A 56,176-nucleotide genomic window follows, 5' to 3' on the forward strand; every position below is an offset into this window, starting at 1 on the left:
CGCTGGTCATTCGCTATTTCGGATCCAAGGAAAAGTTGTTCGTGCGGACGATGACGATGTCCGACGCGTTCCTCGAGGTCATCGGGGGGCCACTCGACGGATTGGGCAGAGCGCTGGTCGACTTCGTCGTCCGGCGCACCCGCGCCCGGCAGACCGACGAATCCGGTGCCGTCTACGCCGCACTCGTACGCGCGTCGGACCGCCCCGCCGTCCGCGAGCACCTGCAGGACGCCATCGAACAGATGATCATCACCCCCTTGGCGCCGCGTCTCGACGGCGACGACGCCGAGTTGCGCGCTCATCTGCTGGCAGCACAGCTCGCGGGGTTGATGACCTCCCTGTACGTCGTGGAAAGCCCGTGGCTGCTCGCCGCGCCCATCGACGACATCGTCGACCGCTACGGTGCCGCCCTGCAGGCTCTCGTCCGACCCCGCCGGGATGCGCGCCGAAACACGCTTCCGAGGAACGCCCATCGCGTATAGACCTGCTGCACAACACATTCTCATGCTATTCGAGAGATCTCTCTCGGCTATTTCCAGGAGCTGCTTTCCTTATGAACGACACCCGGTCCTATTCCCACCTCCTCTCCGCCGGCACCATCGGCCCGATCACCCTCGACAACCGAGTGGTGCTCGCGGCGATGGACATGAACCTGTGCGAGGACGGTGAGATCCACCAGCCCGACATCGACCACTTCGCCGCGCGCGCCGCCGGTGGTACCGGCATGATCATCACCGGCTGCTGCGCGGTCGCCTATCCGCTCGGCTGCGCCAGCGAGAAGGAACCCGGCCTGTCCGAGGACCGATTCATTCCCGGTCTCGCGGCCCTCGCCGACGCCGTCCACGCGGCCGGAAGCAAGCTGTGTGTCCAGATGACCCATCACGGCAGGGTCGCGCGGATCGACACGCTCGAAGACCGCCCTATGCTGGTCCCCTCGCAGCCCCGGCCGCCGAGCGACATGAGCGCCATGATCGACTGCACCCCGGCGGAACTGAAGAAGATGGCCGCCATCCAAGGGGGCAAGACGTCGACCTATCACGAAGCCACCCACGAGGATCTGGCGTGGCTCGTCAGGATGTTCGCCGAGGCGGCCGCCCGGGTGAAGGCGGCAGGCGGTGACGCGGTGGAGATCCACTGTGCTCACAACTATGTGCTCGGCGGGTTCCTCAGCCGCTACTCGAACCAGCGCACCGACGAATACGGCGGCTCGCTCGAGAACCGGGCACGACTCGCCTGTGAGGTCGTGCGCGCCGTCAAGGACGAGGTCGGGGACAGCCTCGCGGTGATCGTCCGTCTGGCCGGGCAGGAGTACGGCGAATCGGACGGCATGGCACCCGACGAGGCAGCTGCCGCAGCGGTATTGCTCGAACAGGCCGGTGCCGACGCCATCCATGTGACGGGTACGGCGCTCAACGCGTTCGCGAACTTCACCGACGGCCCGCTGCCGAACAAGGTCGGTTTCTACACCGACAACGCTGCCGTGATCAAGCGTGCGGTGTCGGTCCCGATCATCACCGTCGGCCGTATGCTCCCCGAGGTCGGAGAGAAGATGATCGCCGAAGGACGCACGGACTTCGTCGCGATGGGTCGTCAGCTCCTGGCCGATCCGGAAGTGGTGAACAAGCTCGAAGCCGGTACGCCCGAGCGGATTCGCCCCTGCATCAACTGCTACGTGTGCGTCCAGGAGAATTTCTGGGACGACACCCCGTTGTGCGCTGTCAATCCGGCGCTCGGTAACGAGACCCTGCTGCCGTTCCCGAAAACGGAGACCCGCAAGCATGTCGTGGTCGTCGGATCCGGCCCCGGCGGTCTCGAGTCCGCGCGCATCGCCGCCGAACGCGGGCACCGGGTCACCGTGCTCGAGAAGACCGACCGGCTCGGTGGCACCCTGTGGTTCTCCACGCTGACCACCCCCGACAACGAACGGCTGCTGAACTGGTTGAAGAGTGAGGTCGCCCGCCTCGGCGTCGACGTCCGGCTCGGCACCACCGCCACCGCCGCGACCGTCCGGGCGCTCTCGCCCGACGTCGTCGTCGTCGCGACCGGCGCCGTCCGCGACCGGCCCGACGTCCCGGGCGGCAATCTCCCGCACGTACACACCGGCGATACCATGCGCGCTCTCATGACCGGATCCGGTGACGTCTCCGGCCAGTCCCCTCTGCTGCGCGTGATGGGGCGGCTCGGGGGTGCGCTGGGGATCACGAAGAGCCCGGACAGGATCCGGTTCCTGAGCACCAAGTTCCTCAAGTTCCTGCCGATGACCCGCAACGTCGTCGTGGTCGGCGGTTCTCTCGTGGGCCTCGAGCTGGCCGAGTTCCTCGCCGAGCGCGGCAGCCGCGTGACCCTTGTCGCCGAGGGCGGTCAGCTCGGTGTGCCCATGGCGATGCCGCGCCGGTGGACGGCGGTCAAACATGCCCGCCACGTCGGCGTCGACATCCACCGCAATGCCGCCCTGAAGCGCATCACCCGCAAGACCGTCGAGTTCGTCGCAGGCGGAGAAACGCATTCGGTGCGGGCATCGATGGTGATCGTTGCCACGGGGGTGTCGGCGGCCGCTCCTCTGGCGGAGGAACTGACCGGCTCGGGCGTCGACGTCCGGGTCGTCGGTGACGCCGGTTCGGTCGATTACATCGAAGGCGCAATGCACTCGGCGTGGCAGGTTGCCACCACGCTGTAGGGGGCGGACTCTCCGATTCCTCCGGGCCGTGGGGAGGATCGGGTCACGGCGCGCTGTCGGTGGGCGGCACGATCGAATGCGCGAGCGCCCGCATGAGGAACTCGAGTTCGGGGTTCGGGTTCGCGTTCCTCTGCACCACCCCGCACACCGGCACCTGCAGCCGATGGTGGATCTCGCGCATGAACTTCAGCCCCTTGCGAGGGGTGCCGGCCGCCGTCCCGGCGTAGAGCACGGTCCACGCCCGCGGATTGGTGAGTACCTCGAGCGTCGCCGTGTGGTCGCGGGCGATCGGGGGTCCGAGGCGCACGCGGCGCCCGACCTCCACGAAAGCGTCCTCCACGACACGGTGCAACAGCACCTGGTTGGCCCGCGGCGGCAGCAGCAACGGATAGTGGGCGAGATCGCCGAGGTCGACGGTCGAGAACGCCGACAGCGGGTGCTCGCTCGACGTGACGATCACGAGTTCCTCGATGCCGAGGCGCACCGCTTCCAGACCCGGCCGGTCGACGTCGCCGCGGATCAGCGCGAGGTCGGCTTCCCCGGACGCGACCGCATTGACGCGGTCGGTGAAGTCCTTGATGACGAACTCCACGTCGATCTGGGGATGACGTTCCCGGACGCTGGAGATCGCGTCGAGACTCTGCGATGCGAAGCTCATGTTCGCGGTGATCCGGATGCTCTCCCGCGGCTCGCGGCCGACCTCGAGGGCCTTCGCTTCGAGGCCGAGCACCTCGGCGGCGATCGGCATCAGGCGCCGGCCGGCGGGGGTGAGCTCGACCGAACGAGTGGTGCGGTCGAACAGGGTGGCGCCGAGTTCGTGTTCGAGCTTCGCGATCTGATGGCTGATCGCCGACTGCGAGATGAAACAACGCTGGGCGGCACGAGAGAAGCTGCCCTCCTCACCGACGGCGAAGAAGTAGCGCAGCTGACGGAAATCCATGGCTCCTCCCGAGGACAGGCCACCTGTATTTATGAGCAGAACAGATAACAGTTTTTCGAATATCCCAGGTTAGTGGATAACAAGGGTCCTTCGTACCTACGTTGGGAGTCATACATCAACGGAGATGACACCAGCACGCGGAGGTTTACGACAGCATGGACGGTGCGGACACAGCGACCCGGATCGATCGGACGGACGTGGTCATCGTCGGCTCCGGCTTCGGAGCATTGGCCACCGCCAAGAAGCTCGCCAAGGCCGGCACGCCTTTCGTACTGATCTCGGAGACCACCGAGCACCTGTTCCAGCCGCTGCTCTACCAGGTCGCCACCGGGGTTCTCTCGCCCGGTGAGATCGCTCCTTCCGTGCGTGCGATCCTCGCCGAGTACCCCCAGGCCGACGTCCGTCTGGGCCGGGTCGTCGATGTCCTGCCCGAAGAGAACACGGTCGTCTACGAAGCCGGCGGTCAGCGTCTGCGCCTCGGCTACAAGTACCTCGTCGCCGCGACCGGCGCGCGTCAGGCGTACTTCGGACGCGACGAGTTCGCCGACCTGACGTACGCGCTGAAGACGGTCGAGGACGCGGAGCGGCTTCGCCGTCAGATCGTGCGGTGCTTCGAGGAAGCACACGTCACCACCGATCCGGAACGTCGGAAGAATCTGCTCAGCTTCATCGTCGTGGGCGCCGGCCCGACGGGAGTCGAGCTCGCGGGACAGATCAAGGAGCTGGCGCAGCGCTACTTCGCCGAGTCCATCGGCAACATCCGCGCGGAGGACGTCACCGTCACGCTCGTCGAGGGCGCCGACAAGGTGCTGCCCCCGTTCGGCGGCAAGCTCAGCGAGTACTCCAAGGAATCGCTCGAGAAGAGCGGCGTCGACGTCGTTCTCGGGACGATGGTCACCGACATCGACGAGCACGGGGCCACGCTCACCACGCCCACGACCGAGGAGACCCGCCGCCTCACCGCGGAGACCATCATCTGGTCGGCCGGTATCCAGGCCAACGACTTCGCCGACGTGCTCGCCGAGCGCACCGGCTGCGAGACGGTCCGCGGCGGACGCCTGCTCGTCGACCCGGACTTCACCGTCGGCCGCAGCGACGACATCTTTGCGATCGGCGACATGGTCACTCTCGACAACCTGCCGGCGCAGTCGCCGTTCGCAATGCAAGGTGGCCGCCACGTGGCGAAGATGATCATCGGCAAGGTCGCGATGGGCACCCCGTTCCAGTACAAGGACAAGGGCAGCATGGCGATCATCAACCGATTCCGCGCCATCACGCGGGTCGGGAAGATCGAACTCACCGGCTTCATCGCGTGGGTCCTGTGGCTCGCCGTCCACCTCGTCTACCTGGTCGGCTTCCGCAACCGCTATATCGCGGTCCTGTCGTGGTGCGGTTCCTTCCTCGGACACCGCCGCCCGCACTTCTACTACGCGCAGGGCACCGCGCCGGTGCCCACCGCCGAGAACGAAGCGACGGAGACGAAGGACGAGCGGCCGGGCGACAAGGAAGCCGTGCCGGCGTCCGCATAGTTCCCCGATCACCGAAAGGCCCCGACCATCCGGTCGGGGCCTTTCGCCGTCGACGCGCCGAGCCGGGACCGACGCGGCGTGTAGCGGTGGCGAACCCCGGCTCACCGCGCGAACTGCCGGTGCTCGACGGGCACTCCGGGTGAAAGTCGGGGTGATTTCCGGGATTTCCTGCGGGCCAGAGGTGTTCGGATGGTGTATCTCGGCCGGCCTGCGGTTACCGTGTGCAGCGCATCCCGAGGAGTGACCCATGAACGACGATGGCAGCGGCCCCTGCGTCGCGACGACACGCGTCGGCTGCGATGTCGTCACGGTCCGCGACATCGCGTCGAGCATCGACCGCTTCGGCGACCGCTACCTGCAGCGTGTGTTCACCCTCCACGAGCTGGAGATATGCACCGGCCCGGGTCGCGCACAACGGCTCGCGGCGCGGTTCGCCGCGAAGGAAGCCGTGATGAAGGTCCTGCGTCCCCGCGACCGAGCGGTGCCGTGGCGAGCCATCGAGATCCGCCGCGCGGACTGGGGCGGATGCACCGTCCTACTGGCCGGTAACGCGGCTGCCCTGGCGCGAGATGAACAGGTGACCGACATTCAGGTCTCGATTTCTCACGAGCCCGAATATGCCATCGCGACGGTCGTGGCGACCCGCGTCGAAGAAGCAGAAACTGGAGAACATCCATGACGGAGCAGGTGATCCGCAAGGTCCTCGGTGCGCACGCGAAGCTGTCGGTCGACAGCACGGTGCTCGACTCCACCGCCGACCTCTACGAACTCGGCCTGACGTCGCACGCCAGCGTGAACGTGATGCTCGCCCTCGAGGACGCCTTCGACGTGGAGTTCCCCGACGAACTGCTGCGCAAGAGCACGTTCGCGAGCGTCGGAGCCATCCGGTCGGCGTTGACGGAACTGGGCGTCGCGTGACCTCCGTGTCCGCGCCGCTCACCGTATCGGAGAACACCGAGCTGTCCTTGCTCGCGCGTGCCGAGATCGTCGGACGCGAGAGCGCCGGACCCGCGGCGGCCGAGGTGGATCGGGAGGGACGATTTCCACACGAGGCCGTCGACGCGCTGCGCGCCTACAAGCTCCTGAACTGCGCTGTCCCCGTCGAACAGGGCGGGGAGGGAGCGTCGCTGGGTGAGCTGTGCGCCGTCGCACGCATCCTCGGCCGGTACTGCGCCTCGACCGCGATGATCTTCGCGATGCACCAGACGCAGATCCTGTCGCTCGTGCGTCACTCCACCCCGGGCGTGGCGGCCTTCGTCGCCGAGGCGGTGGCGAAGGACTACCTGATCGCTTCGGCGACCACCGAACTCGGCACCGGTGGCGACGTGCGCAGCAGCGTCTGCGCCCTCACTCGGGACGGAGAGACGGTCTCGCTCACCAAGAACGCGCCGGTCATCTCGTACGGCGAGTACGCCGATGCGATCCTGGTGACCGCGCGCCGCACCGCCGACAGCCCGCCGAGCGACCAGGCGCTCGTCGTGTGCCGACGCGACGGCGTGACCCTCGAGCCCACCGGAAGCTGGGACACCCTGGGGTTGCGGGGCACATGCAGTCCCGGATTCGTCCTCACCGGCACGACGTCCGCCGATCTCGTGGTAGGTGCGTCCTATGCCGAGATCTCGTCGCGCACCATGCTTCCCGTTTCGCACAGTGTGTGGTCGGCGGTGTGGCTCGGCATCGCCGACGCGACGATGGAGAAGGCCCGTTCGTTCGTGCGGTCGGCGGCCCGCCGCAGCCCGGGTGTCACCCCGCCCGGTGCGCTGCGACTCGCCGAAGCGGCCGCCGTGCACCAGCAGTTCGCCGATCTCGTCGCCGCGTCCGCCGCCCGGTTCGACGCCGCGGCGTCGGCACAGGACGAATCGATGTCGGGCATGGGTTTCTCGCTCGCCATGAACAACCTCAAGGTCACCGCGTCCACCCTCGTCGTGGATCTGGTGAACCGCGCGATGCTCGTCTGCGGTATCGCCGGATACCGCGAGGATTCGCAGTACTCGCTCGGCCGTCACCTGCGCGACGCGCACGGTGCCGCCGTGATGGTCAACAACGACCGCATCATGAACAACTCGGCCCAGATGTCGATCGCCTACCGGGGGACTCTGTGACCAGTCCGGCCACGACCAGCACTGCCACCGACGAACTGTCCGAACTCGAGCGCGCCCGCCTCGACTTCCAGCAACAGTTGCTCGGGGCCGAACTGCTCGTGGAGACCGGTGTTCCCGGCCTCTACGGACGTTCGGGTGTCTTCGAGGACATCGTGGACGGCATCGACCGAGTGGTGGTCGCGGCAGGTCCGGGCCGGGCGGCGACGCGATTGCGCTTCCCGCCGGTCTTCCCGAGGACGAGCTTCGAGCGGACCGACTACATCGCCTCGTTCCCGCACCTGACGGGAGCGGTGAACACCTTCGCGGGCAGCAACGCCGAGCACGCCGCACTGCTGGCCGCCCGCTCGCGCGGCGAGGCGTGGGACCCGTGGCTCGAACCCGCCGACACCGTGCTGGTCTCCGCCGCATGCCATCCCGCCTACTCGCGGTACACCGGCACGCTGCGTGAGGGCGGCGAACTGCTCGATGTTCTGGGTTACTGCTTCCGGCACGAACCCGCCGTCGATCCCGCCCGCATGCAGGCATTCCGCATGCACGAGTTCGTGCGCATCGGCACCGAGAACGATGCTGCGCAGCATCGTGATTCCTGGATCCAGCGAGGACTCGAGGTGCTCGACTCGCTCGGTCTCGACGCGAGCGCCGTGCCCGCCAACGATCCGTTCTTCGGACGGGCCGGACGCATGCTGGCCGTCAACCAGCGCACCGAGAACCTCAAGACCGAACTGACCGTCCGTCTCTACGGCGACCTCGACGAGGGCACCGCCGTGGTCTCCTGCAACTGCCATCGTGAGCACTTCGGCGAGACGTTCGAGATCCGCACGGCCGACGGCGAAGTCGCACACAGCGCGTGCGTCGGATTCGGTATGGAGCGCATCGCCCTGGCGTTGTTGCGGACCCACGGACTCGACGTCGACCGTTGGCCCGTTCCGGTGCGCGACAGGCTGTTCCCGTGAGCGATCGGCTCATCGACGTCCGCGTCGGCGGATACTCACCGCATTTCGTGCACGCCGCCGACAGGATCTGGACCGAGACCAACTGTTACGTCGACCTGTGGGTCGAGGTGCTGCATGCGCTCGGCCACGATCCGGTCCCCGCGGCGGCGTGCGCGTTCTCGGCCCGGTTCGACGGCGCCCAGTGGACCTTCCTCAAGTTCCGCCCCGAAGACCTGATGTCGCTCTACGGGGTCGACGTCGCGGAGATGAACGTGTGGCGCCGTCCGGTGGACCACCTCGAGGACAATGCCGCCGCCGGTCTGCTGTCCACGGTCGAGGTGGACGCCTACTGGTTGCCCGACACCGAGGGCACCGGATACCGGGAGAGTCGTTCCAAGACCACGATCGTGCCCAACCTCATCGACCGGGATGCCGAGACGCTCGAGTACTTCCACAACAGCGGCTATCACATCCTCACCGGTGAGGACTTCCGCGGAGTGTTCGGTCTCGACGAGCCGGTACCCACCTGGCCGCCCTATCTCGAGCAGGTGCGGGTCGAGGCGTCGCAGCCGCAGTGCGATGCGTTCGACACGGTGCTCCTGCGGCACCTGCGTATGCGTGCCGGTTCGAACCCGGTGCGCGAACTCGGAACCCGGGTTCTTGCGGACGTCGACCGGATCCGCACCGGCGGGATGGACGTCTTCCATCCGTGGACGTTCGGGGTGCTCCGTCAATGCGGCGCGACCGCCGAACTCGCCGCCGACGTGAGCCTCTACATGGACGGTCGCGGCTACCCCGGTGCGGCGGCCGCGGCCGACGGATTCCGCGCGGTCGCCGAGGGTGCGAAGAGCGTGCAGTTCCGCATGGCCCGCGCGGCGCGCGGCCGCGATGTCGAGCCCGGTGATCAGCTGGTCGCGATGGCCGAAGCCTGGGGGGACGCCATGGCGACCGTCGTCCGCGCCGCCGGCGTGCGATGACGGGTCCGGCGCACATGGATCTGCTGCACGACACCCGGTGGCGTTGCCTCGGAGTCGATTCCGGGACGGTGGTGCATCCCGACGAACTCCCACAGGACGGTCGTTGGTTACCGGTCCGCATACCCGGCACGGCCGCGGGCGCGATCCGGGATGCCGACGGCGCCGCGGCGGCCCGGGCGTCGTCACCCGACAGCAGCGACTGGTGGTTCGTCACCGACGTCGAGGTGTCCGGCCACGGACCGTGGTACCTGACCTTCGACGGGCTCGCGACCCTCGCGGACGTCTGGGTCGACGGTACGCTCGTCGCCACATCGGAATCGATGTTCGTGCCGTTCACCGTCGTTCTCGACCACCTGTCGTCGACGACGCGGATCGCCATCCGGTGCGCCTCGCTCGACGCCGCACTCCGTGAGCGCAGGCCGCGCGGACGCTGGCGTTCGTCGCTCGTATCGGCCCAGGGACTGCGGTGGTTCCGCGCCACGATGCTCGGGCGTGCCCCGGTCTACGGCGGAGCCCCGGCACCGGTCGGTCCGTGGCGTCCCGTGCGTCTCGTCGGCTCCGGCGAACCGGTCGTGCTGGAATGTGCGATACGGACGGCTCTGCACGGATCCGAGGGGATCGCCGATATCGATCTCGTCCTGGCCGGCGCCGCCGTCTCCGAGGCGGTCGTCGACATCGAAGGCGCGACGGCGCACGCACGGCCCGACTACGGATCCGACGGTACGGCACACGTGCGGATGCAGGTGACGCTCCCCGAGGTGAGACGGTGGTGGCCGCACACCTACGGCGACCCGAACCTGTATGCGGCACACGTTCTTCTGAACGGGCATCGGATCGAACTGGGCCGCATCGGTTTCCGCTCGGTGGAGCAGGTTCCCGGCGACGGCTTCGGCCTGCGGGTCAACGACGTCGACGTCTTCTGCCGCGGACTGGTGTGGACACCGACCGACCCCATCGCGCTGAACGACCCGGCCGGCACCCGACGCATCCTCGAACGCTGCGTGTCCGCAGGCGTGGACACGATCCGTATCCCGGGCACCCTGGTCTACGAGGACGACGAGTTCTACTCGGCGTGTGCGGAACTGGGCATCATGGTGTGGCAGGACGTCATGCTCGCCACGACAGACCCGCCCGACGACCCGCACGTCCGCTCGCTGCTCGAGGGCGAGGTGCGCGCACTGTCGCGCCGGTGTGCGGGGAATCCGGCTCTCGTCGTGCTGTGCGGGGGGAGCGAGACCGAACAGCAACCGGCCATGCTGGGTCTGACCGGCGTGCCGATTGCGGCACTCGACGACTGGTTGCCCGAGATCGTCGACCGTGAGTGGCCGGGTGCGGTGTGGGTGTCCTCGTCGCCGTCCGCGCCCCCGGGCAGCGACACGCTTCCGATCGCGGTCGGTTCGGGTGTGGCGCACTACTTCGGTGTCGGGGGATACCGCCGTCCGATCGGTGACGTACGTGTCGCCGGCGTCCGCTTCGCCGCCGAATGCCTCGCGTTCTCGATTCCGCCGTCCGACACCGCGATCGAAGCCGAGTTCGGCAGCGTGAATGTTGCCGGTCACCATCCGCGGTGGAAGGCGGCTGTGCCACGCGACAACGGCGCCCCCTGGGACTTCGAGGACGTGCGAGACCATTATGTGCGCACGATCTTCGGGGTCGACCCCTCCGAGGTGCGGTGGGCCGATCCCGCCCGGTATCTCGCGCTCGGGCGGGCGGCGATGTGCGAGGCGTACACCGAGGTGCTGCAGTACTGGCGACGAGCCGGATCGGGATGTCGCGGCGCCCTGATCCTGTCCGCCCGCGACCTGCAACCGGGTGCCGGATGGGGTGTGCTCGACGCCGACGGGAACCCGAAGGCACCGTGGTGGGTGCTGGCCCGGGTGTTCGCGCCCGTCACCGTGCTTCTCACCGACGACGGCCTCGACGGTCTGCGTGTGGACGCGATCAACGACACCGCCGACGTCCTCGACGTCACGCTGCAGGTGCAGGCCCACACCCCGTCGGGTGCCGTGCCGGTGGACGTGTCGCTGCCGTTGTGTCTCGATCCGCACGAAACCCGGGTGTTCTCGTGGGCTGCGCTGACAGGCGGCTTCACCGATGTCAATTTTGCGTATCGATTCGGGCCGCGCACATTCGAGACTGCCACCGCACGGCTGGTGGATCACGCCGGTGCGGTGTTGTCGGAGTCCGTGCATCTCGTGGGTGGTCCGGCACGGGCCGTCGAGCGTGGAACCGGGCTGGACGCGACCGCTCGACCGGTCCCGGACGGCTGGAGCGTGCAGGTGCGAACCGAGGCCGCCGCGCACTACGTTCATCTCGATGTCACCGGTGGTGACCTGCAGGATTCGTGGTTCCACCTGCCTCCCGGAGGTTCTCGTACGATCGCCGTGCGGGCCTGGGATCCGGACTCGGCCCTGAGTGGCCGGGTGGGGGCGTTGAACTCGGCCACGAGCGCACCGATCCGTGTACTTCCCGCCTCGGACGGTCACGAGGTCCGCAGGTAGCTCCCGAGGGCCTCCGACGGACCGGTGCGAGGTACGCCGAAAGCGACAGGTGCATATCGGGCATGGACGGGGTATATGTATCTCCCAAGGGGTCGCTCACCCGATTTGCACCTTCTGTACGGTGCCGGTGGCCGCCTCTCCCCGCCTTCCGAGAGGAGATCGACATGGCGATCCGCTCCACATCGCAGATGGGTGCCTCGCACACCGCTTCGTCCACTCGCCGTCCTGCCCGGGTCGAGCAGGACGGACCGTCCTTCACCGAGGTCATCCACTCGCAGCTGTTCTCGAACTATCAGGTGCCTCGCGGTGAGGTGCAGCGCAGCGCCTGACCCCACACCCCTCCGGCGCGAGATCGTGCCTGCCGGGGTGCCCGCGCGGCGTTCAGGACGCCTCCGCGTGCGGCACACTGTCGGCATGAGTGAAACCACGAGTCAGAGCACCCGCATCGTTCTCGCCTCGCGTCCGGAGGGGGCACCCACCGCCGACAACTTTCGCTTCGAGACGGTGGATCTGCCCGAGGTCGACGACGGTCAGATCCTCCTGCGCGTCGTCTACCTGTCCCTCGACCCGTACATGCGCGGCCGGATGAGCACCGCGAAGTCGTATGCCGCGCACGTCGAACTCGGGGACGTGATGGTCGCCGGAACGGTGGGCCAGGTCGTCGAATCGCGGTACGACGGACTCGAGCCGGGCGACTACGTCCTCGCAGGTGCCGGCTGGCAGTCGCACGCCGTCCTCGACGGTTCCGCGGTACGCAAACTCGATCCGCGGGCCGCGCCGATATCCACTGCCGTGGGTGTGCTCGGAATGCCCGGTTTCACAGCCTATTCCGGACTTCTGAAGATCGGGCAGCCGAAGGAGGGCGAGACCGTCGTCGTCGCTGCCGCCACCGGGCCGGTGGGATCTGCCGTGGGGCAGATCGCGAAGCTGAAAGGGGCGCGCGCGGTCGGTATCGCAGGTGGGCAGGAGAAGTGCCGCGCGCTGATCGAGGAATTCGGTTTCGACGCGGCGATCGACCACCGCGACCCGAACTTCGCCGACACGCTGGCCGAGGCAGTTCCCGACGGCATCGACGTCTACTTCGAGAATGTGGGCGGACCGGTGCAGGAGGCGGTGTGGCCGTTGCTCAACACCTACGCGCGAATTCCGGTGTGCGGTCTGGTCGCGCAGTACAACGGTGCAGATCTGAACCGCAAGGACCGTCTTCCGGGACTGTTCAACTCGATTCTCACCAAGAGCCTCACGATCCGCGGGTTCATCCAGAGCGAATTCGTCAAGGAGATGTACGGCGATTTCCTGCGTGAGGTCTCGGCGTGGGTCCGAGACGGGAAGCTCGAGTACCGCGAGGACATCGTCGACGGACTCGAGAACGCCCCGGAGGCGTTCATCGGCATGCTCGAAGGGAAGAACTTCGGGAAGATGCTCGTGCGGGTCGCGCCGGAGTGACGGACACCGTACGGTGCTCGCGACGGAGGATCGCGTCGCGAGCACCGTGCGGGGAACGTCGGGCGCTACGGTCGAATACCGTCACTCGCCGTCAGGCGATGCGCTCGAATACAGCGGCGAGCCCCTGGCCACCGCCGATGCACATCGTCTCGAGTCCGTAGCGACCCTCACGGCGGTCGAGTTCGCGCAGCAGTGTGGCGAGGATGCGTCCGCCGGTCGCGCCCACCGGGTGTCCGAGCGAGATGCCGGAGCCGTTGGGATTCAGGCGCGGGTCGTCGGCCTCGATGCCCCACGAGCGGGTGACCGCCAAGGCCTGTGCGGCGAACGCCTCGTTGAGTTCGATGACGTCCATGTCGGCGAGCGTGAGTCCGAGCCGGCCGAGGGCTTTCTCGGTGGCGGGCACCGGGCCGATACCCATGGTGCGCGGCGGCACACCGGCCACCGCCCAGCTCGCGAGGCGGGCCAGTGGACGCAGACCCAGCGCGGCGGCCTTCTCGGCGGTGGTGACGATCGCGAGAGCGGCACCGTCGTTCTGGCCGCTGGCGTTGCCCGCGGTGACGGTCGACTCGGGATCGATCTTGCCGCGGATCGGGCGCAGTTTGGCGAGGGACTCCATCGAGGTGTCGGCGCGGGGGTGTTCGTCGGTGTCGACGACCAGCGGATCGCCCTTGCGCTGCGGCACCGTGAGGGGCACGATCTCCTGCGCGAACACGCCGTTCTTCTGCGCGGCGACGGCGCGCTGGTGCGACTGCACGGCAAGCGCGTCCTGGTCCTCACGGCTGATGGAGAACTCGGCACGCAGGTTCTCGGCGGTCTCGATCATGCCGCCGGGCACCGGGAAGTCGCGGCCACCGGCGGTGACGCGAGCGCGGGCGAGGCGATCGGACAGTGCGACGGCTTCGCCCTTGACGCCCCAGCGCATGCCGGTCGCGTAGAACTCGGCCTGGCTCATGGACTCGGCGCCGCCGGCGAGGATCAGGTCGCTGCCGCCGGTGTGGACCTGCATGACGGCCTGCAGGATCGCCTGCAGACCCGAGCCGCAGCGGCGGTCGACCTGCAGGCCCGGAACGTCCACGCCGAGACCGGCGTTGAGGGCGGCGACGCGGCCGAGGGCCGGGGCTTCACCGTTCGGGGAGGCCTGGCCGAGGAGGACGTCGTCGATGTCGGAGCCGGTGATGCCGGTGCGGGTGACGAGTTCGCGGATGAGGGTGGCTGCAAGATCCTCGGGGGCGATGTCCTTCAGAACACCACCGAACCGGCCCACCGGGGTGCGCAGGGGTTCGCAGATCACTACGTCGGTCATGATGTACCTCGATCGGGGTTGTTCACTGGTGGGTCTGGGTGCGGGCGAGATCCGTGGAGATCGCCTCGGCGGTGGCGAGCAGCGCCGGGACGAGTTCGCCGTGCACGACCTCCATCCGGTAGCGGGCCGCGTGGGTCGACAGGTTCACCGACGCCACAACGGTTCCCGACGCGTCGCGGATCGGTGCGGCAAGTGATCGCAGGCCTTCTTCGAGTTCCTGGTCGACCACGCAGTATCCGTTGCGACGTACCGTGGCGATCTCGGCGCGCAGCTCCTCGGCGGTGGTGACGGTGTTGCCGGTGATGGGTGCGAGATCGGCGCGGGCGAGATAGGCCTCGAACTCGTCGTCGGTCAGGCCGGCGAGCAGCACTCGTCCCATGGAGGTCGCGTAGGCGGGGAAGCGGGTGCCGAGCGTGATGGTGACGGTCATGATGCGGCTGACAGGGACTCGCGCGACGTAGACGACGTCGTCTCCGTCGAGCACCGACACCGAGGTCGATTCCTTGACCTTCTCGGCGAGCGATTCGAGATGCGGCCGCGCAACCTCCGGAAGCGTCAGCGCGGACAGATAGCTGTATCCGAGTTCGAGCACCCGTGGGGTGAGCCAGAACTGGGAACCGTCGGTGTGGACGTAGCCGAGTTCGATGAGCGTCAACAGGAATCGGCGGGCGGTGGCGCGAGTGAGGCCGGTCGCGCGGGCGACGTCCGAGAGCGACTGCCGCTGGGTATGCGCACCGAAGGCTTTGATGACCGACAGGCCACGGGCCAGCGACTGCACGTAATCTGTTGACGCTCCCGGGTTCTCGCGAGCGACCTCGGGAGTGGTGACGTCGGGAGTGCTCACGACCCCGTGCCTCCCTCGGTGTCGGCGAGTGCCTGCTTGCCGAGCGCGAACGCGCGGTTGCTGTTGGGGACTCCCGCGTAGACCGCGGTGTGCAGGAACACCTCGACGAGGTCGTCGGGATCGATCCCCGCGCGGAGGGCGGCGCGGATGTGCATGTCGAGTTCGTGCTCGTTGCCGACCGCGGTGAGGATCGCGAGGGTGAGCAGGCGGCGGGTGCGGTGGTCGAGGCCCGGACGTGCCCAGATGTCGCCCCATGCCGTGCGGGTGATGAAATCCTGGAAGGGCCGGGTGAATTCGGTGGTCGACTCGATGGACCGGTCGACGTGGGCGTCACCGAGGACGGAACGGCGCACCCGCAGTCCCTCCTCGAACACCGCGGTGCGGTGCGCGGCGGATGGAGTGGCGCACGAGATGTGTTCGCGGATGAGCTTTGTGATCCGTCCCGCCTGCTCCACGTTGGCGAGGTGCGCGCCGGGGGAGACGACGTGGAAGGCGGAGTCGGCGATTCCGTCGGCCAGCTGTTGCATCGTCGACGGCGGGGTGGCGGGATCCTGCTCGCCGGCGATCACCAGGGTGGGCGCGACGATCCGCGCGAGATCGGGACGGCCGTCCCAGGTCGCCAGCGCCTCGCAGCATGCGGCGTAGCCCTCGTCGGTGGTGCCCTTCACCATCTCGACGTGGCGGGTGACCAGATCCGGATCGTGCTCGGCCAGTTCGGGAGTGAACCATCGCGAGACGATGGAGTCGGCGATCGAGGCGAGGCCGTCGTTGCGAACGGACGCGGCCCGGTCGTACCAGGGCTGGGCGGGCTGGAAGGCCGGCGAGGTGCACAGCAGCGTCAGTGTGCGCACGCGTTCGGGGTGATGCGCGGCGAGCCACTGTCCGACGGCACCGCCGAGCGACAGGCCGACGTAGTGCACGGCGTCGAGTCCGAGCGAGTCGAGCAGGGCGACGACGTCGCCGGCGAGCTCCTCGATCGTGTAGGGGCCGGACGGCGCGGGGGAGGGGCCGTGTCCGCGATGGTCGGCCGCGACGACGTTCCAGTCGGGCGACAGGGAGTGGATCTGCGGTGCCCACATCGACAGGTCCGAACCCAGCGAACCGAGGAACAGGACGGTCGGCTTCGTGGGGTCGCCGTACTGTTCGTAGTTGAGCATGACGGTCATCGGGTACCTCCTGTGGTTCGGTTCGTGGTGTCGTGGCGGGTGAGAACGCGATCGACGATGTCGGCGGCATGACCGAGATAGCGTGTGGGGTCGAGAAGTTCGCGCACGTTCTGCGGATCGAGATGTGCTGTGACGACGGGGTCCTCGTCGAGCCGCCTGCCGGCGACCGCCGCATCGGTGACGATCGAGCGTGCGTCGTCGGTGTGTTCGGCGAGTGCGGCAGTGACCTTCTCGGCGAGGATCGCTCCGCCGGTGAGCGCGAGATTGCGGTCGAGCGCGTCGGTGTGGACGTGCAGCCCGTTCAGGCTCACCGAGAGTTGGTGCGCGGCACCGCCGGTGAGGCGCAGGATGTCGCCGAGCGTCTCCCATTCGGCGTGCCAGGCGCCGGCGGCGCGCTGGAACTCGTGGTCGGTCGACGACAGGATCGTCGAGACGAGACCGGGTACGCGCCGGGCGGCGGCACGCGCGGTGACGGCCGCGACGGGATTGCGCTTGTGCGGCATGGCCGACGACCCGCCGGGCGCATCCTCGCTCACCTCGCCGAACTCGGTGCTCGCCATGAGCACGACATCGGTGGCGGGCTTCGCGACCGTACCCGCGGCGACGCCGAGTGCGCCTGCAAGGGTGGTGATCGGAGTGCGTGCGGTGTGCCACGGGGCGACGGGACGTGCGAGTCCGAGCAGGTCGGCGACGGTGTCGGCGAACGCGAAGCCGTCGGGATGGACGGCGGCGAGCGTGCCTGCGGCCCCGCCGTACTGCGCGGGCAGGACGGACAGGGCGCGGCCGAGTTCGGTGACGGCGTCGTCCAGGGACAGGAGCCAGCCGGCCGCGAGAGCACCGAAGGTGGTGGGCAGCGCCTGCTGGCCGAGGGTGCGCGCGACCATCGGCGTCTCACGGTGCGTGGCGGCCAGACGGGCTGCGCCGTCGGCCGCGGAGCGCAGGTTCGCCACGACGATGGCGCCCGCGCGGTGGGCGAGCAGCATCAGCGCGGTGTCGAGGACGTCCTGGCTGGTCGCGCCGATGTGCACGGCCCGCGCGGGAGCATCGGCTCGCTCCCGCAGCAACGAAACCAGGGGGATGACGGCATTGCCGCCCGCCGCGGATCGTCGTCCGAGGTCGGCGGGATCGAGATCACCGGCGAGCGACGCGGCCGCTGTCGCGACGGCGTCGGCGTCGGCGTCCTCGATGCGGCCGAGTGCAGCTGCCGCACGGGTCAGCGCGACCTCCACGTCGAGTAGGGCGCCGATCCACGCGCGGTCCGACAGGGCGGCACCGAGTTCGTCCGCGCCGAAGACGGGGTCGAACAGCGGGCCCCGGTAGCCGGCGCCGGGGGATGAGGAAGACACGGACCTCCGATCCGAAATGTTCGCGATGTGGACGGATGGACGCTATGCGAACAGGTTAGTGCCGCCGTTGTGCACCCGCAACGATCCTACGCGTATGTGTTCGCATCGCGGACGGTAGTTCACATGACGTACACATGAGGGTATCGTGGCACACATGGACAAAGTCGTTGCCTCCGCCGCCGAGGCCGTAGCCGACATCCCCGACGGCGTCACGATCGCTGTCGGAGGGTTCGGCCTGGTCGGCATCCCCGAGATACTCATCGATGCAGTGCTCGAACAGGGCGCCACCGACCTCGAGACCGTCAGCAACAACTGCGGTACCGACGGCTTCGGGCTCGGTCTGCTGCTCGAGAAGGGGCGCATCCGCCGCACCATCTCGTCGTACGTCGGCTCCAACAAGGAGTTCGCGCGCCAGTACCTCGCCGGCGAACTCGAAGTCGAGCTCACCCCGCAGGGCACGCTCGCCGAACGCCTGCGCGCCGGTGGCGCGGGCATCCCCGCCTTCTTCACGCCCGCCGGGGTCGGCACGGCCGTCGAGGAAGGCGGACTGCCGCTGCGCTACGACGGGCACGGCGGTATCGCCCTCGCGTCGAAGCCGAAGGAGACCCGCGAGTTCGACGGCGAGACCTACGTGCTCGAACGCGGCATCGTCGCCGACTACGCGCTCGTGCACGCCTGGAAGGGCGACCGCCACGGCAACCTCGTCTACCGCGCGAGCGCCCGCAACTTCAACCCGCCGGCCGCCGCCTCGGGCCGCATCACGATCGCGCAGGTCGAGCACCTCGTCGAACCCGGCGAACTCGACCCCAACGAAATCCACACGCCCGGCATCCACGTGCAGCGTGTCGTACACGTCGGCCCCGTCGAGGTCGGCATCGAGAACCGGACGGTGCGCTCATGACACAGGCAACGAAGAAGGGGCTGACCCGCGAGGAGATGGCGGCACGCGTCGCCGAGGAACTCGAGGACGGCCAGTACGTCAACCTCGGAATCGGCATGCCCACCCTCGTGCCGAACTACCTCGAGCCCGGCGTCGAGGTCATCCTGCACTCGGAGAACGGTGTACTCGGCGTCGGCCCGTACCCGACCGAGGACGAACTCGATCCCGAGCTCATCAACGCCGGTAAGGAGACGATCACCGCGATCCCCGGTGCGTCGTACTTCGACTCGGCACAGTCGTTCGGCATGATCCGTGGCGGCCGGATCGACGTCGCGGTCCTGGGCGCGATGCAGGTCTCCGCCAAGGGCGACATCGCCAACTGGATGGTGCCCGGCGCGATGGTCAAGGGCATGGGCGGCGCGATGGACCTCGTCCACGGCGCCGAGCGCGTCATCGTGATGATGGATCACGTCACCAAGAAGGGCGACCCGAAGATCCTCGAGGAGTGCGTTCTGCCGCTCACCGGTCGTGGGTGCGTGCAGCGCATCATCACCGACCTCGCGGTCATCGACGTCACCGAGGAGGGACTGAAGCTCGTCGAGACGGCGCCCGGTGTGAGCACCGACGACGTCGTCGCTGCGACCGCGGCGAAGCTCATCGTCTGATCGGACATCGTCCGACCGGGCAACGACGGCGGGGCCGGGCGCGAGGAGATCGTGCGACCGGCCCCGTCTCGCTTCTCAGTCGTAGTCGTCACTGTCGGCCGTGAGGTCGGGGCTGTCCGGGTCCGGCTCCTCCCCGCCCACCTCCGGGATCAATTCGTAGCGGTGCCCGAAGGACTCGACGAGCGCCTGCAGGATCGCGACCACCGGCACGGACACCAGAGCGCCCACCGGGCCGAACAGGGTGGCACCGACGATCACCGAACCGAATGCCACCGCCGGGTGGATCGATACGGTGCGGGCCGTGATGCGTGGGTGCAGCACGTAGTTCTCGACCTGCTGGTAGATCGTGCCGAAGGCGATCACCCACACGCCGTCGAGCGGTTGCTGCACCGCGGCGATGAGCGCGGGGAGACCGATTGCGAGATAGGTACCGATGGTCGGGATGAACTGCGAGACCACCCCGGTCCAGATCGCGAGCGGAAGCCAGTACGGAACGCCGATGATCAGGAAGAAGATTCCAGTGAAGATCGACGAGGCGGCGGCGAGGATCAGCCGGGAGACGACGTAACCGCCGGCCTTCTCCACCGAGGTCTCCCACACGTTCGCGATCAACTGCTGTTGCCGGGCGGGGAACCAGCTCGCGATCGTCCGCCGCATCTGCGGCCCCTCCGCAGACATGTAGAAGACGAACAACAGAAGCGTCAGGATCTGGAACAGGGCACCGACCAGGGTGCTGAGGACGCCGAGCACACCGGGCGTGAACCGTTGCGCCAGATCACGGAGCGTGTCGGGCGTGATCTTGAGCAGCTCGTCCCCGGTCTTGAAATTCGTGTCGAAAGTGCGGTTCGCCCAATCGGTGAGGCGTGTGAGCGCATCCGGAAGTGTGGTGAGCAACTGGGCGATCTGGTCGAACAGGAGCGTGCCGAACACCGCGAAGAACCCGATGGTGAGTGCGATCAGGGAGAACAACACCAGGCCGGTGCCGGCACCGCGACGCATCCCGAACCGTTCGAGCCGATCGACGATCGGTTCGATGGTGATGCTGAACAACCATGCCAGGAACAGCAGGCCGAGGAAGCCTTTCAGATTGTGGAACAGCCAGCCCGACATCTGATAGAAGGCGACGGCCAGCAGCACACCGACGATCGTGGGCCGGAGCCAACGGGGAGTCCGTGGTCGATCGGCGACGGTCGCGCGCTTGGCCATCCCACCCTCCCGCTCTGCAGAGACTCTGCCGCGAAATCTACTCGGTGAGCGCGGCCGGGGGGAGCCGTACCGAGACCGAGGAGCATCCACAAAAGAACCGGCCCGGACTCGTGTGAGTCCGGGCCGGTCGGTGGTAGCGGGGACAGGATTCGAACCTGCGACCTCTGGGTTATGAGCCCAGCGAGCTACCGAGCTGCTCCACCCCGCGTTGCATGTCCAACCATACACGACTTCCGAGGGCGCGTTGACCACCCCTCGTCCGTAGAACGTCCCCGTGCTTGCCGATCTCGATCAGCGGGACCTGCAGAGTGTGACGCGTCACAGACTCATAGGTTCGGTCGGTAATCGGGCAGCCGTGGTACGGCTGCCCGAAACCGGTCTGTACGAACATTTTCGAGAGAGGGGTGGCATGGCTGTTGTGTCGAGGAGGTCGCCGATCCGCTTGTGGGGAGCGGCGATCGGAGCCTGTGCAGTCCTGCTCACCGCGTGCGGTTCGACTCCCACCGAGAACTCCGGGGTCGCCGATCCTGCCGTGCCGCTGCACTATGCCACCGTCTTCGGAGTCTCGTCGTTCGATCCGCACAAGACGCGGATCACCAGCGACGCCACCATGCTCAACATGGTCTACGACCGCCTCGTCCACCGTGACGCAGCCGGGCAGCCGGTGCCCGGACTCGCCGAAGCGTGGGAGATCGACGAGAGGTCGTTGACCCTCCACCTGCGGGAGGGGTTGACCTTCTCCGGTGGCGCCGTCCTCGACGCCGACGCCGTCGTCGCCAATCTCCGACGTGCGCTCGAGCCGGACTCGATCACGGCGCCGATGCTGGCGGGTGTGAGTGGGGTCGCCGCATCGGACGACCGCACGGTCGTGGTGAGCTTCGACGGTCCGGGTGCTCAGTACGTGCTGGCGCTGTCGGATCTTGCCGGGATGGTCGTCGATCCCGGAGCCTTCGGAAACCCGGACAAGGATGCACGACTCGCGCTCACGCCCGCAGGTGCGGGACGGTACGTCCTTGCGGCGTCCCGACCGGGCGCCGAGTACGAGTTCACCGCCAGGGCGGACTACTGGGACCCGGAGGCGATCGGCACCGACACCTTCGTCTGGACGGTGATGACCGATCCGCAAGCGCGTCTCAGTGCGGTGTCGGCCGGAGACATCGACGTCGCCATCACCACACCCCTGATGATCGACGCCGCCGAACAGCAGGGCCTTCGAGTGGAGACCGCACTTCGGCTCGACCACATGGCGCTGAATTTCAACCGGACCCGCAGCGAGTTCGGCAAGCTCGAGGTACGCAAGGCCATCGCACACGCAATCGACCGTCAGGCTATCGCGGACACGGCGATGGAGGGCCACGCCGAAGCGGCGGCGCAGAACTTCCCGAAGGACTACTTCGCGTACGACCCGGATCTCGCCGACGACTACCGATACGATCCCGAGAAGGCGCGGCAGCTGCTGGCCGATGCGGGGCTGCCGAACGGATTCTCGTTCACTGCGATCCTGCTGAATCTCCCCGAGAACGTGCAGGTGGCGCAGATCGTGCAGCAGCAACTCGCACAGGTCGGCATCGACATGAAGCTCGAGCCGCTGCCCCCGTCGGATGCGTCGCCGACCTTCTACCGGGGGGACGCCGATGCCTTTCTCACGACCTTCACCGGCCGTTCCGATCCGGCGCTGCTGCTGTCCGCGCTCTTCGGGGAGAATTCACCGCAGAACCCTTCCCGCACCACTGCACCGGGCTTCCGGGAGGCGCTGGACGCCGCCAACCGTGAGACCGACCTGCAGGTTCGGGGGGACAGGCTCGGGGAGGTCTCGAAGACCGTCTCGGACAACGTCCTTGCTGTGCCCTTGGTCTTCTTCGAACTCGGATCGACACTCACCGATCGGGTCGTCGGATACGAAACGAACCTGTTGATCGACGAATGGCGTGGCGTCGGCATCGCCGCGTCCTGACCGTCGACCGCTCCAGAAACGAAGGAATCTCATGTCTCGTAAATCGTTGACCTCGGTCGTCGCCGCGTTCGCTGCCGCGCTTCTGCTCGCCGGCTGTGGGACGTCGGCTGCAACCGACAGCACCGCGGAGATCGACCCCCAGGTACCCCTGCGTTATGCCACGACATACGGTGCGTCGTCCTTCGATCCGCACAAGACTCGGATCACCAGCGATTCGACCATGCTGAATCTCGTCTACGACCGTTTGGTGCATCGCGACCGGAACGCCGATCCGGTGCCCGGACTCGCCGAATCCTGGGAGTTCTCCGAGGACGGATCCACGCTGACCTTGAAGCTGCGTCAGGGCGTGACCTTCTCGGACGGCACACCGCTCGATGCGCCTGCCGTGGTGGCGAATCTCCGTCGCGCGCTGGAACCCGACTCGATCACGGCCGCGATGCTCGCCGGCGTCGAATCGGTCGAGGCGTCCGACGCACACACCGTGGTGCTCCGACTGAACGGACCGGGCGGACAGCTCGTGCTCACGCTGTCGGACCTGCCGGGAATGATCGTCAACCCCAACGCTTTCGGAAGCCCGGACAAGAATGCGGCGCTCGTACTCCAACCGGCGGGAGCCGGCCGGTACACGGTGACCGAATCCCAGCCGGGCGCTCAGTACAGTTTCGTCGCCCGCGACGACTACTGGGATCAGGAAGCGTTGCAGGCAGAGCACTTCGAGTGGGTCGTCATGACCGATCCGCAGACCCGTGTGAATGCCGTCGCCTCCGACCAGCTCGACGCGGCGATGGCGACGCCGATGTCGCTCGACCCTGCCGAGCAGCAGGGACTGCAGACGAATGTGCAGACCAGCCTCAACAACTACGTTCTCAACCTGAATCGGACCCGGAGCGAGTTCGGCAAGCTCGAAGTGCGACAGGCCCTGGCCCATGCCGTGGACCGGGAGTCGGTGGTGGAGACCGCACTCGAAGGGCACGGTGAACCCGCGAGCCAGAACTTCCCCGCGGGATATTTCGCCCACAACGACGCCCTCGACGATCAGTACGCATTCGACCCCGACAAGGCGAAGCAGCTGCTCGACACCGCGGGTGTCCCGAACGGATTCTCCTTCGTGGCGGGTGTGTCCAACCTTCCCGAGAACCAGATGATCGGGCAGATCCTGCAGGAGCAACTCGCACGGGTCGGCATCACCATGGAGATCCGCTCCATGACGCCGACGGACCTCAACCCCGCCTTCAACCGGGGAGAGCTCGATGCCATCCTCACCACGCTCGTCGGCCGCGCCGATCCCTCCCTGCTGCTGACCTCGTTCTACGGTCAGGATTCCCCGCAGAACCCGTCCCACGATGCGATCCCCGGTTTCCGGGAGGCCATGGAAGCGGCCAACCGCGCCACCGACCCCGCAGAACGCGCGGTGCGCCTCGGTGAAGTGAACGCCGTGGTGATGAACTATGCGGCAATGCTGCCGATCGCGTTCGCCGAGCTGGGTGCCGTCGCCTCGGACAGGCTGGTGGGTTACGAGCCCAACCGGGTGGTCGACGAGTGGCGTGGTGTCGGCGTGGCCGCCCCCTGACACAGGCAGTCGCACGGTCTCATGACCGTGATCGTCACGGATCCGTGAAACCACAGGGAGTGCAGAATGTTTCGGATTATCGGTCAGCGCCTGCTGGCGATCGTCCCACTGTTGATGATCGCCACCGCCATCACATTCGGTCTGATCTTCCTGATCCCCGGCGATCCGGCACACCGGATCGCCGGGGAGTCGGCGACGCCTCAGCAGATCGAGGCGGTCCGCGAGGAACTCGGCCTCGACCAGCCGGTCCTCGTGCAGTACTTCGATTTCCTGTTCGGAGTCGTTCGCGGCGACCTCGGTACGAGCTTCACCTATCAGGCGCCCGTGCTGGACATGATCGTCGACCGCCTGCCGGTGACGTTCTCGCTGGCGATGGTGGCCGTGGTCGTGGCGCTGCTCGTCGGGATCCCGGCCGGCATCGTCGGGGGCAGCCGGCCCGGTAGCTGGCAGGATCGTGCCACCGGCGTGGGATCGACGCTCGGAGTCGCCACGCCGAACTTCGTCCTGGGTCTGCTCCTCGTGCTCGTCTTCTCGCTGACCCTGCGCGTCCTGCCGGCCACCGGCTACACCCCCCTCGCCAAGGGAGTGTGGCCGTGGCTCAGTCACCTGCTGCTGCCTGCCGTCGCACTGGGACTGGCCGCGGCGGCCGAGATCGCCCGCCAGTTGCGCGGCTCCATGATCGAGGTGATGCAGCAGGACTACGTCCGCACCGCCACCGCCAAGGGCCTGAGCCGGCGCAGCGTCCTGTGGAAGCATGCCCTGAAGAACGCCTTCATCCCGACGGCAACGGTCCTGGGCATGCAGATCGCCTTCCTGCTCGGTGGCACGGCCGTCATCGAATCCGTCTTCGGACTGAAAGGCCTCGGAGATTTCGCGGTGCAGGCGGTGCTCTCCGGCGACCTGCCCGCCATCCAGGGAGTCGTGATCTTCGGCGTCTTCGCCACCGTGATCATGAGCCTGCTCGTCGACATCTCCTACGGCTACCTCAATCCGAGAACAAGGAGCGCCGCATGAGCGACCTCACCGTCTCCACGCCGGTGGAGAACACGACCGTGGCCACCGGCGAATCTCCACGCCGCAGATTCCTGCGGCGGTTCCGGAATCGTCCCGGAGCCGTCGTGGCGGCCGTCTTCCTCCTGCTGATCGCCGTCCTCGGATTGCTCGCCCCGCTGATCGCACCGTACGACCCGATCGTCCAGGACCTGACCGCGCGTCGCCTGCCTCCGCTGTCGGACGGATATCTGCTCGGTACGGACAATCTGGGTCGAGACACACTGTCCCGGTTGCTGTACGGTGCGCGCGTCGCGGTCTCCGCCGCGATCATCTCGGTGTCCGTCGGACTGCTCATCGGGGTCGTGCCCGCCCTGATGGCGGGTTTTCTCGGCGGCTGGTGGGACACGATCCTCTCCCGTGTCGCCGATGCCTTCCTGAGCTTCCCGCCGCTGCTGCTGGCGATGGCCATCGTCGGCGTGATGGGTACCAATCTCACCAATGCGATGATCGCGATCGGAATCGTGTTCGGCCCCAGATTCTTCCGCGTGGTACGTGGAGCCGTCATCGGAGTACGCGAGAGCACCTTCATCGAGGCCTCGCGCAGTATCGGAACCCCGACCACACGGATCGTTCGTATGCATGTCCTTCCGCACACGTTGTCTCCGTTGATCGTTCAGATCAGCTTGGCGTGCGGTTTCGCTCTGCTCGCAGAGTCGTCACTCAGCTTCCTGGGATTGGGTGTCCAGCCACCGGAGGCGAGCTGGGGCCGCATGCTCGCGGAGGGGCGTGAAGCATGGAACTACACGGCCTGGCCGGTGGTGATTCCCGCCCTGACGATCATCCTGGCCGTACTGGCCTGCAACACCCTCGGCGACGGAATCCGTGATTCGGTGGGCCGCGAGAACCGGAGCGAACGATGACCGAACCACTGCTGCGCGTCGACGGCCTCGGCGTCGAATTCGCGACCGGTTCCGGCTGGACATCGGTCCTGCAGGACGTCTCCTTCGATGTGGCGGCCGGTGAACTCGTCGGTCTCGTCGGCGAATCCGGCTCGGGGAAATCCGTCACCTGCTCGTCGGTCCTCCGATTGTTGCCGGCGAACCAGTCCCGCACCGTCTCCGGAAACATCCGGTTCCGCGGACGCGACCTGCTGGCGATGCCGGACCGCGAACTCGCCGACGTGCGCGGCAACGACATCGCGATGATCTTCCAGGAACCGATGACGAGCCTGAACCCGGTCTTCACGGTCGGCGACCAGATCTCCGAGGTGGTGCGGCGGCACCGTCGCGTGAACCGGAAGGCCGCGCTGGCGCGCGCCGTCGAGGTACTCGACCTCGTCGGGATTCCGAATGCGGCCCGCCGGGTACGTCAGTACCCGCACGAGTTCTCCGGGGGCATGCGACAGCGGGTCATGATCGCGATGGCGCTCGCGTGCGAACCGTCCCTCCTCATCGCCGACGAGCCCACCACCGCGCTCGACGTCACGATCCAGGCTCAGGTGCTGGACCTGATCCGGGACATGGCCGAGCGGTTCGACATGGGTGTGTTGTTCGTGACCCACGATCTCGGGGTGGTGGCCGACCTGTGCACGGAGGTGGTCGTCATGTACGCCGGGCAGGTGGTCGAGAAGGCCCGCACCGAGGAACTCTTCGCAGCTCCGAAACATCCGTACACCCAAGGCCTGTTGCGGTCGGTTCCGACCATCGACGGTCGCAGCGACCTGCACACCATTCCCGGCTCCCCGCCCGCACCCGGCACGATGCCGGCGGGTTGCCGCTTCGGGCCGCGCTGCGCGCACCATCTCGACGAATGCGACACGGTGATACCGCTTCATGCGCTGGGGAACGAGCGCGTCTCGCGTTGCGCACGGGTGAACGATCTGATGCTGGAGGGAAACCGATGACCGCCGAACTCGTCGACATCGAGACCAGGCAGCCACTGCTGACGGTTCGTGGGCTGCGCGTGGAGTTCCCCGTCGGGGGGCGGATGTCGCGTCGCAAGCAGGTGGTGCGTGCCGTGGACGAGGTCGACTTCGACATCTTCCCCGGCGAGACGTTCGCTCTGGTCGGTGAATCGGGTTCGGGCAAGTCGACGACGGCTCGGGGAATCCTGCGACTCGTCGATGTCGCCGAGGGTTCGGTGGTGCTCGACGGTGTCGACGTGACCGCGCTGGACAGAAGCGAACTGCGCAGCGCGAGACGTCATATGCAGATGGTGTTCCAGGACCCGTATTCGTCGTTGGATCCGTCGCACACCGTCGGGGATGCGATCGCCGAACCCCTGCAGGTGCATACCGATCTCACCGAGGACGAACGCCGGCGCAAGGTCGGCCGGCTGCTCGAACAGGTCGGATTGCGCGCCGAGCACGCCGACCGGTATCCGTACGAGTTCTCCGGTGGGCAACGTCAGCGCATCGCGATCGCGCGGGCCATCGCGGTGGAACCGAAACTGGTGGTCGCGGACGAGGCCGTCAGCGCACTCGATGTCTCGACGCAGAACCAGGTCATCGCTCTGCTCGAGCAGCTTTCCGCGGAGCTGGGCATCGCCTACCTGTTCATTGCGCACGATCTGGCGGTGGTGCGTCACATCGCCCACACCACGGCCGTGATGTATCTGGGACGGATCGTCGAGTGGGGACCGACGGAGCGCCTGTTCACCGAACCGGCCCATCCCTACACGCAGGCTCTGCTGTCCGCGGTCCCCGTTCCGGATCCGGCGCGCCAGCGCCGCCGCGAACGCATCCGTCTGGACGGGGAGCTGCCCGATCCGGCGAACCCGCCGACCGGTTGCGCGTTCAGCACTCGCTGCCCGCTGGTCATGCCGGTGTGCCGGGAGGTGCGACCTGCGGTCACCGAAGTGGTAGGTGGCGGCCGGGTGGCCTGCCACCTGCACACATCAGAACAGCGGCCCGCCCCCGAAGATCTCCCGGTGTGAAGCGGGTTGGTTGCCTCCGACATCGACGATGCCGTAATCGAGGGCGGCCTCGGCGGTGACGAGGGTGCGGCCGCTGCGTGCGTTCACCTCGGGATCGGTTGCGAGAGCGACGATCACCCGCCCGATGAACTCGGGAGTTTCGGCATCGGCCAACGAGAAGCCCTCGAAGTTGTCGATGCCACGGGCGAGCATGGCTTCGTTCTTCACCAGGCCCGGCCACAGCGACAGGGTGGTGACCCCCGTTCCGCGGAGTTCGACGGCCATGTCGGCGGCCATCTTGTCCAGGCCGGCCTTCGACATGCCGTAGAGCACCGAGTGCAGATAACCGCGCGTACCGAACGACGAGATGTTGACGATCATCCCGTCGCCGCGCGGCACCATCAGCTGTGTGGCTTCGACGGACGCCACATAGTGTGCGCGGAGCCCGACGTCGATCAGGCTGTCCCAGTCGCTGATCGGACGCTTCCAGAACGGTTCGGAGAACCCCGCGAAGCCCGGCGGTGACGCCCACACGTTGTTGACGAGCAGATCGAGCCGGGAGTCCTGTTCGTCGGCGATCCGGCGGAACAGGTCGTGGATCTGCGCGTCGTCGCGGTGATCGCACTGCACCGCGATGCCTCGGCCGCCGCGGGCGGTGATCTCCGCCGCGGTGTGGTCGAGCGGACCGTCGACGTCGACCGGGCCACGGGCGGTGACGTAGACGGTCCAACCGTCGGAACCGAGAGCGCACGCGATGCCCTTGCCGACACTGCGACTCGCGCCGGTGATCAGCGCCACCTTTGCTTCTGCCATCACTGCACCACTTCCACGTCGTCGGTGAGGGCCCGCTGGATCGACCACAGGACCTTCACGTGGCAGCGGGAGATCTTCCATGTGCCGTTCTCGACCACGTAGTCGTCGTCGTAGTCGAGCGCGGTGACCCGTTCGGTGCGGGCGCGCAGATCCACTTGCCGGAACCGCAGCGTCCAGGCGCCGGTGGCGGTACCGGGTCCGGTGAGGTGGATGCTCGGATGCATGCCGTGATGCATGTCGAGCACGACGTAACGGTCGTCGAGCCGTTCGAGGGCGATGCGTGAGTAGATGTCGATCAGGGCGTCGGCGTCGTCGAAGCTGCCCAGCGCGGGTCCGTAGTAGATGTCGGCGCGCCCTGCGACGAAGCATCCGCGCATCGCTTCCGGGTCCTTGGCGTCGCACGCCCGGAAGTAGCGATGCTTGAGCATCCTGATCTCTTCGAGGGCTTCGAGCCGGGCCAGCCTTTGCTCGACGGTATCCATCGGTGTGCCTTCCGGTCGGGAACGAGCAGTGCCACGGACCCTAGCCCGCAACCGGGTGGTCACAGGAGGCGTGTTCCCGTTGACCGGACGGCCTGATATCTCAGCCCTTCAGCTTCCATTCCGCGAGATCGACTGCGGTGGATATCGCTTCGAGCAGCACCGCCATGCGTTCGGCCGGACCGGGTGCGGCGAGCACTGCATAACGGTCCGCTTCCCCCATCGGCACGTACCGGGCGAGGGCGAACAGTCGCGCGCCGGGATCGTCCGGCAGCTCGGTGGTGGCGGGAGGTAGCGGGGCCCGGCCGTCGGTGAGGCGATCGAGTACCCCGTACAGCCGGCCCATCGGTCCGGTGATCGCGGCGAAATCCACCGGCCCCGAATCGGTGTCGGGCCAGGGCTCCACCTCCGCGCGCGGGTAGGGATCGTCGGGAAGCCATCGGGTGACGCGAATGCGTTCCTCTGCAATGCATTCGAGTTCACGACGACCTGCACCGACCTCGTCGTCGACCACGATCCGTGCGACGGTACCGACATCGTGTCGCTGCTCGCCTCCGCCCACCTCGTGTCCCCGGGCGATGAGAACGACACCGAAGCGAGGGCCGTCCGGCGAGGCCGCGCAGTCCTGGACGAGTTGCAGATATCTCGGTTCGAAGATGCGTAGCGGCAGGTCGGATCCGGGAAGCAGCGCGGTGCCGAGCGGGAACATGGGAAGTATCGGCATCAGGGCATCCTCAGGCGCGGGGTCGGGGGAGCGGGAACGGTTTCGTCGCGAGCGATCTCGGTGAGCAGATGATCGGCCCAGCTCGAGAGACCGTCGATGTCGAGCCGGTACGGCGGTTCGTCCTCGTAGTGCCGCACCCGGGCCTGCCCCTGCTTCAACAGTGACGCGGCCCCCGTCGGGTTGCCCCGGAGCAGATGGGTCAAACCGACGGCGAGCTGGGCGAGACCCTGCCAGAGGGGACGTTCTTCGGGCGGCGCCTTCTTCCACATCGCCTCGAAGACCTCGTGCGCGTGGAAAGGGAAACCGTGATCGAGGAGACGCTGACCTTCGGCGATGGTCTCCTCGACATCGAGGTCGATATCGTCGGGAATGCGTTCGACGCCTTCTTCGCCCGGCGGCAGCGGGCGCCCCAGGGCGTCGCGCGGACGCGCGTTCTGCGGCCTGCCGTCGGGTGTGCGGTCCCGGTCCGTCATGTCGCCAGCCTAGACGACAGGCCTGTTCGGTGAGGGGTCCGAACGACGCTCAGTACGGCCGGAGGACGCCGTTCCGACCTTCGGGGGACAGCCTGGACAGTTGCGTCGACAGTTCCCGGACGAATGCGTCGACGGTGCCCGGGGCGACACGGAGATCGGTACCGGGATGGAAGAGATACCGGCCGTCGTCCACGACGTCGAACCAGCCGATGTCGGCGACGGGTGTGTACCCCGGATGTGCGTACCGCAGGATGCGGATGCTGCCGGTGGCCGAGCGTTCGCGACGCAGCAACCGGCGCAACGACTCTGCGTGCGTGCCACCCGCCGGACGGCGGACTGCTCCGGCTTCGGATGGTTCGAGCACCTCGCGGCTCGGCGCGGTGCATGCCGGTTCGCGGCCCGCGGCCACGACCGGCAGTTCCCCGACGATCGCGCCCGCGAGGTCGGTGGTCGTGGTGATGCGGATATCGCCTGCGACGGGAGTCTGACGGGCGAGGACGGCCTGCTCGCCGGTCGCGGCGGCGCGGACGAAGACCTCGCACGCCGGATCCGTCGAACGGCCGTAGACCTCCACCGCAATCCGGCCGGTCAGCAGGATGCGCATCGCGTCGTCGAGGGCAGGGTCGGGTGTCTCGTTCCGCCACGCCCGGGCGGCCCGCAGGTTCGCGGCGTGCTCGTCCTCCCACATGACCGAGGTTCGGTAGCGCAGCGGGAAGGGGAAATCGTCGCCGCCCGCGGCGGTCCAGGAGGCCAGGAATCGGTCGGGTGTGAGGTGCCGGTTCACAGCCTCAGGCCCCCAGAACCGGCGGGGCGGTGTCGGGCAACGACCCGATCAGTTCGTTCCCGTTGTCGCTGGTGACGAGATAACTCGCCACGCGTTTGTCCTGCTCGTCGCCGCGGGACGAGGCGGGCGGGACCATTCCCGGCATCATCCCGAACGGGCGAGCGCCTGCGCCGCGAGTCGCGGCAGCAGCGGGTCGACCGGCCACACCGCCGGTGGGCGCGGCTCCCGCGACGAGCGGGGAGGGACCGGCCGCAGGTGACGCCCCGCCGGCCGAGCCGCCACCCGGTAGACCACCCCCGACACCTCCACCCGTCCCGGCGGACGGAGAACCGTACGAGTGACCTGTCGGGTTTCCCGGGGCGCCGGTCGCAGTGGGGGAGGCGGCCGCAGGAGTGGTCGCCGCAGGATCGTTCGAACCTGCTCCACCGGCGGAATCGGAGTTGTTCGCGCGTGCGCCCGGGTCTTCTCCGAGAGTCTCCGCGGGCGTACGGTTCTCCGCCTCCGCGGGTGTCGGCCCGTCCGGACCTCCTCCGTTCCTACTCGGGATCCCCGCCGTGCCACCCTCCGCCTGGGTGCCGCCGATCGCCGACGTGCCGTAGCTCTGAGGAACGAAGCCCTCGGTTGCTCGACTCGTGGTGGCGGCATACGGCGAGGGCAGTACCGGGACCGCCGAGCCGGAATCGCGGTAGTACGGCTTGTAGAGCGCCTCCATCACCCGCACGGCCTGGGCGCGAGCGGCCTCCTCCTGCCGGGCCGCGGCGGCACCCGCGACGGGATCGAGCGCGTACAGGAGCGACGACGTGTTCGCCGAGGGCGGGGGGACGGACGATCGCACCCGCTCACCGACGTCGGCGGCGATGCGGAGCTTCTCGGACGTCGCGCGTGCGGCATCGGACAGTTGCTGTGCGGATTCGCCGAATCGCACGGTCGCGTCCATGGCAGCGTCGGCCGCCGCACCCTCCCAGTGCTGGGAGACGAGCTTTCGGATCATCAGCGTGCCCCACGCGACCGTGAGACTGAAACCCTTTCCGAGCTCGGCCCATTCGGTGGCCAGGGTGGTCATCGCGACGGGGTTGATGCTCTGGGACAACCGGTGGATGTCGGCGTGCTCCATGCCGTGGAAGTTCTCGAACGCCGCGATGTACTCGGGATCGACGCCCACGTCGATGCGTGCGGCCAGTGTGTCGTAATTGGACTGCCGGCGGGCGACGGAATCGGGGGCCGGGGCGTCGACCCCGAGCGACACCGACAGTCGGTCGACGACGTTGTCATTGATGGACATGGACGACAGCTCCCCTCAGATGCTCTCGCGTCTCGAGGAGCCGACGGCGGCGCGATATCCCCCTGCCCACGTAGATCCCCCCGATCCGATGGTGGCGACGATGCTAACGCACGGCACCCACCAGGCGCAGGGCAAGATCGGCATACGGGGCGCTGATGATCGCAGCGTCGTCGTAACGGCCCGAGGGCCTCGGATCCGCCGACGACATCGTCCCATGCATCGCTCACGAAGGTCTTCCGCTCCTGTCCGGCTGCTGTTGACAAGCCCGCTACGGCATCGCACGATAAGCAAGCGCTTAGAAGTAAGCCAGTGCTTATCGACTTGGTAACGGTGGGTGCGACGCGGAGTCCTCTCCGCGCTGCAGCGTTCGCGGCAGCATAGGATCCGCCGAGGAGAAGAATAGGATCTGGCTCTGAAACGCAGTGTTGTTCAACAAAATTGGATACAGGCTGTTTGGTGGATGAGATGACCGTCGGCTGTACAGTTCCTGTAGGCCCCGTCACAGCGAGGAGATGACGTATGTCCGTGCTCGACCGCTTCCGTCTCGACGGCCGCGTTGCCATCGTCACCGGTGCCTCTTCGGGCCTCGGTGTCGCGTTCGCCCGAGGGCTGGCCGAGGCGGGAGCCGATGTCGTGCTCGCCGCACGCCGGGTCGACCGACTCGAGAAGACCGCCGAGCTGGTCCGCGAAGCCGGACGGCAGGCCGTCACGGTCGAGACCGACATCGCCGATCCCGAACAGGCCCAGCGCATGGTCGATCAGGCCGTCGAACAGCTCGGTCGGGTCGACATCCTCATCAACAATGCGGGGATCGGCACGGCCGTCCCCGCCACCAAGGAGACCCCCGAGCAGTTCCGGCAGGTCATCGACATCAATCTCAACGGATCGTATTGGGCGGCACAGGCCGTCGCCCGGGTGATGCAACCCGGTGGCGCGATCGTCAACATCTCGTCGGTTCTCGGTCTCACCACGGCAGGTCTGCCGCAGGCCGCGTACTCGGCCAGCAAGGCGGGCGTCATCGGCCTCACGCGCGACCTGGCGCAGCAGTGGGGAGCGAGGAAGGGGATCCGCGTCAACGCCATCGCGCCGGGCTTCTTCCGCACCGAGATGACCGACGAGTACCAGCCCGGATACCTCGATTCCATGAAGCAGCGGATCATTCTCGGCCGGACGGGGGATGCCGAGGAGATCGCAGCTACCGCCGTGTGGTTGGCGTCCGACGCCGCCGCTTACGTCACCGGTCAGACCATCGCCGTGGACGGCGGACTCACCATCACCTGACGGCACCACCCATCCCTACGGAGGAACGCTATGAGCACACAACCCCGCACTGCCATCGTCACCGGAGCCGCACGCGGTATCGGCGCAGCCGTCGCGAAGCGTCTCGCCGGCGACGGGTACCGGGTCGCCGTCCTCGACCTCGACGAATCCGCCTGTGAAGACACCGTTTCGGCCATCGAGTCCGCCGGGGGCAAGGCGCTCGCCGTGGGAGCCGACGTCTCCGACGAGAAGTCCGTCGCCGCTGCCGTCGAGAAGGTCGCCACCGAACTCGGCGAACCCACCGTCCTGATCAACAATGCCGGCATCACCCGCGACAACCTGCTGTTCAAGATGACCGTCGACGACTGGGACGCCGTCATGAACGTGCACCTGCGTGGCGCCTTCCTCATGACGCGTGCCGTCCAGAGCTACATGGTCGACGCCAAGTTCGGCCGCATCGTCAACCTCTCGAGCACGTCGGCCCTCGGTAACCGCGGCCAGGTCAACTACTCCGCAGCCAAGGCCGGCATGCAGGGTTTCACCAAGACCCTCGCGATCGAGCTGGGCAAGTTCGGTGTCACCGCCAACGCCATCGCGCCGGGCTTCATCGCCACCGAGATGACCGCCGCGACCGCCGAGCGTCTCGGCGTGTCGTTCGACGACTTCAAGTCGAACGTCGCGGCCGACATCCCGGTCGGCCGCATCGGCGAGGTCGACGACATCGCCCACACCGCATCGTTCCTCGCGTCCGAGGGCGCGGGCTTCGTGTCCGGTCAGGTCATCTACGTGGCCGGTGGCCCGAAGGCCTGATCCACTTCCGTACCTCCGCGGCGCCGCGTCCCATCCGGGACTGCGGCGCCGCGGTCGTTTTCAGCGGATCGGACGGAACTTGTCGGTCGCCCTGGTTAACCTTCCGGCATGAGCGAGAAGGTCAAGGGACCCGAGTCGTATTTCCCGTCGATCGAGCAGAAGTACGGGCGCCCGATCGAGGAGTGGAAGACCATGATCCGCGCGTCGGATCTCGGCAAGCACATGGAGCTGGTGAACTGGCTCAAAGAAGAACACGGCATGGGCCACGGGCACGCCAACGCTCTCGTCGCGCACACTCTGAAGGAACAGAAGTCCGAGTGACGAGAGCGTCCGGCTACGCCAACCGTGGGGGTGCGGTGCGGTAGGTCGCGGGGGTGGCGCTGAGCCGGATCGGGTTGGCGATCTGACGAAGCGGAGCGTCCCGGTCGGGATCGTCGATCGACACCACCGGTGAGAGGCCGAGTCGTTCGGCGAGCGCGACCGCGTCGGCGATGTCGTTGAGCGGACCGCACGGCACCCGTGCTGCGGTCAGAGCGTCGAACCACGCGTCGGCGGTGTCCGTCGACAGCAGTTCGTCGATGATCTTCGTCAGCTCCTCCCGGTTCGCGACGCGGGCGGTGTTCGTGATGAACCGCTCGTCGGTGGCGAGTTCGGGAGCGCCGAGGACCTCGGCCAGCGAAGCGAACTGACGATCGTTGCCGACGGCGAGGACGAACGGCCGGTCGGCGGTGTGGAACACCTCGTAGGGCGCGATGCTCGGATGACGATTGCCCATGGCCTTCGGCACCACACCCGCCGCGACGTAGCCGGACGACTGGTTCGCCAGCGCCGACAGCAGGGACGACAGCAGGTTCACCTCGACCCGCTGTCCTTCCCCGGTGCGGTCGCGATGCCGCAGTGCGGCGAGAATGCCCACCGCAGCGTGCATTCCGGTGATGACGTCGACGACGGCGACACCGACCTTCGTGGGTGTCGCCGGGTCGGGTCCGGTGATGCTCATCAAGCCGCCGACGGCCTGGATGAGCAGGTCGTAACCGGGCAGATCGTTGTGTCCGCCGAAGCCGGTGATCGACGCGTAGACGATGCCGGGGTTGAGTTCCCGGACCTGCTCGTAGCCGAGTCCGAGCCGAGTCATCGTGCCGGGCAGGAAGTTCTCGACGACGACGTCGGCACGGAGCACGAGATCCCGGGCCCGGTGGAGTCCGCCTTCGGTGGTCAGATCGATGGCCACCGACTTCTTGTTGCGGTTGACGCCGAGGAAGTAGGTGGACTCCTCGCCCACCCAGGGCGGACCCCAGTGCCGGGTGTCGTCCCCGAAGCCGGGGCGTTCGATCTTGACGACCTCTGCCCCGAGGTCGGCGAGCAGCATGGTGGCGTACGGGCCGGCGAGCACGCGACCGAAGTCGGCGATCACCAGCCCCTCGAGCGCGCCGGGAACGGCGGTCACCGGAAGGCCGCCTCACCGGTCAGCGCCTTGCCGATGGTCAGCTGGTGGACCTCGGAGGTGCCCTCGTAGGTCAGCACCGATTCGAGATTGTTGGCGTGACGGATGACGGGGTACTCGAGCGTGATGCCGTTGGCGCCGAGGATGGTCCGGCACTCGCGGGCGATGGCGATGGCCTCGCGCACGTTGTTGAGCTTGCCGAGGCTGACCTGCTCCGGGGCGATTTCGCCGCGGTCCTTGATGCGGCCGAGGTGATAGGCGAGCAGGTGGCCCTTGCCGACCTCGAGCGCCATGTCGGCGATCTTGGCCTGGGTGAGCTGGTAGCCGGCGAGCGGCTTGTCGAACACCTCGCGCGACCGGGCGTAGTCGATCGCGGTCTCCAGGCAATCGCGGGCCGCGCCGATCGCACCGAAGACGATGCCGAAGCGGGCCTCGCCGAGCGAGGTGAGTGGTCCGCGCAGCCCCTCGGCCTTCGGCATCATCGCCGAGACGGGCAGACGCACGTCGTCGAGGACGAGCTCCGAGGTGACCGAGGCGCGCAGCGACAGCTTGGCGTGGATCTCCGGTGCGGAGAAGCCGGGGGTATCGGTGGGGACGACGAAGCCGCGGATACCCTTGGCGCCTTCTTCGAGGTCGGTCTGTGCCCAGACGACGGCGACGTCGGCGATCGAGCCGTTGGTGATCCACATCTTGGTGCCGTTGAGGATCCAGTCGTCACCGTCGCGCTTGGCGTTGGTGCGCATCCCGGCAGGGTTGGAGCCGAAGTCGGGTTCGGTCAGACCGAAGCAGCCGATGGCCTCGCCGGCGGCCATGCGAGGGAGCCATTCCTGCTTCTGCTCCTCGCTGCCCCAGTGGTGGATGGAGAACATCGCCAGCGAGCCCTGCACGGAGACGAGGCTGCGGATGCCGGAGTCGACGGCCTCGAGCTCGAGGCAGGCCAGGCCGTAAGCGGTGGCGCTCATGCCGGCGCAACCGTAACCGTCGAGGTGCATGCCCAGCACGCCCAGCTGCCCGAGCTCCTTGGCGAGTTCGCGGGCCGGGAGCTTCGCTTCCTCGAACCACTGGGCCACGTGAGGGCGGATGCGCTCGTTGCCGAACTTGCGGACGGTGTCGCGGATGTCGATCTCCTCCTGCTCGAGGAGGGAGTCGAGGGCGAAGAGCTGGGGCAGCGACTGAACGTGGGACATGGCTTTCTCCGGTGGTCGAGGAAACGTTTGTCAGAACGATTGCGAGAACGTTTGCACGAACGATTGCATGGCATACGCTAAGGGCATGTTCCGGGCTCGTCAACCCGGAAAGCGAACTCGATGTGAAACAAGCAGGAGAGCCGAATGCCCCGTCCGGACCGCGCCCCGACACTCAAGGAGATCGCCGAGCGCGCCGGCGTTCACGTCTCGACGGCCTCGCGGGTGTTGCGCCAGCCCGAACCGGTCGACGGCTGGTCGGACTCCGCCCAGCGGGTGCGGGAGGTAGCGGCCGAACTGGGATATCGGCCCAACCTGTGGGCAGCGAGCCTGCGCACCCGCAAGACCACGACTCTCGGCGTCGTCATGCCGCGGCTCACCGACGGCGTGGTCGCCACCACCTACCAGGGCATCGAGGAAGCCGCCACGAAAGCGGGCTATTCGGTGTTGCTGTCGAGTCCACCCGACGATCTCGAGGCACAACGTCGCGCCATCGCGCTGCTGGTGGGCCGCCAGGTCGACGGTCTGCTGTTGAGCAGCCTGCACCTTCCCGGTCGTCCGTTCGTCGAGTCGCTGGCACTCGGATCGCTGCCCATCCTGGCGGTCACCCGCCATGCCGACGCGGGGTTGCCGTTCGTGGTGGGCGACGACTACCGAGGGGGAGCGCTGGCCGCCCGGCACCTGCTCGACCGTGGTTACGACGACCTGGCGATCATCGCCGGTCCCGACCACGCCAGCACCGCCCACGACCGCCGCGACGGCTTCGTCGACACCCTGAAGGAAGCGTCGGTGTCACTGCCGCCCGAGCGGATCGTGCGGTCGAGCTTCGACGTCGCCGGGGGTGTGGAGGCCGCCGGTGCACTGCTGGATCGTCCGGATCGTCCCCGCGCGATCTTCGCGGTCAGCGACACCATCGCCATCGGCATCCTCGGCGTCGCCCGCGACCTGGGTCTGTCCATCCCCGGCGATCTCGCCGTGGTCGGTTACAACGACATCCCCGTCGTCGCGCAGCTGCCGGTGCCACTCACCACCGTGCGTTCACCCGCGCACGATATCGGGGAGACCGCCATCGAGCGGCTGCTCGAACTCGTGCGCGACGGGGAAACGGAGTCGACGCGACTTCCCGTCGAACTCGTGGTGCGCGGATCGAGCTGAGCGGCCTCAGCCGTTGCCGTTGCCGTTGCCGCGGCCGCTGTTCCCGTTCCCGTTCCCGTTCCCATTACCGTTGTTGCCGTTGCCGTTCCCGTTGTTGCCCCGGGAATTGCCGCTGCCGTTCCCGTTGTTGTTGCCGGGCCCGTTGTTCCCGCGGGACTCCGGTCCGGACCTCGTGGGCACGGAATCGGTCGGTGGTGCGACGGGGACGGTCTCCGGGACGGGCGCGATCGGAGTCTCGACTGCGGTGCTCGCCGGAACGACCCCGGAGTCGGTGGGCTGGGGGATCTCGGTCGTCGCCGGTATCCGTCGAGGAAGCGACGCGGAGGTGCCCGAAGTGGCGGTTTCCGGAGTTGCGGCAGGCGGAGAGGCGGAATCCCGTCCGAATCCCAGCGCGAGGCCGCCCACGGTGATCGCTCCGACCAGCGTCAGTCCCGTCGCGAGGAGAACTCCACGAGGACGATCCGTGGATCTGTGTGCGGTGGTTGTCGGGCCGGCTACGGATCCTGCCGGCAGGCGGGACGTCGCGGCAGAGTATTCGCTGGAATTCCTCAGCGCCGAGAGCATCTCGCGTGCAGTGCGGAATCGGTCGGAAGGCTCACGTGCCATGGCCCGCTCGATCACCGCGACGAGTCCCGGATGGACATCCGGACGGAGCTCGGGCAGTGGCTGCGGTAGGTCGTGTGTGATGGCCCGTGCCAGCGCGAGGATGTTGTCCTCGGCGAACGGCCTCCGCCCGCACAGGGATTCGTAACCGACGATCCCCACCGCGTACAGATCGTCCGTCACGGACGCGGCATGTCCGGTGATGCGGTCCGGGCTCAGGTAGGCGACGGTCCCCACGAGTTCACCGGTGCGGGTGAGGTCGTCGCCGACGCTCTTGGCGATGCCGAAGTCGGCGACCTTGATCTCGCCGTTCTCTGTGATGAGCACGTTCGCCGGCTTGATGTCCCGATGGAGGATCCCTGCGTCGTGTGCGGCGACGAGAGCCTCGAGAATGCTGACGAGCACGGTGCGTACCCGATCGCCGGGCAGGGGTCCGCGAGAGATGTCGTCTGCGAGGGTGCGGCCGGGGAGCCGTTCCATAACGATGTAGGGACGTCCGTCGTGTTCGCCTGTGTCGTACACGGCGACGATGCGAGGGTGGTTCAGGGCCGCGGCCGCCCGGGCCTCGACCTCGAAACGTCGTCGTACGTCCGGTCTGCTGCCGAACTCCCGTCCGAGCAGTTTGACCGCGACGGGCCGGTGGAGGCGAGTGTCCCAACCGTCGTGGATCTCGCCGCTCCCGCCCACGCCGAGTAGACCGCTCAGCTCGTAGCGGCCGTCGAGAACTTTGTGGGCGGTCACAGATGGACGGTAGCCGTTCGAACAGGAAGGTAAACAAAATGTGCTGGTGGGGCGAGGTGCATCCGCGCTTCATCCGGGATCTTTACCCGCTGCTCGTAACGTGTTTGTAATTCGTGCCGATCTCAAGCCGGGAGAACATGCTGTCGGAGGGTCTGGATGAAGACGATTGTGCGAGCCGGGATCGTCGCCGGCATGGCAGCTGCATCGATGGTGTGGCCGGTATCCGCGATGAGCGACCCGGGCAGCGAGCAGGGCATTCGCTACGTCGCGCTCGGCGACTCGCGTGCCGCCGGACCCTACCTCGACGCAGCGGCGATGATCAGCGGATGCGCCCGCGCCGACGCGGGATATCCGAATCTCGTCGCGGGTTCGCTGCACCCGGTCGGCTTCGTCAACGTCGCCTGTACGGGTGCGCGCACCGAACACATCACATCCGTCCCGCAGCAGACGTCGACCGGATCGGTCGCCCCGCAGATCGATTCGCTCGCCCCGGACACGAACCTCGTCACATTGAGCATCGGTGGCAATGATGTCGGCTGGTCGGGGATCGTCTCGGCGTGCTACACCGAGCTTCCGGGCGGCGACGCCCACTGCCGCACCGACCCGGGCACCGTCTCGCGCATGGACGCCGCCCTGAGTGCGCTCGGACCGAAGGTCACCGCGACACTCACCGCCGTTCAGCAACGTGCACCGCGCGCACGGGTCCTGCTGGTCGGGCACGGCGGCGTCTTCGGCAACCGGGGTTGCTGGCCGAACATCCCCACCAGCGACGCCGATGCGTCGTTCGTGACGAACTTCTTCTCCCGGATGAACCGTGTGCTCGCCCGGTCCGCCGCCGAGGCCGGTGCCGAGTTCGTCGACGTCATGGCCGGGGCTGAAGGGCACGACGCGTGTGCGCCCTCCGAGCAGCGCTGGTACGAGGGGAGACAGTCGCTGTCGCTGGCGAAGACCCTCCACCCCACCGCGGCGGGGATGCGGCACATGGCGCAACGGGTTACGGACGTCTGGTATCAGCGGGGTTAGGAACCGACGACCAGCGGCGTTTCGTTCGCGACACTCACCGGACACGACGGCGAAAAGATGGAATGCTGCACTCCACTGCGTGCGCACATTCGTCGAACCGGTCCTGCGCGGGAGGCCTCGATGACGATCTACCGGCAACAGCTCGGCGGAACCGGCTACGAGTTCGACGGCCTCGTCGACCTGCTCGGGAAGGCCTCACCGCGCCGCTCGGGCGATGAACTCGCCGGGTGCGCCGCCACCTCGGACGCCGAACGTGCCGCGGCACAGCTGGCTCTGGCGGATCTCCCGCTGACCGCCTTCCTCACCGAGGAGGTCGTCCCGTACGAGACCGACGAGGTGACCAGGCTGATCGTCGACACCCATGACGCGACGGCCTTCGCGCCGGTCTCGCACATGACCGTCGGGGAACTGCGCGACCACCTCCTGGAGGTCGCGGCCCGACCGGACTCGGCCGACGTGTTCGCGGCACTCGCGCCGGGACTCACCCCGGAGATGGTCGCGGCGACCAGCAAGATCATGCGGAACCAGGATCTCATCGCGGTCTCCCGTGCCGCGACCGTGACCAGTGCGTTCCGCACGACCATCGGATTGCCCGGCCGGCTCGCGACACGCCTGCAACCGAACCATCCCGTCGACGATCCGCGTGGGGTCGCCGCGTCCGTCCTCGACGGTCTGCTGATGGGGTGCGGCGACGCGGTCGTCGGCATCAATCCGGCGAGCGACTCGCCGCACGCCGTGTCCGACCTGCTGCACCTGCTCGACGAGATCCGGCAACGATTCGAGATCCCCACCCAGTCGTGCGTGCTCACCCACGTCACCACCACCATCGACCTGATCGAGAAGGACGCACCCGTCGACCTGGTGTTCCAGTCCGTCGCCGGCACCGAAGGCGCCAACCGCAGCTTCGGGGTGGACCTGGCAGTGCTGCGGGAGGGCAACGAAGCCGGCAGGTCGCTGCGACGGGGGACCGTCGGCAGCAACGTCATGTACTTCGAGACCGGGCAGGGCTCGGCGTTGTCGTCGGGCACCCATTTCGGGACCGGGGGCAGACCGGTGGATCAACAGACCCTCGAAGCGCGCGCGTATGCCGTTGCGCGCGAGTTCGATCCGCTGCTCGTCAACACGGTCGTCGGATTCATCGGACCGGAATACCTCTACGACGGCAAGCAGATCATCCGCGCGGGTCTCGAAGACCAGTTCTGCGGCAAACTCCTCGGCCTGCCGATGGGCGTGGACGTCTGCTACACCAACCACGCCGAAGCCGACCAGGACGACATGGACACCCTGCTCACCCTGTTGGCCGTTGCCGGAACAGCATTCGTCATCACCGTCCCGGGCGCCGACGATGTGATGCTCGGCTACCAGTCGCTGTCGTTCCACGACGCGCTGTACGTGCGGGAGGCCGCCGACCTGCGACCGGCACCGGAATTCGAGGACTGGCTACGCAGGCAGGGCATGGCGGACGACGTCGGTCGCATTCTGCCGGTGGACGTCGGCGCCTCCCCGCTGCGCGCACTCGGAGGTGCCCTGTGAGCGACTTGTGGGACGAACTGCGCCGGCACACCCAAGCCCGGATCGGACTGGGACGCACCGGGAACAGCATCCCGACACGTCGTCATCTGGAATTCGTGACGGCCCATGCCGAGGCGCGCGACGCTGTGCACGTCCCGCTCGATGTGCCCGGGATGGTGCGGCGGACGAAGGAACTCGGATTCGGCGATCCGTTGGTCGTGGAAAGCGCAGCGGAAGATCGCAGTACGTATCTGCGACGTCCCGACCTCGGCCGGCAGCTCGCCGAGGGAATCACGCTGCCGCGAGCGGAGGCCGATGTCGGCATCGCGCTGTGCGACGGATTGTCGTCCACTGCCCTCGACGCCCACGGACCCGATCTTCTCGCAGCGATCGTCGCTGCCCTGCCGGGGCTGAGGGTGGCGCCGCCGGTGATCGCGACGCAGGCGCGGGTCGCGCTGGGGGACCATATCGGTGAGCAGCTCGGCGTCACGACGATGCTCGTGATCATCGGCGAACGCCCCGGTCTGTCGGTGGCCGACAGCGTCGGTGTGTACCTGACGTACTGCCCCAGGCCGGGACGCAGTGACGCCGAATGCAACTGCGTGTCGAACATCCACCCGCCCGGCGGGATGACCTACGAGCACGCGGCGCGCGTCGTTGCGGCCCTCGTGAACGGCGCGCGGCAGTTGGGGGCGTCGGGGGTCGCGTTGAAGGACACCTCGCGGGACCCCGCACTCACCGACCCCGCCAGCGGAGCGGGAATCGGTCATCGGAGCGCTTAATAGCTTGCACTGATGACTATTTCGCGCTCCGCTGCGACGAGGACCTGCTGATTACTGCGCGGTGTAGCCGCCGTCCACGAGGAATTCCCCACCGGTGATGAACGACGCTTCGTCACTCGCCAGGAACGCGACGAGGCCCGCCACTTCGTCCGAGGTGCCGAGCCTGCCCAGTGGTGTCAGTGCAGCCATCCGCTCTCGGCCCTGGTCTCCGAGCGTCGGGGTGTCGATGAAACCCGGATGCACCGAGTTCACACGGACGCCCTGCCGTGCCCAGGCGACGGCCGTGTTCTTCGAAAGCGCCCGCACGGCGCCCTTCGCCGCCGCATATGCCGGGGCGGATCCGAACCCTCCGATGACGCCGAACATCGAACTGACGTTGACGACCGAACCGTAGCCGGACGCCTTCAGCGCGGAGCTCGCCGCACGCTGGCCGAGGAAGACGCTGGTCTGCGTCACCGCGATGACCCGGGCGTAGAGCTCCGTCTCGGTGTCCTCGATCAGGTCCGGATGAGCGATTCCGGCGTTGTTCACCAGGATCCCGAGGCTCCCGAAGGTGTCGACCGTCTCGGCGATCGTCTCCTGCCACTCCGCTTCGGAGGAGACGTCCAGGTGCTGGTAGACGGCTCGACCGCCACCGTCCACGATCGACTGCGCCACAGCGGTGCCGAGGTCGTCCTGGATATCGGCGACGACCACGGCGCCACCTTCGGCGGCGATACGTTCCGCGACCGCACGACCGATCCCGCTCGCGGCGCCGGTCACCAGCGCCACCTTGTTCTCGAACCGACTTATCGACCCGCTCCCTTCTCGGAGTTCCGCATACGGGATGTCAGACTCCGAGAGCGACCCGACCGGCAGTGGCCCCACCGTCGACGATCAGATCGTGCCCGGTGACGTAGTTCGCGTCGTCCGAGGCGAGGTACAGAATGCCCGTGGCCATCTGGGAGGGGTTCGCGGCGTATCCGACGGGCTGGAGCTTGTCGAGGACGTCGACGATGCCCTCCACGTCCGGCACCATTCCGCTCAACATGGTTCCCGGCGAGATCGTGTTCACACGAACACCTTTGGGTGCGAGTTCGAGTGCGCACGCCTTGGACATCGCGACCACGGCCGCCTTCGTGCCGCAGTAGACGGCCATGCCCTCGGTGGGCAGGTAGCCGCCGTTCGAGGCTGTGTTGACGATGACGCCGGATCCTTGCTCCGCCATCACCCGACCTGCCGCGCGCGTGCCGTAGAAGATGCCGGCGAAGTTCACGGCCACCACACGTTCGAAGTCGTCGTTCGTCGTGTCGAGCAGTGGGCCGGCGGCGTGGACACCGGCGTTGTTGCACATCACGTCGAGCCGTCCGTGCCGCGCGACGGTTCCGCTGACGAGAGCCTCGACATCATCCGGATTGCCGACGTCGGTACGGACGAACTCGGCGCCGATCTCCTGTGCTGCGGCCTCACCTGCCTCTTGGCTGATGTCCGCCATCACCACGCGAGCACCTTCGGCGACCATCAGTTCGGCGGTCGCCCGGCCGAGACCGGAAGAGGCGCCGGTGATGATGACGATCTTGTCCTGCATACGATGTGCCATGTCGGCCTTTCTGATGGTGGTGCCGGGAAGTGGAAGTGTCAGGCGGTGGGCGAACCGAGGCTGCGCTCGGCGTGGAGCGCCTCGCTGCGCTTCTTCAGTGCGACGGCGGTGTCGTCGAAGGCGCGCTTCACCCACATACCGCTGTCGGCCATGATCTGGTGCGCTTCCTCGCCGAGGAAGGCGTCGGTGGAGTAGTAGCGGCACCGGTTCTCGTCGATCGGTTCGATGACCTGATCGCGTCGGGCAGCCTGCGCGGAGACCTCGGTGGGGCGGAGCTCCCATGACAGCAGGCGTTCCGGCACCACGGCACAGACGTATTCGGTGTACGGGAAGGTCTCCGTGGCTCCCGAGTAGTCGGCCAGCGTCATATTCACGGGCGCACCGATTTCCAGCGTCGATTGCGCCGCGATGCAGAAGGGGTTCCAGTTCGGGTAGTTGTCGAGGTCGGTGAGGACCTCCCACACGACACTCGCGGGTGCGCCGATCTCGACCTCGTCGGAGCGAACGGTGGTGGCGGAATCGTATTCGGGGATGGACAGTTCGGCCATCGGACCTCCAATAGTCAGCGGATGAGGGTTCCCAGGTCGACCGGAATCTGAGCTCCGGTGATGTGACGAGCTTCGTCGGACAGCAGCCAGGCGACGGTGCCGGCGATGTCCTCCGGGTCGGTCGCCGCGTCCGGCAGGGCGTTCATGAAGATCGGCCCCAGAGTGTCGGCATGATCGGCGATCAGCTGCTGCATCTCGACCGGCTGCATGTCGGTGGTCACCCCGGCTGGGTGAACAGTGTTGACGCGGATGCGGTGCTGGCCGAGTTCGTTGGCCAGGGTCTTGCACAGACCGACGACCCCGTGCTTGCTGGCCGAATAGGCTGCCACGAAAGGCAGCCCACGCAGACCCGCCACCGAGCTCGTCATGACGATGGCGCCGCCGCGGCCCTGCTCGAGCAGGATCGGCACGGCCGCCTTGACGGTGTGGAAGACCCCGGTCAGGTTGATGTCGATGGTCTCCTTCCACTGCTCGAGGGCGTGCTCCCAGGTGGTGGCGGCGGTGCAGACACCGGCATTGGCGACGACGACGTCGAGGCCGCCGAGTTCGGCGACGCCCTCCGAGAGCGCCTGCTGGAGCGCGTCGAAGTCGCGGACGTCGACCTCGCGGGCGACGATGCGCCGGCCGAGCGCTTCGACCTCCTTGACGGTGACGGCCAAGTCGTCGGGGGTGGCGCCGGGGTAGGCGGGGTATTCGAGGGGCTTGCAGATGTCGATGGCGATGATGTCGGCGCCTTCGCTCGCGAGCCGGACGGCTTCGGCGCGGCCCTGCCCGCGGGCGGCTCCGGTGATGAAGGCGATCTTGCCTTCGAATCGGGGTGTGCTCGTCATGATGCTCCGATCGGAACGGGAAGGGGGTGTGGTCGGGTTCAGCCGAAGGACACGCGGCCACCGGTCAGGGCGGCACCGCCGTCGGTGGTCACGTCGAAGCGCGCGTCGGTGGCGTCGCCCCAGGCGCGGACCTGCGCGGTGTCGCCGGGGAAGACGGGTGCCGCGAAGCGACCGGCCAGGGCCTTCAGATCGGCCGGGTGGGCGCCGAGCATGTCTGCGAGAGGCAAGGTGGTCGCGGCGAAGGTGCACAGGCCGTGCAGGATCGGACGCGGTTGTCCGATGCGTGCTGCGGCGTCGGGATCGATGTGGATGTGGTGCCGGTCGCCGGTGAGACGGTAGAGCGCAGCCTGATCGGGATCGGTCGTCAGAGTGCCGACGACGGTCGGGCCCCCCTCGGGCGCGGACGGCGCCGAGGGGCCGCGATCGCCGCCGAATCCGCCTGCGCCGGGAGCGAACAGCGACCAGGCGGCCACGAAGTAGTCGCTCTCGACGACGACCTCGAACACCGCGGCACGGCCCTTGTCCCAGACCTCGCCGACTCGTGCCGACAGCACGATCTCGCCGGAGCGGGGCAGGGGAGCAAATACGTCGAGACTCTGTGAGCCGTGGAGGGCGGTCTTCGTGTCGAACGCTCCGAGCACGCCCAGCGCATCGGGTGCCCACTGGGCCAGGGTCAGGGCGAAGGTGGGCAGGACGCGGAGCCGGTCCTCGAAGACCAGGTCGAGGTCGGTGGCGTGGGCACCGACCGCCAGCGCGTACAGGATGGCATCGCGCTCGTCGTAGCCGACCACTCGGGTGCCCAGGTCGAGGCCACGCCACCGGGTGGGGGTTGACGTCGTTTCCGTCATCGATGGAGATTCCTTCTGGTGTTCTCGGCGCGCGTGTGGCGTATCTGTCGGGTCACACGGTCGCCGGGCTGAATCGCGGGTAGTCGAGATATCCCTCGGCGCCCCCGCCGTAGTAGGTGCTCGGGTCCGGTGCCGTCAGTGGCCACCCGTTCTGCAGGCGTGCGACGAGGTCGGGGTTCGCGATGAACGGTTGCCCGAAGGCGGCGAGGTCGATCAGGTCCCGCTCGATCAGCTCGTCGGCGTATTCCTGGGTCATTCCACCGGCGAGGATGATCGTTCCCCGGAACCGGGCACGGAAGGCCGTGAGAAAGTCGGTGCCGAGGACCCGACCGCCGGAGGGCCGCTGGTCGATGAGGTGGATGTAGGCGAGGTTGCGACGCGACAGTTCCGAGGCCAGGTACAGATAGGTCTCTGCGGCCTCGGGATAGGCGGGCATGTCGAACAGTTCGCTGAAGGGGGAGATCCGGATTCCGACCCGGGCGGAGCCGAGTACCTCGATCACGGCGTCGACCGTCTCGAGCAGGAACCGGGCGCGATCGGTGTAGGAGCCGCCGTAGCGGTCGGACCGGGTGTTGGTCGCGGGGTTGAGGAACTGTTCGAACAGGTAGCCGTTGGCGCCGTGCAACTCGACACCGTCGAAGCCGGCAACCCCGGCATTGGTTGCCGCGCTCGCGAAGTCGTCGACCACCCGGCCGACTTCCTCGGTGCTCAGCGGGCGGGGATCGCCGACGTCGACGAAGCCGACGTTCCCGTCGTCGTCGAGTGCGAAGATCTTGCTCTCCGGAGCGGGCACGGCACCTGCGCTGACGGGTTGTCCGCCTTCCGGCTGGAGGGAGGCGTGCGACAACCGGCCGACGTGCCAGAGCTGGGCGAAGATCCGCCCGCCCTCGCTGTGGACGGCGTCGGTGACCGTGCGCCATCCGGCGACCTGCGCCGGCGACCAGATTCCCGGAACGTACACGTAGCCTTGCGCTTCCGGGGAGATCGGTGTGCCTTCGGTGACGATCAGTCCGGCGGTCGCCCGCTGGCGATAGTACTCCGCAGTCTCCGCCGTCGGGATCGTGTCGATGCACCGTGCCCGTGTCATGGGCGCCATCACGAGACGATTGTCGAGGACGAGTCCGCCGAGCCGATGGGTGTCGAACAACCGAGTCAACGCTGTCTCTTTTCTGGAGGAGGTCTACGACTCTTGTTCACGGCCGCGGCGCGGAGCTCGCTCGGGCCGTGGTGCCCGGAGATCGAAACGCGACAGAAAGTATTGGAGTAGAACAGATTTCACCCGCACGGGCCGTGATAGAGATCACTGTAGCCTTTGGCTGCGACGGCGTCAACACATCCGGCCCGTCGAGTGAACGGGGTCAGAACTCGATCTCGATCGGACCCGAGTCGGGACGTGCCTGGCATCCGAGGATGTACCCCTCGGCGATATCGGACGGATCGAGGATGTCCGACTTCTCCATCACGACCGTCCCCGAAACAACTGTGCACGAGCAGGATCCGCATTCACCCGATCGGCAGGAGAACGGCACGTCGACACCGCGGTCGAGCAACACGTCGACAAGGGTGTTGCCGCTCGGCCACCCGAACCGATGCGACTCGCCGTCCAGGTGCACGACCGTCTCCACCGCAGAAGCAGGATCGCCGTCGACGAGCGGCGCGGGTGCTTCGAAGGGGTCGCCGGAAAGCGAGACGAACACTTCCTGATGGAAGCGCTCCGCGGGAACAGCTGCCGCTCGCACCCCGTCGGCGACGCCGTCCATGAACGGGGCGGGGCCACAGACGAACACCTCCCGTGAGGTGTGCTCCGCCGCCAGTGCCGCGAACCTGTCACGTGAAGGGATGCCGTGCACGTCGTCGAACCAGTAGTGGAGCGTCAGACGGTCGTCGAACTTCGCGGCGTAGTCCTCGAGTTCGCGGTGGAAGATCACCGAATCGCGGTCACGATTGGCGTAGAAGAGAACGACCGACCGGTCGGACCGGAGCAGGGCCGTCTTCAGGATCGAGATGATCGGCGTGATGCCGCTCCCTGCTGCGAACAGCAGGAAATCTCTCGTGAAATCCGCCGGCGTGAAGCGACCTGAGGGCGGCAGGACGGTGAGGGAATTGCCCGGTTCGACGTTGTCGCACAACCAATTCGAACCGTATCCGCTGGAAGTTCGCTTGACCGTGACCTTCAACTCGTCGTCGATGCCGGGAGCGCTCGACAGCGAATACGACCGGGCCACATGTCCGGTGCGGTCGCTCGGTATCCGGACGGTCAGGAACTGGCCGGGGCGGTACGCGAACAGTTCACGAGAGTTCTCCGGCGTGCGCAGGACGATCGACTTCGAATCCGGGGTCTCTTCGATGACGTCGATGACGGTCAGTTCGTATCCGACACCGACGGTTTGCAAGGTGCTCACTCTCGGTCGCCTGCGCTCTCGTTGACTACGTTGTTCTCGTGAATTCGACTGTGTGATCCGGAATCCGGACTCAGGACAGGGGTACGCGCTGTTTCTTCTCGAATCCCGTGTAGCCCTCGTCCGCGGCGCGGGTGCACCAATCGGAATAGCGTTGGAAACCGCCGACGTACATCAGCAGGGCCCGCGGCTTGCCGGGGATGTTCGCACCCGTGTACCAGGAGTCGGTGCGGGAATGCATCGTGCCCGACGCAGCGGTGTCGACTTCGGCCGCCCACTCGCTCTCCTGCGCGGGGGTGGCGCTGAAGCGGGAGATCTCGTTCTCCTCGAGATGATCGATGGTCCGCAGGATCCAGTCGACCTGCCACTCACCCGTGGTGATCATCTGCGCCAGGACGGACGGGCTGCCGGGGCCGTGCACCATGAACAGGTTCGGGAAACCAGCCGTCATCAGACCGAAGACGGTCCTCGGTCCGCCGGCCCAGTGATCGGCGAGTCGTGCTCCGTCGACGCCGGTCACGTTCATCCTCAACATCGAACCGGTCATTGCGTCGAAGCCGGTGGCGAAGATGATCACGTCGAGGTCGTATTCGGACTCGTTGGTGCGAAGGCCCGACTCGGTGACCTCCTCGATGGGGTGGGCTCGTACGTCGACCAGGCTCACGTTGTCGCGGTTGAAGGTTTCGTAGTAGCCGGAGTCGATGCAGATCCGCTTGCCGCCGATCGGATAGGTCTTCGGGCACAGGAGTTCTGCGGTCTCCGGGTCGTGGACCACGGACCGGATCTTGTTGCGCACGAACTCGGCGAGGATCTCGTTCGCCTTCGGATCGCTGGAGGTATCGGTGAACGTCCGGATGAACTCGAGTCCGTTCCGGGCGTTCCACGCCCGCTCCATGATCTCTTCGCGCTCTTCTTCGGTGTAGTCGAAGATCGAACGCTGCTCGGCGACATTGCTCATGAGCACCGCGCCGTGGGTGCCGAGGATCTGCTTGCGCCGCTCGGGATAGTTGGCCTTCCACTCCTGCTGGTATTCCGCATCCAGTTTCCGGTTGCGCGAGGGAAGGCTGAAGTTCGGGGTCCGCTGGAAGACCGTGAGGTGCTCGGCAACTGCGGCGACCTCGGGGGTGATCTGGATGCCCGTGGAACCGGTACCGATCAGACCGACGTGCTTGCCGGCGAGGTCGACGCCCTCCTTGGGCCACCGCGAGGTGTGGTACGCCTCGCCGCGGAAGCGATCCAATCCGGGCCAGTCCGGGACGTTCGAGACGTCGAGGCTGCCGGTCGCCGCGATCACGTGCCGGGCGACGAAGCGGTCGCCGGAGGCGGTACCGACATGCCATTCGTCCGCGGACTCGTCGAAGGTCAGTTCGTCGACGCGGGTCTCGAAGCGGATGTCCTCGCGCAGGCCGAAGCGATCGGCCACATGGTTCGCGTATGCCTCGAGGTCCGGTTGCGGCGAGAAGTGCTCCGACCACGACCATTCCTGCTGGAGATCGTCGTCGAAGGAGTACGAGTACTGCATGGACTCGATGTCCACGCGGGCGCCGGGGTAGCGGTTCCAGTACCAGGTGCCGCCCACGCCGTCGCCTGCCTCCAGGCACACGGCCCGACGGCCCTGCTGACGGAGACGGTGAAGCGCATACATTCCGCTGAAGCCCGCGCCGATGACGACGTCGAAGCGTTCGGCGGTACGGCCGGCTTCCGGGGTCGAGGTGGACATGTTCCTCCAAGGATCGGATCTGCTTCAGCGGCGCGAGGCGGCCTGCTGAGGATTTCGGGGGTGGAGACTGCTACCCGAGCAGGGAGCCGCCGTCCGCGACGACGTCGGTGCCGTTGACGAAGGACGCGTCGTCCGAGGCGAGGAAGACCACGACGTTGGCGGTCTCCTGCGGGTCGGCCTGGCGCTTGAGGCCGGTCGGGGCTTCGGTGGAACCGGTGGTCGGCGACATGTCGGTGCGAAGGTTGCCGGGCAGCACCGCATTCACCCGGATCTTCGACGGCTCGAGCTCGATCGCTGCGGTCCGTGTCAGTCCGCGCAGCGCCCACTTCGACATGCTGTACGAGCCGTGCCCGGCATAGGACGTCGTGCCGGCGAGCGACGAGACGTTCACGATCGAACCGCCACCGCAGGCGCGCATAGCGGGGGCGACGGCCTGGATGCCGAGGAACGGTCCGCGCAGGTTGACGGCGAGGACCTTGTCGAGGTCGGCGACGGTTTCGTCCTCGAGGAGCTGCTTGCGGTAGATCGCCGCGTTGTTGACGAGGACGTCGAGGCCGCCGAAGGTCGAGGTCGCCACGGCGACAGTGGCGGCCCAGTCCTCCGGGGAGGTCACGTCGAGGTGGGTGTGGACGACGGAGTCTCCGAGGTCGTCGGCGACGGTCTTCGCCAGGTCGTCGAGGACGTCACCGATCACCACCGAGCAACCTTCGCGCGCGAGTGTCCGGACGATCCGTTCGCCCTGTCCGCGTGCGCCACCGGTGACGATCGCGACTTTTCCTTCGAAGCGGTGCGGCATGATTCTCCGATTCCGGGATGCTCGTGGTTCAGCTGGTCAGTGCTCGCCGGATGGCGGCGGTGTAGTCGGTGTCGATCCGCTGGGAGATCGCAGCCTGTGGGAACACTCCGGACGATCCGTGGAAGGTTCCGGGGTAGAGGTGCAGTTCGGTGGGCACGCCCGCCTGCGTCAACCGCTGGGCGTAGTCGATTCCCTCGTCGCGGAGCGGATCGAAGGAGGTGACCGCGATGTAGGCCGGGGGCAATCCGCGTAGGTCGACCGCTCTGGCAGGGGCGGCGTACTCCGATGTCGTATTCCGGTCGGCGTCGGCCCCGAGATAGTGACGCCAACTGTCGATCCCGTTCTGCCGGTTCCACAACGGGGAATCGATGTACTCGGTGGCAGAGGTCGTGAGCAGCCGGTCGTCGAGGACGGGGGAGTCGAGTGCCTGGAAGATCACCGCAGGACCACCGGTCTCGCGGGCCTTCAGTGCGACTGCCGCGGCGAGCCCGGCGCCGGCGCTGATCCCGGCGAGGACGATCCGGCTCGGGTCGATTCCGAGGTCGTTGTCGCCGGCAACCCAGGTCAGAGCGTCGTAGGCGTCGTGGAACGGTGTGGGGAAGGGATGTTCCGGCGCGAGGCGGTAGTTGACGGAGACCACCACCGCGCCGAGATTCGCGGCGAGTGCCGACGGAACCCGGACATCGGTGGCGGCGTCGCCGAAGACGAATCCGCCGCCGTGGAAATAAACGATTCCGGGAATCGGCCGGCCGGCACGGTCTTCCGGCCGGAACACGACGAGGTCGATGCCGGATCCGTCGATCGCCGGCGCTGTCCGGCGGGTCACCTCGACGGCCGCGGGCACGGCCGACATCGGATCTTCCGTCCTCATGGAAGCAATTACCGCACGCGCCTTTTCGGCATCGGAGACGTCGAGTTCGGGAAGGACTCCCATCATCGGCCGGTATGCGGGATCGACGGCGTAGGACATCGATTCCTCTCCTTGTGCAGTAGGAACGAAGCGCCCGGTATACCGCGACCGGAACGTCGGGAGGTGACCACGATCACTGCGGTTGGAGAAACTGTAGCCACTGGCTACCGCATCGTCAACCTTCGGTCGGGGATGTCGGCGTGAGAAGTGTCGGACCGGGTCAGAAGCCCGACATGTCGTACGGATACTTGTTCGTGGATCCACCGTCGACGACCATCACCTGGCCGGTGATCGTCCGGGCGAGGTCACTCACGAGAAAGGCCAGGGCGCTCGCGACGTCGGCCGGCAGGGTCAACCGCTGAAGCGGTATCTGGGCGCGGGTGTTCTCCAGCGCCTCGGAGTCGAGGAGCGCCGAGATCCGGGGCGTGACGACGAACCCCGGAGCCACCGCGTTGACGCGAATTCCGGAAGGGCCCAGCTCGATTGCCGCGGACCGGACCAGTGAGCCGAGCGCAGCTTTGTACACGCCGTAGGCAGCATGTACCGGGGAGCTGCCGATGCCGGAGACCGACGAGACGAAGGTGATGGATCCTTCGCCGCGGTCGCGGAGCCGAGGACCGAAATGCCGGAGTGCGAGCACCGCATGACGCAGGACGATGCCTTCTTCCCAACGCCAGTCGTCGTCGCTGATTTCGAGCAGGGGTCCGTAACGCGCCATGCCGATGACATCGACGACACCGTCGATCTCACCGACCCGGCCGACCAACGCCCTCATGTCGGAGTCGTCGGTGGCATCGACCTGCTCAGGTGTGGCCGGTGAGCCGATCTCTGCGCACACCGCATCGGCGCGGTCCCGGTCCACGTCGACGACGATCACCTCGGCACCGAGCTGGGCGAGGGCATGAGAGACCTGCCGTCCCATTCCCTGCCCGCCACCGAGCACGAGGTAACGGCGTTGTGCGAGGTCGAATCGGCTGCGGTAGTCGACTATCCGATCGCTTCCGGTACGGTCGTTCTGCATGTCAAACCACTTTCGGGATCGGTGAGGACATCTCGGCCGGATCCGTGCCGGCGGATTCGGTGTCACCGGTGATGAGCGAGGCTTCCGGTGCAGCGCTGCTCTTACTGTTCGGCATGGTGGCGATCACCACGATGCCCAGGAGGGCTGCAGCGCCGACGACGCCCGACGCGGCGTAGGAATTCTCTGTGACCGCGGTGAATTTCCCTGCGAGATAAGGTCCGAGTCCTCCACCGATCGCCGATCCCAAACCGAATCCGATGGCAGCGCCGGTATAGCGGACAGCGGCAGGGAATGCCGACGTGAGCGTCGCGTAGACAGGGACGGCGGATGCTCCGGCAAGGCCGACGAGGAGCATGTGACCGGAAGCGGTGACGATCAGGTTTCCATCGGTGGCCTTGATGAAGTACATGATCGGGAACATCGTGATCAGTATCGTGCCCAGCCCCATGATCATGGTGTTCCTGCGACCGCTCCTGTCGATCAGGAAGCCGGCCCCGAATCCGATGACGATGGCGAAGGTGGATCCGGCGGTGGCGATCCAGGCTGTGACTCCCGGGGACATACCGACCTCCTGCTGCAGGAACAACGGCATGTATGCCGGAACCACGTACCCGATCGCGAGTACAGAGGTGCTGAGTGCGATCACTCGGAGCAGGGTCGCGGGGTACCGGGTGAGGACCGAACGCACGGGGGAGGACTGAACCTTGTGCGCACCGGCGAGCTGCTGGAAATCGGGTGATTCCTCCAGGCGCTTACGCAGGTACAGCACGTACAGCATCAAGGGCAACGACATGAGGAGCGGAATCCGCCAGGCCCAGTTCGCCATCGTCTCTTCGGAGGTCAGGGAGGTGGTGAGGGCGACGGCCAGGGGAGCGAGGGCGGCACCGAAGGCGAAGCCCACCGGTGTCATCGCGCTCAGGATGCCGTAGTTCTTGGCGGAGGCGTGCTCGGTGACGAAGGTAGCCGAACCCATCTGCTCGCCGCCGGCGAAGAATCCCTGCAGCATGCGAGTGAAGACGAGTAGGACCGGGGCCATGATTCCGACGGTGGCGTGCGTCGGCAGCAGGCCCATGAGAACAGTGGCCCCGCCCATGCCGGAGATCGTGACGATCAGAGCGAAGCGACGACCGTATCGGTCACCGATCCGGCCGAAGACGATGCCGCCGATGGGGCGTGCAAGAAAGCCGGTACCGAGAACCGCGAGCGAGCTCAGTACTCCGGCCGCGGGGTTGTCGCTGGGAAAGAACAGAGGCGACAGGTAGGCGATGAGGAAGGTGAAGACCATGAAGTCGTAGGCCTCGACGGCAGTTCCGAAGAAGCCCGCGAGCGATGCCCTGCGGGCCAGGCTGGGTGACGCCGCGATCTCGGGTGAGTTCATATCGATCCTGTTCGGTTGCGTCCCCCGGTGTGTTCACCGGGGGAAGTTCGGTTCCGACTCGGTGCGGGCGGGTCTCGTGAGCGGACCTCGCAGATGTCGAGGCCTCCGCGACGGGCGGCGGCGTGTGTATCTCCGACTCACATTCGATGTGGCCCGGTCTTGTCCGGGCCGCTACCGGGCACGTAGCCGAGCAGCGTCCGGGATCCGGGCATGAATGTGGTGGTGACGCGGCCGTGCCGAGTCGCCACCGACCAGTGACTGCGGTCACAGTAGCCATTGGCTACACTGTCGTCAATACGTTGCGGGGCATTGTTCCGTCGAGTGGGATGACAGGACGGAGGAGATTCGCGAAGATGGGGTGCGACATCGGAACACCGATCGATCGCCGTCTGCACCGGCAAGCGGATTCGCCACGCGAATCCCGCTGTCGCCGATCATGATAGGGTCTGCGCCATATGGAGCACCTCAGTGAGACCGCCGCCTATGCCGACGACGTCTGGACCACGCCGCAGGTGGCGAGCTTCCTGGATATCAGTCGCCAGGCGATCAACAAGCGTGTCCGGAGCCGGAAGATGCTCGGTTATGCGGGCGACGGGGTGACGCTCTTCCCGGTATGGCAGTTCGACACCGACAATCGCAGAATCCACCCGGAGGTCCCCGAGCTCCTCGCGGCCTTCGACGAGGACATCGAACCGGCTGCCATCGCTCTGTGGGCGATCACGAAGGCCGAGGGATTCGATCGGACTCCGGCCGAGCTACTGCTGGATCCCGAGACCAAGGACGACGCACTGCGGTTGGCCGGCACCTGCACGACCGGCTCGATCGAGGAACATCCTGCACTGCAGGCCGAACCCGACCCCGACATCGCGGAGAAGAAGATCGCCGAGTGGAGGCCCACCCGCCCGGGAGCATCCGGAGCGCAAGAGGCCATCCTTCTCGCGGCTGCCGACCTCTTCTCACGCAAGGGCCCTGCGAAGGTGACGCTCCGGGAGGTCGCCGCTGCGGCGGACGTGTCGTACGGGCTGATCCACCGGTTCTATCGCACCAAGGAGAATCTGCTGGTGGCGGTGATGGAATTGCTGGTGGGTTACGGCGGTGAGCGTCTGTCCGAGGAGAAGGACGTCTATGCCGCGA

General features: G+C 67.3%; 54 protein-coding genes and 1 tRNA gene (2 of these 55 cut by a window edge). 27 read left to right on the plus strand and 28 right to left on the minus strand.

Going from position 1 to position 56,176, the window contains the following annotated elements; translation table 11 throughout:
- Together EQ874_RS02475 and EQ874_RS02480 are read left to right on the plus strand one after the other, a co-directional pair.
- Positions 1–482: the 3' portion of a TetR family transcriptional regulator gene (locus tag EQ874_RS02475; RefSeq protein WP_129975340.1), read on the plus strand. 148 nt of this gene lie to the left of the window's left edge; the window shows 482 of its 630 coding nt (coding positions 149–630); its start codon lies off the left edge, out of view; its stop codon occupies positions 480–482.
- A 71-nt stretch (positions 483–553) separates the two neighbouring features.
- On the plus strand, positions 554–2,677 hold the full coding sequence (locus EQ874_RS02480; RefSeq protein WP_129975342.1) for an FAD-dependent oxidoreductase: 2,124 nt from the start codon (positions 554–556) through the stop codon (positions 2,675–2,677).
- A gap of 43 nt (positions 2,678–2,720) precedes the next feature.
- Here EQ874_RS02480 and EQ874_RS02485 read toward each other — a convergent pair whose 3' ends face one another.
- Positions 2,721–3,617: a LysR family transcriptional regulator gene (locus EQ874_RS02485; protein ID WP_064062461.1), complete on the minus strand. Its 897-nt coding sequence runs from the start codon at positions 3,615–3,617 to the stop codon at positions 2,721–2,723.
- Between the two features lie 155 nt (positions 3,618–3,772).
- Here EQ874_RS02485 and EQ874_RS02490 point away from each other — a divergent pair, with 155 nt between their 5' ends.
- The 9 genes from EQ874_RS02490 to EQ874_RS02525 all read left to right on the plus strand — a co-directional run bounded on the left by EQ874_RS02490 (position 3,773) and on the right by EQ874_RS02525 (position 13,104).
- Positions 3,773–5,146 (plus strand): NAD(P)/FAD-dependent oxidoreductase, encoded by a 1,374-nt coding sequence (locus EQ874_RS02490; RefSeq protein ID WP_129975344.1) that lies wholly within the window; start codon positions 3,773–3,775, stop codon positions 5,144–5,146.
- Positions 5,147–5,393: 247 nt separating this feature from the next.
- Entirely contained in the window at positions 5,394–5,825 is a 432-nt protein-coding gene (gene acpS / locus EQ874_RS02495; RefSeq protein ID WP_064062463.1) for a holo-ACP synthase, read from the plus strand.
- A complete protein-coding gene (locus EQ874_RS02500) occupies positions 5,822–6,064 on the plus strand; it encodes an acyl carrier protein (RefSeq protein WP_016931556.1) in 243 nt (80 codons plus the stop codon). The genes acpS and EQ874_RS02500 overlap by 4 nt, the downstream gene beginning before the upstream one ends.
- Positions 6,061–7,248, plus strand: coding sequence for an acyl-CoA dehydrogenase family protein (locus tag EQ874_RS02505; RefSeq protein ID WP_064062464.1), 1,188 nt, complete (start codon positions 6,061–6,063; stop codon positions 7,246–7,248). Before EQ874_RS02500 ends, EQ874_RS02505 begins: the two co-directional genes overlap by 4 nt.
- The gene (locus EQ874_RS02510) at positions 7,245–8,201 is read left to right on the plus strand and encodes an amino acid--[acyl-carrier-protein] ligase (RefSeq protein WP_129975346.1); all 957 of its coding nucleotides are present in this window, start codon (positions 7,245–7,247) and stop codon (positions 8,199–8,201) included. The genes EQ874_RS02505 and EQ874_RS02510 overlap by 4 nt, the downstream gene beginning before the upstream one ends.
- The gene (locus EQ874_RS02515) at positions 8,198–9,157 is read left to right on the plus strand and encodes a DUF1839 family protein (protein WP_064062466.1); all 960 of its coding nucleotides are present in this window, start codon (positions 8,198–8,200) and stop codon (positions 9,155–9,157) included. Before EQ874_RS02510 ends, EQ874_RS02515 begins: the two co-directional genes overlap by 4 nt.
- 14 nt (positions 9,158–9,171) lie before the next feature.
- Entirely contained in the window at positions 9,172–11,658 is a 2,487-nt protein-coding gene (locus tag EQ874_RS02520) for a glycoside hydrolase family 2 protein (RefSeq protein WP_242496606.1), read from the plus strand.
- Between the two features lie 164 nt (positions 11,659–11,822).
- Positions 11,823–11,987 carry a hypothetical protein gene (locus EQ874_RS22810; protein WP_165369179.1) on the plus strand — a complete coding sequence of 55 codons (165 nt, stop codon included), beginning with the start codon at positions 11,823–11,825 and terminating at the stop codon, positions 11,985–11,987.
- Positions 11,988–12,072: 85 nt separating this feature from the next.
- A complete protein-coding gene (locus EQ874_RS02525; protein ID WP_064062467.1) occupies positions 12,073–13,104 on the plus strand; it encodes an NADP-dependent oxidoreductase in 1,032 nt (343 codons plus the stop codon).
- A gap of 91 nt (positions 13,105–13,195) precedes the next feature.
- On the opposite strand, the gene EQ874_RS02530 is transcribed toward EQ874_RS02525, so the two are convergent.
- Genes EQ874_RS02530 through pcaB form a run of 4 tightly spaced genes read right to left on the minus strand, consistent with a single transcriptional unit; the run spans position 13,196 to position 17,763 of the window.
- Complete coding sequence (locus tag EQ874_RS02530; RefSeq protein WP_129975350.1) at positions 13,196–14,407, minus strand: acetyl-CoA C-acetyltransferase; 1,212 nt, start codon at positions 14,405–14,407, stop codon at positions 13,196–13,198.
- Positions 14,408–14,429: 22 nt separating this feature from the next.
- Complete coding sequence (locus EQ874_RS02535; protein ID WP_129975352.1) at positions 14,430–15,251, minus strand: IclR family transcriptional regulator C-terminal domain-containing protein; 822 nt, start codon at positions 15,249–15,251, stop codon at positions 14,430–14,432.
- Positions 15,248–16,417: a 3-oxoadipate enol-lactonase gene (pcaD, locus tag EQ874_RS02540; protein WP_064062470.1), complete on the minus strand. Its 1,170-nt coding sequence runs from the start codon at positions 16,415–16,417 to the stop codon at positions 15,248–15,250. Before pcaD ends, EQ874_RS02535 begins: the two co-directional genes overlap by 4 nt.
- A complete protein-coding gene (gene pcaB, locus EQ874_RS02545) occupies positions 16,414–17,763 on the minus strand; it encodes a 3-carboxy-cis,cis-muconate cycloisomerase (RefSeq protein ID WP_129975354.1) in 1,350 nt (449 codons plus the stop codon). The genes pcaD and pcaB overlap by 4 nt, the downstream gene beginning before the upstream one ends.
- Before the next feature lie 154 nt (positions 17,764–17,917).
- On the opposite strand from pcaB, the gene EQ874_RS02550 reads away from it, so the two are divergent.
- Both EQ874_RS02550 and EQ874_RS02555 read left to right on the plus strand, forming a co-directional pair.
- The gene (locus EQ874_RS02550; protein ID WP_016931567.1) at positions 17,918–18,664 is read left to right on the plus strand and encodes a CoA transferase subunit A; all 747 of its coding nucleotides are present in this window, start codon (positions 17,918–17,920) and stop codon (positions 18,662–18,664) included.
- Positions 18,661–19,308, plus strand: a complete 648-nt coding sequence (locus tag EQ874_RS02555; protein WP_016931568.1) for a CoA transferase subunit B — start codon at positions 18,661–18,663, stop codon at positions 19,306–19,308. Before EQ874_RS02550 ends, EQ874_RS02555 begins: the two co-directional genes overlap by 4 nt.
- A gap of 75 nt (positions 19,309–19,383) precedes the next feature.
- On the opposite strand, the gene EQ874_RS02560 is transcribed toward EQ874_RS02555, so the two are convergent.
- A complete protein-coding gene (locus EQ874_RS02560; RefSeq protein WP_064062472.1) occupies positions 19,384–20,514 on the minus strand; it encodes an AI-2E family transporter in 1,131 nt (376 codons plus the stop codon).
- 131 nt (positions 20,515–20,645) lie between these two features.
- Positions 20,646–20,722, minus strand: a tRNA-Met gene (locus EQ874_RS02565).
- Positions 20,723–20,923: 201 nt separating this feature from the next.
- Here EQ874_RS02565 and EQ874_RS02570 point away from each other — a divergent pair.
- The 6 genes from EQ874_RS02570 (at position 20,924) to EQ874_RS02595 (ending at position 27,965) form a co-directional block, all read left to right on the plus strand.
- Complete coding sequence (locus tag EQ874_RS02570) at positions 20,924–22,468, plus strand: ABC transporter substrate-binding protein (protein WP_129975356.1); 1,545 nt, start codon at positions 20,924–20,926, stop codon at positions 22,466–22,468.
- 31 nt (positions 22,469–22,499) lie between these two features.
- Complete coding sequence (locus tag EQ874_RS02575; RefSeq protein ID WP_037221853.1) at positions 22,500–24,038, plus strand: ABC transporter substrate-binding protein; 1,539 nt, start codon at positions 22,500–22,502, stop codon at positions 24,036–24,038.
- Between the two features lie 66 nt (positions 24,039–24,104).
- Positions 24,105–25,052, plus strand: coding sequence for an ABC transporter permease (locus EQ874_RS02580; protein WP_016931573.1), 948 nt, complete (start codon positions 24,105–24,107; stop codon positions 25,050–25,052).
- Complete coding sequence (locus EQ874_RS02585; RefSeq protein ID WP_129975358.1) at positions 25,049–25,951, plus strand: ABC transporter permease; 903 nt, start codon at positions 25,049–25,051, stop codon at positions 25,949–25,951. The genes EQ874_RS02580 and EQ874_RS02585 overlap by 4 nt, the downstream gene beginning before the upstream one ends.
- Complete coding sequence (locus EQ874_RS02590; protein ID WP_064062475.1) at positions 25,948–26,934, plus strand: ABC transporter ATP-binding protein; 987 nt, start codon at positions 25,948–25,950, stop codon at positions 26,932–26,934. Before EQ874_RS02585 ends, EQ874_RS02590 begins: the two co-directional genes overlap by 4 nt.
- Positions 26,931–27,965, plus strand: a complete 1,035-nt coding sequence (locus EQ874_RS02595; protein WP_129975360.1) for an oligopeptide/dipeptide ABC transporter ATP-binding protein — start codon at positions 26,931–26,933, stop codon at positions 27,963–27,965. The genes EQ874_RS02590 and EQ874_RS02595 overlap by 4 nt, the downstream gene beginning before the upstream one ends.
- On the opposite strand, the gene EQ874_RS02600 is transcribed toward EQ874_RS02595, so the two are convergent.
- From EQ874_RS02600 to EQ874_RS02625, 6 genes are all read right to left on the minus strand, one after another.
- Entirely contained in the window at positions 27,927–28,757 is an 831-nt protein-coding gene (locus tag EQ874_RS02600) for an SDR family NAD(P)-dependent oxidoreductase (RefSeq protein ID WP_129975362.1), read from the minus strand. The genes EQ874_RS02595 and EQ874_RS02600 overlap by 39 nt on opposite strands.
- Positions 28,757–29,239 (minus strand): nuclear transport factor 2 family protein, encoded by a 483-nt coding sequence (locus EQ874_RS02605; RefSeq protein WP_064062478.1) that lies wholly within the window; start codon positions 29,237–29,239, stop codon positions 28,757–28,759. The genes EQ874_RS02600 and EQ874_RS02605 overlap by 1 nt, the downstream gene beginning before the upstream one ends.
- Positions 29,240–29,339: 100 nt before the next feature.
- Complete coding sequence (locus EQ874_RS02610; protein ID WP_064062479.1) at positions 29,340–29,960, minus strand: LON peptidase substrate-binding domain-containing protein; 621 nt, start codon at positions 29,958–29,960, stop codon at positions 29,340–29,342.
- Complete coding sequence (locus EQ874_RS02615; protein WP_064062480.1) at positions 29,960–30,433, minus strand: DUF309 domain-containing protein; 474 nt, start codon at positions 30,431–30,433, stop codon at positions 29,960–29,962. The genes EQ874_RS02610 and EQ874_RS02615 overlap by 1 nt, the downstream gene beginning before the upstream one ends.
- 49 nt (positions 30,434–30,482) lie before the next feature.
- Positions 30,483–31,217, minus strand: coding sequence for an ESX secretion-associated protein EspG (locus tag EQ874_RS02620; RefSeq protein ID WP_129975364.1), 735 nt, complete (start codon positions 31,215–31,217; stop codon positions 30,483–30,485).
- A 4-nt stretch (positions 31,218–31,221) separates the two neighbouring features.
- Entirely contained in the window at positions 31,222–32,499 is a 1,278-nt protein-coding gene (locus EQ874_RS02625) for a hypothetical protein (protein WP_129975366.1), read from the minus strand.
- 519 nt (positions 32,500–33,018) lie between these two features.
- Between EQ874_RS02625 and EQ874_RS02635 the strand changes: the two genes are divergently transcribed.
- The 3 genes from EQ874_RS02635 to EQ874_RS02645 all read left to right on the plus strand — a co-directional run bounded on the left by EQ874_RS02635 (position 33,019) and on the right by EQ874_RS02645 (position 34,890).
- Complete coding sequence (locus EQ874_RS02635; protein WP_129975367.1) at positions 33,019–33,780, plus strand: 3-oxoacyl-ACP reductase family protein; 762 nt, start codon at positions 33,019–33,021, stop codon at positions 33,778–33,780.
- A gap of 30 nt (positions 33,781–33,810) precedes the next feature.
- Positions 33,811–34,569: a 3-oxoacyl-ACP reductase FabG gene (gene fabG / locus EQ874_RS02640; protein ID WP_016931584.1), complete on the plus strand. Its 759-nt coding sequence runs from the start codon at positions 33,811–33,813 to the stop codon at positions 34,567–34,569.
- Positions 34,570–34,677: 108 nt separating this feature from the next.
- Positions 34,678–34,890 (plus strand): DUF4287 domain-containing protein, encoded by a 213-nt coding sequence (locus tag EQ874_RS02645; protein WP_129975369.1) that lies wholly within the window; start codon positions 34,678–34,680, stop codon positions 34,888–34,890.
- A 13-nt stretch (positions 34,891–34,903) separates the two neighbouring features.
- Here EQ874_RS02645 and EQ874_RS02650 read toward each other — a convergent pair whose 3' ends face one another.
- The gene (locus EQ874_RS02650) at positions 34,904–36,016 is read right to left on the minus strand and encodes a CoA transferase (RefSeq protein WP_129975371.1); all 1,113 of its coding nucleotides are present in this window, start codon (positions 36,014–36,016) and stop codon (positions 34,904–34,906) included.
- Complete coding sequence (locus EQ874_RS02655) at positions 36,013–37,200, minus strand: acyl-CoA dehydrogenase family protein (RefSeq protein WP_129975373.1); 1,188 nt, start codon at positions 37,198–37,200, stop codon at positions 36,013–36,015. The genes EQ874_RS02650 and EQ874_RS02655 overlap by 4 nt, the downstream gene beginning before the upstream one ends.
- Positions 37,201–37,344: 144 nt before the next feature.
- Here EQ874_RS02655 and EQ874_RS02660 point away from each other — a divergent pair, with 144 nt between their 5' ends.
- Complete coding sequence (locus tag EQ874_RS02660) at positions 37,345–38,352, plus strand: LacI family DNA-binding transcriptional regulator (RefSeq protein ID WP_129975375.1); 1,008 nt, start codon at positions 37,345–37,347, stop codon at positions 38,350–38,352.
- Between the two features lie 6 nt (positions 38,353–38,358).
- On the opposite strand, the gene EQ874_RS02665 is transcribed toward EQ874_RS02660, so the two are convergent.
- The gene (locus EQ874_RS02665; protein WP_129975377.1) at positions 38,359–39,696 is read right to left on the minus strand and encodes a serine/threonine protein kinase; all 1,338 of its coding nucleotides are present in this window, start codon (positions 39,694–39,696) and stop codon (positions 38,359–38,361) included.
- A gap of 192 nt (positions 39,697–39,888) precedes the next feature.
- Between EQ874_RS02665 and EQ874_RS02670 the strand changes: the two genes are divergently transcribed.
- From EQ874_RS02670 to eutC, 3 genes are all read left to right on the plus strand, one after another.
- A complete protein-coding gene (locus EQ874_RS02670; RefSeq protein ID WP_242496607.1) occupies positions 39,889–40,719 on the plus strand; it encodes an SGNH/GDSL hydrolase family protein in 831 nt (276 codons plus the stop codon).
- A 120-nt stretch (positions 40,720–40,839) separates the two neighbouring features.
- Positions 40,840–42,252 carry an ethanolamine ammonia-lyase subunit EutB gene (locus EQ874_RS02675; protein WP_129975381.1) on the plus strand — a complete coding sequence of 471 codons (1,413 nt, stop codon included), beginning with the start codon at positions 40,840–40,842 and terminating at the stop codon, positions 42,250–42,252.
- Complete coding sequence (gene eutC / locus EQ874_RS02680) at positions 42,249–43,013, plus strand: ethanolamine ammonia-lyase subunit EutC (protein WP_129975383.1); 765 nt, start codon at positions 42,249–42,251, stop codon at positions 43,011–43,013. The genes EQ874_RS02675 and eutC overlap by 4 nt, the downstream gene beginning before the upstream one ends.
- 51 nt (positions 43,014–43,064) lie before the next feature.
- Here the strand turns inward: eutC and EQ874_RS02685 are convergent, their stop codons facing one another.
- The 12 genes from EQ874_RS02685 to EQ874_RS02740 all read right to left on the minus strand — a co-directional run bounded on the left by EQ874_RS02685 (position 43,065) and on the right by EQ874_RS02740 (position 55,042).
- Positions 43,065–43,841, minus strand: a complete 777-nt coding sequence (locus EQ874_RS02685) for a glucose 1-dehydrogenase (RefSeq protein ID WP_347400863.1) — start codon at positions 43,839–43,841, stop codon at positions 43,065–43,067.
- A 1-nt stretch (position 43,842) separates the two neighbouring features.
- Positions 43,843–44,592, minus strand: a complete 750-nt coding sequence (locus EQ874_RS02690; protein WP_242496609.1) for an SDR family oxidoreductase — start codon at positions 44,590–44,592, stop codon at positions 43,843–43,845.
- A gap of 38 nt (positions 44,593–44,630) precedes the next feature.
- Positions 44,631–45,140: an SRPBCC domain-containing protein gene (locus tag EQ874_RS02695; RefSeq protein ID WP_129975385.1), complete on the minus strand. Its 510-nt coding sequence runs from the start codon at positions 45,138–45,140 to the stop codon at positions 44,631–44,633.
- Positions 45,141–45,154: 14 nt separating this feature from the next.
- A complete protein-coding gene (locus EQ874_RS02700; RefSeq protein WP_129975387.1) occupies positions 45,155–45,970 on the minus strand; it encodes a mycofactocin-coupled SDR family oxidoreductase in 816 nt (271 codons plus the stop codon).
- Between the two features lie 38 nt (positions 45,971–46,008).
- Positions 46,009–46,818, minus strand: coding sequence for a MaoC/PaaZ C-terminal domain-containing protein (locus tag EQ874_RS02705; RefSeq protein ID WP_129975389.1), 810 nt, complete (start codon positions 46,816–46,818; stop codon positions 46,009–46,011).
- A 52-nt stretch (positions 46,819–46,870) separates the two neighbouring features.
- Positions 46,871–47,974 carry an alkene reductase gene (locus EQ874_RS02710; RefSeq protein ID WP_242496610.1) on the minus strand — a complete coding sequence of 368 codons (1,104 nt, stop codon included), beginning with the start codon at positions 47,972–47,974 and terminating at the stop codon, positions 46,871–46,873.
- 202 nt (positions 47,975–48,176) lie between these two features.
- Complete coding sequence (locus tag EQ874_RS02715) at positions 48,177–49,220, minus strand: ferredoxin--NADP reductase (RefSeq protein WP_129975391.1); 1,044 nt, start codon at positions 49,218–49,220, stop codon at positions 48,177–48,179.
- A gap of 70 nt (positions 49,221–49,290) precedes the next feature.
- Positions 49,291–50,937, minus strand: coding sequence for an NAD(P)/FAD-dependent oxidoreductase (locus EQ874_RS02720; RefSeq protein WP_129975393.1), 1,647 nt, complete (start codon positions 50,935–50,937; stop codon positions 49,291–49,293).
- A gap of 70 nt (positions 50,938–51,007) precedes the next feature.
- On the minus strand, positions 51,008–51,733 hold the full coding sequence (locus tag EQ874_RS02725; protein WP_129975396.1) for a glucose 1-dehydrogenase: 726 nt from the start codon (positions 51,731–51,733) through the stop codon (positions 51,008–51,010).
- A gap of 28 nt (positions 51,734–51,761) precedes the next feature.
- Entirely contained in the window at positions 51,762–52,703 is a 942-nt protein-coding gene (locus tag EQ874_RS02730) for an alpha/beta hydrolase (RefSeq protein WP_129975398.1), read from the minus strand.
- Between the two features lie 160 nt (positions 52,704–52,863).
- Complete coding sequence (locus tag EQ874_RS02735) at positions 52,864–53,664, minus strand: SDR family oxidoreductase (protein WP_129975400.1); 801 nt, start codon at positions 53,662–53,664, stop codon at positions 52,864–52,866.
- A 1-nt stretch (position 53,665) separates the two neighbouring features.
- Positions 53,666–55,042, minus strand: a complete 1,377-nt coding sequence (locus EQ874_RS02740; protein ID WP_129975402.1) for an MFS transporter — start codon at positions 55,040–55,042, stop codon at positions 53,666–53,668.
- Positions 55,043–55,497: 455 nt separating this feature from the next.
- Between EQ874_RS02740 and EQ874_RS02745 the strand changes: the two genes are divergently transcribed.
- Positions 55,498–56,176, plus strand: partial view of a helix-turn-helix domain-containing protein gene (locus EQ874_RS02745; RefSeq protein ID WP_129975404.1) — the 5' portion only. Its footprint extends 356 nt past the window's final position; 679 of the gene's 1,035 nt are visible here — the first part of the coding sequence; the start codon lies at positions 55,498–55,500; its stop codon lies off the right edge, out of view.

This window comes from Rhodococcus sp. Q1 (assembly GCF_004153645.1).
GTDB lineage: Bacteria > Actinomycetota > Actinomycetes > Mycobacteriales > Mycobacteriaceae > Rhodococcus > Rhodococcus gordoniae.

What these genes read in the sequence shown, in the direction of transcription:
- EQ874_RS02530 (WP_129975350.1), bottom strand. Translation starts at nt 14,407, where the DNA reads ATGACCGACGTAGTGATCTGCGAACCCCTGCGCACCCCGGTGGGCCGG.
- EQ874_RS02480 (WP_129975342.1), top strand. Translation starts at nt 554, where the DNA reads ATGAACGACACCCGGTCCTATTCCCACCTCCTCTCCGCCGGCACCATC.
- EQ874_RS02735 (WP_129975400.1), bottom strand. Translation starts at nt 53,664, where the DNA reads ATGCAGAACGACCGTACCGGAAGCGATCGGATAGTCGACTACCGCAGC.
- EQ874_RS02605 (WP_064062478.1), bottom strand. Translation starts at nt 29,239, where the DNA reads ATGGATACCGTCGAGCAAAGGCTGGCCCGGCTCGAAGCCCTCGAAGAG.
- EQ874_RS02725 (WP_129975396.1), bottom strand. Translation starts at nt 51,733, where the DNA reads ATGCCGCACCGCTTCGAAGGAAAAGTCGCGATCGTCACCGGTGGCGCA.
- EQ874_RS02485 (WP_064062461.1), bottom strand. Translation starts at nt 3,617, where the DNA reads ATGGATTTCCGTCAGCTGCGCTACTTCTTCGCCGTCGGTGAGGAGGGC.
- fabG (WP_016931584.1), top strand. Translation starts at nt 33,811, where the DNA reads ATGAGCACACAACCCCGCACTGCCATCGTCACCGGAGCCGCACGCGGT.
- EQ874_RS02490 (WP_129975344.1), top strand. Translation starts at nt 3,773, where the DNA reads ATGGACGGTGCGGACACAGCGACCCGGATCGATCGGACGGACGTGGTC.
- EQ874_RS02730 (WP_129975398.1), bottom strand. Translation starts at nt 52,703, where the DNA reads ATGTCCTACGCCGTCGATCCCGCATACCGGCCGATGATGGGAGTCCTT.
- EQ874_RS02610 (WP_064062479.1), bottom strand. Translation starts at nt 29,960, where the DNA reads ATGCCGATACTTCCCATGTTCCCGCTCGGCACCGCGCTGCTTCCCGGA.
- EQ874_RS02580 (WP_016931573.1), top strand. Translation starts at nt 24,105, where the DNA reads ATGTTTCGGATTATCGGTCAGCGCCTGCTGGCGATCGTCCCACTGTTG.
- EQ874_RS02555 (WP_016931568.1), top strand. Translation starts at nt 18,661, where the DNA reads ATGACACAGGCAACGAAGAAGGGGCTGACCCGCGAGGAGATGGCGGCA.
- EQ874_RS02720 (WP_129975393.1), bottom strand. Translation starts at nt 50,937, where the DNA reads ATGTCCACCTCGACCCCGGAAGCCGGCCGTACCGCCGAACGCTTCGAC.
- EQ874_RS02660 (WP_129975375.1), top strand. Translation starts at nt 37,345, where the DNA reads ATGCCCCGTCCGGACCGCGCCCCGACACTCAAGGAGATCGCCGAGCGC.
- EQ874_RS02600 (WP_129975362.1), bottom strand. Translation starts at nt 28,757, where the DNA reads ATGGCAGAAGCAAAGGTGGCGCTGATCACCGGCGCGAGTCGCAGTGTC.
- EQ874_RS02690 (WP_242496609.1), bottom strand. Translation starts at nt 44,592, where the DNA reads ATGGCACATCGTATGCAGGACAAGATCGTCATCATCACCGGCGCCTCT.
- EQ874_RS02635 (WP_129975367.1), top strand. Translation starts at nt 33,019, where the DNA reads ATGTCCGTGCTCGACCGCTTCCGTCTCGACGGCCGCGTTGCCATCGTC.
- EQ874_RS02700 (WP_129975387.1), bottom strand. Translation starts at nt 45,970, where the DNA reads ATGACGAGCACACCCCGATTCGAAGGCAAGATCGCCTTCATCACCGGA.
- EQ874_RS02570 (WP_129975356.1), top strand. Translation starts at nt 20,924, where the DNA reads ATGGCTGTTGTGTCGAGGAGGTCGCCGATCCGCTTGTGGGGAGCGGCG.
- EQ874_RS22810 (WP_165369179.1), top strand. Translation starts at nt 11,823, where the DNA reads ATGGCGATCCGCTCCACATCGCAGATGGGTGCCTCGCACACCGCTTCG.
- EQ874_RS02615 (WP_064062480.1), bottom strand. Translation starts at nt 30,433, where the DNA reads ATGACGGACCGGGACCGCACACCCGACGGCAGGCCGCAGAACGCGCGT.
- EQ874_RS02520 (WP_242496606.1), top strand. Translation starts at nt 9,172, where the DNA reads ATGGATCTGCTGCACGACACCCGGTGGCGTTGCCTCGGAGTCGATTCC.
- EQ874_RS02525 (WP_064062467.1), top strand. Translation starts at nt 12,073, where the DNA reads ATGAGTGAAACCACGAGTCAGAGCACCCGCATCGTTCTCGCCTCGCGT.
- EQ874_RS02575 (WP_037221853.1), top strand. Translation starts at nt 22,500, where the DNA reads ATGTCTCGTAAATCGTTGACCTCGGTCGTCGCCGCGTTCGCTGCCGCG.
- EQ874_RS02670 (WP_242496607.1), top strand. Translation starts at nt 39,889, where the DNA reads ATGGCAGCTGCATCGATGGTGTGGCCGGTATCCGCGATGAGCGACCCG.
- EQ874_RS02740 (WP_129975402.1), bottom strand. Translation starts at nt 55,042, where the DNA reads ATGAACTCACCCGAGATCGCGGCGTCACCCAGCCTGGCCCGCAGGGCA.
- EQ874_RS02645 (WP_129975369.1), top strand. Translation starts at nt 34,678, where the DNA reads ATGAGCGAGAAGGTCAAGGGACCCGAGTCGTATTTCCCGTCGATCGAG.
- pcaD (WP_064062470.1), bottom strand. Translation starts at nt 16,417, where the DNA reads ATGACCGTCATGCTCAACTACGAACAGTACGGCGACCCCACGAAGCCG.
- EQ874_RS02590 (WP_064062475.1), top strand. Translation starts at nt 25,948, where the DNA reads ATGACCGAACCACTGCTGCGCGTCGACGGCCTCGGCGTCGAATTCGCG.
- EQ874_RS02595 (WP_129975360.1), top strand. Translation starts at nt 26,931, where the DNA reads ATGACCGCCGAACTCGTCGACATCGAGACCAGGCAGCCACTGCTGACG.
- EQ874_RS02500 (WP_016931556.1), top strand. Translation starts at nt 5,822, where the DNA reads ATGACGGAGCAGGTGATCCGCAAGGTCCTCGGTGCGCACGCGAAGCTG.
- EQ874_RS02585 (WP_129975358.1), top strand. Translation starts at nt 25,049, where the DNA reads ATGAGCGACCTCACCGTCTCCACGCCGGTGGAGAACACGACCGTGGCC.
- EQ874_RS02625 (WP_129975366.1), bottom strand. Translation starts at nt 32,499, where the DNA reads ATGTCCATCAATGACAACGTCGTCGACCGACTGTCGGTGTCGCTCGGG.
- EQ874_RS02695 (WP_129975385.1), bottom strand. Translation starts at nt 45,140, where the DNA reads ATGGCCGAACTGTCCATCCCCGAATACGATTCCGCCACCACCGTTCGC.
- EQ874_RS02655 (WP_129975373.1), bottom strand. Translation starts at nt 37,200, where the DNA reads ATGTCCCACGTTCAGTCGCTGCCCCAGCTCTTCGCCCTCGACTCCCTC.
- EQ874_RS02675 (WP_129975381.1), top strand. Translation starts at nt 40,840, where the DNA reads ATGACGATCTACCGGCAACAGCTCGGCGGAACCGGCTACGAGTTCGAC.
- EQ874_RS02550 (WP_016931567.1), top strand. Translation starts at nt 17,918, where the DNA reads ATGGACAAAGTCGTTGCCTCCGCCGCCGAGGCCGTAGCCGACATCCCC.
- acpS (WP_064062463.1), top strand. Translation starts at nt 5,394, where the DNA reads ATGAACGACGATGGCAGCGGCCCCTGCGTCGCGACGACACGCGTCGGC.
- EQ874_RS02705 (WP_129975389.1), bottom strand. Translation starts at nt 46,818, where the DNA reads ATGACGGAAACGACGTCAACCCCCACCCGGTGGCGTGGCCTCGACCTG.
- EQ874_RS02560 (WP_064062472.1), bottom strand. Translation starts at nt 20,514, where the DNA reads ATGGCCAAGCGCGCGACCGTCGCCGATCGACCACGGACTCCCCGTTGG.